This is a genomic window from Pandoraea capi (assembly GCF_902459735.1).
GTDB lineage: Bacteria > Pseudomonadota > Gammaproteobacteria > Burkholderiales > Burkholderiaceae > Pandoraea > Pandoraea capi.
In genome coordinates this window covers 115,343-173,013 of sequence record NZ_CABPRV010000012.1, presented here as the reverse complement: position 1 = coordinate 173,013, position 57,671 = coordinate 115,343, and the positions used below count along the sequence as shown (strand labels likewise).

Sequence of the window (57,671 nt, the reverse complement as noted above, 5' to 3'; positions counted from 1 at the left end):
ATCCTCACGGAAGTCTTTTCCGCAGACGAGATGACCCGCTACGGCTGGCGGATCCCGTTCTTCTTCGGCGCGGCGCTCGGCGTGTATGCGCTCTTCCTGCGAGGCAGACTCAAGGAGACGTCGGCCTTCGAGCAGGAACAACATGACGCGCGCTCGGGCACGCACGAGCAAACGATGGTGCAGGCCATCTGGGAACACCGCACGTCGGTGCTGCGGATCATTGCGCTGACCGCCGGGCCCACGCTCACGTTCAATACCTGGATGTCGGGGGCGATCACGTTCGGCACCCATTTCAAGGGAGTCGACGCCCGGCAGGGGTTGTGGGCGCTCACCATCGGGTGTCTGGTCTATATGGCGGTACAACCGCTGTGGGGGGCGCTCTCGGACCGCATCGGCCGCAAGCCCAACCTGTTGCTGGGCGCGGGGGGCTCGGCGCTCGTCATCGTGCCGTTGCTGCTGCTCATCGATAACTCGTTTGCCCGGTTGACGCTTGCCATCTGCGGCGGGCTGGTCGTGCTCGCCGCATGGACCGCCATCGCCCCGGCCGTCTACGCCGAGCTGTTCCCAACGCGCATTCGCGCCACGGGCGTAGCCATCCCCTACTCGCTGACGGTGGCGATCTTTGGCGGCACAGCCCCCTATCTGCAAAACTGGCTCGCGGATCACGGCCATCTGGGATGGTTCGCCGCCTACCTGATCGCGCTCAACCTGCTCACGGTCGTAGCAGTATTGCGCATGCCCGAAACCCGCGGCCAGCCGCTCGAATAGGCCCGCAACGACTCACCGGGCGGCCCGCCGGCGCGGGACCGCCCGTCTCACCTGACCTGGCCCTGATTCGCCATTTGCATAAACTCGCCATTTCCCGCGTTGCGTGCTTTATCTCGCGTCACCCTGCTTGACCTCGCTTGACCTCGCTTCACCCCGCCATCCCCATGTTTACCCCCATGTCCAGCGTTGAGGGTTCGAGAAAAAATGAAACGGGCATCTCTCTCCCTTTCGGCCATGGGGCAAGTCATGCAGACCCGGATCATTACCGCGCAGGATGTCGAGTTCTTCGAGTCCCGCATCTCGCCAGCCCCCATGGTGGGGCTCGCGTTCGAGTTCCCGTCAGGCGGCGGCGTCGAGCCGCACGTGCATCCCTACGGTCAGGTGCTCTTCGGCGGCGACGGCATCATGTGCGTCGACACCCCGCGCGGCACGTGGGTCGTGCCCCCGCAGCGCGCCGTCTGGATTCCGCCGATGACCTTGCACGCTGTGCGGGGGCGGGCCTCGTTCGGCATGCATAATCTGCTGATCTCTCCGCACGCGGTCGCCGATCTGCCCAAGACGTGCGAACCGCTGGTCGTCTCGAACCTCATGCGCGAACTGATCCTGCGCGCCGCTTCCACCGAAGAACCGTTGCTGCGCAAACGCCACGTCGACAAGTTCTTCGAGATCATTCGCGACGAACTCGAATTCATCGACGAAATGCCGCTTTCGCTGGAGATTCCCCGCGAGCGCCGCCTCGCGCGACTGTGCACCGAGTTTCTGCGCGAGCCGTCGGACAATCGCACCTTGCAGGAATGGGGCGATCATGTCGGGGCGAGCGCCCGCACGCTGTCGCGCCTGTTCACGCGCGAACTCAACCTCACATTCGACGAATGGCGGCGACATGTCCGCCTGCAGGAAGCGCTCTACCGACTGGCCGAAGGCCGCGCGGTCTCGGCGGTGGCCAACGAACTCGGCTACGAGAGCACGACCGGCTTCATCGAAATGTTCCGCAAGTCGCTCGGGCGCACGCCCGGTCAGTATTTCGCCTGAATTCGCCGCTTAACCGATAGGCGCTGCGCCCGAACCGGCAACCCGGCTCACCAGCACCGCATGCCGTCGCCCGATACCGCATCGACCGCCTTGTCGCTTTTAAGTCTTATATAAGACATAAGACATTTGACCTTACCTGCCATAGGGACTAAAATCTCGCCAAAAGCAGTACTGGAACGAGCCTTGGAGGCCTCAAAACCTCCCCCGAAACGCAACATCAGCAGGTCTCCTCATGCTTGAAAACTATCGTGCTCACGTGGCCGCTCGCGCCGCGCTTGGTATCCCGCCCCTGCCGCTGACGGCCCAGCAGACCGCCGAACTGGTCGAGTTGCTGACGAATCCGCCGGCCGGCGAAGAACAAACCCTGCTTGACCTCATCACGAACCGTGTGCCCGCCGGCGTGGACGAAGCCGCCCGCGTGAAGGCCGGTTTCCTGGCCGCCGTCGCCAAGGGCGAAACGGCTTGCGCGCTGATCTCGCGTGCACGCGCCACCGAACTGCTCGGCACGATGCTGGGCGGTTACAACATCGCGCCGCTGATCGAACTGCTGCCGGACGCCGAAGTCGGCGCCGTCGCGGCCGATGCGCTCAAGAAAACCCTGCTGATGTTCGACCAGTTCCATGACGTCAAGGAACTCGCCGACAAGGGCAACGCCAACGCGAAGGCCGTGCTGCAAAGCTGGGCGGACGCCGAATGGTTCACGAGCCGTCCGGAAGTGCCGGAAAGCCTGACCATCACCGTGTTCAAGGTCACGGGCGAAACCAACACCGACGATCTGTCGCCGGCACCGGACGCCACGACCCGCCCGGACATCCCCATGCACGCGCTGGCCATGCTCAAGAACGCGCGTCCCGGCATCACGCCGGAAGAAGACGGCAAGCGCGGCCCGATCAAGTTCATCGAATCGCTCAAGGAAAAGGGCCATCTGGTCGCCTACGTCGGCGACGTGGTCGGCACGGGTTCGTCGCGCAAGTCGGCCACCAACTCGGTGCTGTGGTTCACGGGCGAAGACATCCCCTTCATTCCGAACAAGCGCTTCGGCGGCGTGTGTCTGGGCAGCAAGATCGCTCCGATTTTCTACAACACGATGGAAGACGCCGGCGCCCTGCCGATCGAACTCGACGTGTCGCAGATGGAAATGGGTGACGTGGTCGAACTGCGTCCGTACGAAGGCAAGGCCTTGAAGAACGGCGCCGTGATCGCCGAATTCCAGGTCAAGTCCGACGTGCTGTTCGACGAAGTGCGCGCTGGCGGCCGTATTCCGCTGATCATCGGTCGTGGCCTGACGTCCAAGGCACGCGAAGCCCTCGGCCTCGCCCCCTCGACGCTGTTCCGCCTGCCGCAGCAACCGGCCGACAACGGCCGTGGCTTCTCGCTGGCACAGAAGATGGTCGGTCGCGCCTGCGGTCTGCCGGAAGGTCAGGGCATTCGCCCTGGCACGTACTGCGAACCGAAGATGACCTCGGTCGGCTCGCAGGACACCACCGGCCCGATGACCCGCGACGAACTCAAGGATCTGGCCTGCCTCGGCTTCTCGGCCGACCTCGTCATGCAGTCGTTCTGCCACACCGCCGCTTATCCGAAGCCGGTGGACGTGAAGACGCACCAGACGCTGCCGAACTTCATCAGCAACCGCGGCGGCATCGCCCTGCGTCCGGGCGACGGCGTGATCCACTCGTGGCTGAACCGCATGCTGCTGCCCGACACCGTGGGCACCGGCGGCGACTCGCACACCCGCTTCCCGATCGGCATCAGCTTCCCGGCAGGTTCGGGTCTGGTCGCCTTCGCCGCCGCCACCGGCACGATGCCGCTGGACATGCCGGAATCGGTGCTGGTCCGCTTCAAGGGCAAGATGCAGCCGGGCGTCACGCTGCGTGACCTCGTCAACGCGATCCCGCTGTACGCCATCAAGCAAGGCATGCTGACGGTCGCCAAGCAAGGCAAGAAGAACATCTTCTCGGGCCGCATTCTGGAAATCGAAGGCCTGCCCGACCTGAAGGTCGAGCAAGCCTTCGAACTGTCGGATGCCTCCGCCGAGCGTTCGGCTGCCGGTTGCACGGTGCACCTGAACAAGGACCCGATCATCGAGTACCTGAACAGCAACGTCACGCTGCTCAAGTGGATGATTGCGCAGGGTTATCAGGATCCGCGCAGCCTGCAACGCCGTATCGCGGCGATGGAGCAATGGCTGGCCGACCCGCAACTGCTGTCGCCGGATGCCGACGCCGAGTACGCCGCTGTCATCGAAATCGATCTGGCGGACATCCATGAGCCGATCGTTGCCTGCCCGAACGACCCGGACGACGTGAAGACGCTCTCCGACGTTGCCGGCGCCACGATCGACGAAGTGTTCATCGGTTCGTGCATGACAAACATCGGTCACTTCCGTGCTGCGTCCAAGCTGCTCGAAGGCAAGCGCGACATTCCGGTCAAGCTGTGGGTCGCGCCGCCGACCAAGATGGACCAGAAGCAACTGACGGAAGAAGGTCACTACGGCGTGTTCGGCACGGCCGGTGCCCGCACCGAAATGCCGGGCTGCTCGCTGTGCATGGGTAACCAGGCACAAGTGCGCGAGGGCGCCACGGTCATGTCGACGTCGACCCGTAACTTCCCGAACCGTCTGGGCAAGAACACGAACGTGTACCTCGGCTCGGCGGAACTGGCAGCGATCTGCTCGCGTCTGGGCAAGATCCCGACCAAGGAAGAGTACATGGCCGACATGGGTGTGCTCGCCAGCAACGGCGACAAGATCTACAAGTACATGAACTTCGACCAGATCGAAGACTTCAAGGAAGTCGCCGACACGGTGCAGATCTAAGTGTGCTGTCGGACTGCGGCGTGATCGTTACGCCGTAGCCTGATGAAAAAAAAGCGCCGCTGGCCAATGGCTAGCGGCGTTTTTTTATTGATCACAGAGATGCATCAACGGCCGTCGCAACTAAATCGATAGCTGTTATCGAGTTCCCTGGCCAGCACCAGCGTGCGCAAATTGGACTGGCTCGCCGCGTCGCACAGCGTGCGTTGCAATGCCGGCGTTCGATACGGCAGCCAATACTCCGCATTGAGCACTGGCTTGTTCTTCGCCGTGAAGACGGCATAGCCCTCGCACTCCTTGTGCCCGTTGCACTCCTCGTTGACGGCGAAATCGAACCACGGCTCAAGCGCGGCGAGTTGGCCCACGTCGTTCTTGAGTCCGACGGCGAGCTCTCGCCAATGGGCTTCATTGGCAATGAAGGTGTTGAAGTCGAGCTGATCGCGCGCCGTCAGCGAAAACCCCGTGTCGTTCGCATAACCGTCGACGTTATCGGGCTCGACACCGTCACACCCCTTCGCCGCCGCCCGGTCCAGGCGCTGCTTAACGATCCTCCGAACGTTCTCCGAGCGAATGTCCAGCCAGCGCTCGCCCTTCCATTCGTGAAGACGCTTGCCCATCTCCGCCGCCTTGAACTGCGGGAAATCCGGCCGCCAGTCCTCCGAGCTTCCCGCAGAGAAGTAGCACACGACCTTGCGGCCCGCGCGCTTGAGCGCATCGATGGTCGACGGGTCCACATCGAACAGGTCGACGTCGTAAATCTTCACGTCGTACGACGTATCGATCTTGCCCCGAAGCTGCCATTGCCAGGTGTCGGAAACATGAGGTGTCCAGTGTGCAGGCACATTCGCCGGCGCGGCCTTCACAGGACTAGCTGCAATCATGGCAACGGGCACGGTGGACGCCGACGCATCGGACAGAAATGCAGCACAGAACAACGCAGCGGTGACACGGGACAGGACTTTGAGGGTTTTCATTACGTGAGCGAATTTACCGTTGTCGACGAATATCCCGGGAGATGGTAGATGCCGTCGCGCTCGGCGCTATGGACAAATCGTGGAGTTTCTGCGGAGTTTGCCCGCGCCATCGAAGTTCGGACCGGCGGCAGAAGCGCTGTAGAATCGCAAACAAATTTCGACCTTGAACCACGGTGCCGCCATTGCGGCGGCCCCGCTTGAGAAGCGGCATGCAGACAGTAGCGATCCTCGACTTCGAAACCACCGGCCTCTCGCCCACTCAAGGCGACCGGGCAACGGAAATCGCCGTTATCCTCCTGCGCGACGGGCAGATCGTCGACCGTTATCAGAGCCTGATGAACGCCGGACGGCGCATTCCGTCGGACGTCGCAGCACTGACCGGCATCACGAACGACATGATCGCGTCGGCACCGCCCGTGGCGCAGGTGATGCGCGAGGCGGCCGCGTTCGTCGGTCGATGCCCGGTCGTCGCTCACAATGCCGGGTTCGACAAACGCTTCTGGCAAGCCGAACTCGCCATGCTGGGCACACGCGCCGATCATGCGTTCGCCTGCACGATGCTGACCGCGCGGCGCCTCTATCCGAACGCACCGAATCACCGGCTCTCCAGCCTCGCGGATCTGCTCGCACTCCCGAAGACCGGCCGTGCCCACCGGGCCATGGTCGATGCGGAAATGACGACCCACCTCTGGCGTCGTATGCACGACGACATCTCGCGCACCTACGGCCTGAAGCGAGTGGACCACGCCCTCATCTCTCGCGTGCAGAGCACAAGCAAGGACAAAGTGCCGACGCTGCTCAGATCGCTTGCACAGGACACCTGACCGGGGCTTGATCGAGTTCAGCGACCAAAGATCAAGGATCGATGCGCACCAACGCCCGCCGCCACGCCTGCCGCTGACGCGAACGTGGCGTTCGTCATGGCGTTCGACGCATCGCCCGCGGCAAAGACGCCCGGCACAGTGGTCTCCTTCCAGTCGCCCACACGAATCAACGGGCCCAGCGGCCCTTCGTCGATCGCACAACCGAGTTGCACGGAGAGATCGTTCGCCATAGCGGATTGGGGGGTGATGAATAACGCGTCGACAGGCACAACGCGGCCATCGACCAGGCGCACCGCTTCGATGTGCGGCACCTCGCCAAGCAGCTCGGCCACCGGCGTGCGCTCGACAACGACACCGCGCGCAGTCAGCAGCGCCGCCTCTTGCGCATCGGGTTCGACGATGCCTTGCGTGAACCACGTCGTCGGCCCCCAATCAGGGATCAGCATCGCCTGATGCACCGACAATGAATGCGTCGCCAGCACGCCCAGTCGTCGGCCTGCCACTTCGAAGCCGTGACAATACGGACAATGCAACACACCGACACCCCATCGCGATTCAATCCCCGGTATCGGCGGCAACACGTCCCTCACCCCAGTTGCGAGAATCAGGCGACTCGCTTCACGCTGCGCGCCGTCGGCCAGCGCAACGCGGAAACACCCAAGCGCGCCGGAGACCTTTCGCACCTCGGCCTCGATCACTGTCACTGTCGGATACTTCAGTAACTGCGCTGTCGCCGTCGCGACGATCTCCGACGGCGAGACCCCATCAAGTCCAAAGAAACCGTGCGAATGCGGTGCAAAGCGGTTGCGAGGCAGACGGGCGTCGATCATCAGCACACGACGACGCGCACGCGCCAACTGCATCGCCGCAGACAGGCCAGCAAAGCTGCCGCCCACGATGATCACTTCGAATGGTTCCTGCATTCGCATTTCTCCCATTAAGCAACGGGATGAAATCGAGCGACATCACCCCACACAAGAAACTTTTAAAGTTACATGATAGAGCACAGCAACCCCATCACGCAACTTCATATGTTTCAAATGAGAGGAATGGGGATGGGAAGGCTCACCACGGTCCCCGCATAGCAAGCCTTCCGTCGATTGGACGGCGCGTTAGCGCCCTTTCACCGCGTCCATGACAGGGACAGACGAGACTTCCGGCAACTGGCGATTACGCAGTTCCCTGCGCGCGACCCGAGGACCGTACCAGACAGCCACCAGGCTGACGAGAATCAACGCCGAGTAGAAAAGCTGGATCGGCAGGATGCTCGGTGAATAGGCGCTCACCAGCGCAACGGCCCCCAAAGGCACGATGCCCGACACCAAGGCACCGGAGAGCTGATACCCGAACGAGATGCCGGTGAAACGCAACTCGACCGGATACAACGTCGTAAAGAATCCGGAGAGCGTGGCGTAATACAGGCCGTGCCCGACATACGAGAGAATCACGCCCGCAAACACGCTGACCGCGCTACCGTCCTTGATCAGCGCGATGAGCGGCACCGGTACACAAACGAGGTACAACACCGTGAAGATGATCTGTGCCCGTTGTACGGAAATCCTGTCGGCGATCATCGCGGCCAAGGGGTGACGAAAATCTGCACGAAAGCGCCCGCCAGCAACGCACTCAGGAACAGGCTCTTGTCGATGCCCAACGTGCCCGTCGCCCAGTTCAGCGCAAAGATGTTGCGGAAATAAACACCCGCCACGGCAAACGAACCGACGAACACACAAAGGCTCGTCAGCGGAAACTGTCGGAGCACATTGGTGAGCGGCGCGCTCGCTTCCTTCATCTTCTTCTGCCGCTCGCGAGCGGCGATGAACTCCGGATTCTCTTCGAGCGTCATGCGGATTAACAACCCCACGATCAGCAGCACGCCGCTGAGCAGGAACGGGATTCGCCATCCGCCGTTAATCAGGAAGTTGTCGCTCATGGCCATGAACGTCAACGTCGCGAGGCACGAACCGGCCGGCGAGCCCATCTGTGCCATCGATGCGGCAAGCGCCTTGCGATGCGGCGGCGCCGCCTCCGAAGCCACGAGCACCGCTCCGCCCCACTCGCCGCCGACGGACAGGCCTTGCGCCAGACGAAGCAGCACGAGCAGTACCGGCGCCCAGATGCCGATCGACTGGTACGTCGGCAGCAGACCGATACACATCGTCGATCCGCCCATCAACAGCAGAGTGATGAGCAGCGACGACTTGCGGCTGATCTTGTCGCCGATGTACCCGAAGACGATCGCCCCGATGGGACGCAGCAAAAAGCCGAACGCAAACGTGCCGAGCGCGAGCAGCGTCTGTGCGAGGTGATCGTCCGAGGGGAAAAACAGTTTGCCGATGATCAATGCGGCAGCGGTACCGTAGACGTAAAAGTCGTACCACTCGATGGTCGTGCCGATGAAGGCGCCGAGGGCGGCGCGACGCGCCTGACGGGATTTGTCTTGCGAATGATTCAACTCCGACATCATTGTCTCCGGGGGTGATGTTTTCGGAACCTGTTATCCCCCTCTTCGTCGACTGCGAAGTGTTATTGGCCGAAGCCTGGATCTTTGACCTGCGTGTGCGAGCCGCAAAGAGGGTCGCGTATTATTCGGACACCCGGCGCCAGCGGTAAAGCAACATTAAATTATCGGGTGATGCGTTTTTGTCAGCATCGTCCCTTCGTACACCTCACTACACCTCGCCGGCAGCCCCAAAAGCAAACCGCCCCGAAACACGGTGCTGCATGCACCGTTTCGGGGCGGCGATTCAGAACAGCGTGATCAGACCGAGGCGACAGGCAGGAAGTGATTCACGATGCCGAGCACGATCAGCAAGACGATGCCGAGCGTGAGGCTGCCCGCAATCAGTTTCTTTTCGATGGGGAGCAACGGCTCTTCCGGGATTTCGGCAATGCTTTTCGACAGTTCGTTGAGATCGGACATACGAATAGGACTCCTCGAATAAGACGGCGAATCAGTAAAGGGTGGCACAGTGTCAGGCCAACGGCGGCTTCACGCCGTGGAAGAACAGCCACGAGATCAGCAATCCGACCCAGATCACGAAACCGAACAGGCTGATGACGTAGACGGCGGCGAGCTTGCCGATACCGTCTGCCATCAGCGCTTCGGTGATCGCGCCACCGGCTACGGCAGCGCCGTCGGCTGCGGTGTAGTGGTGGCTTCCGCCATAACGCATTCCCCCAAAAGTACGTGTTACGTGACGTATGAACGATGGCCTGAGTGCACCGCCTGATGACTGTTGTGGGTGTCGTTGCGCAGAAGCCGTAGCACTGGCAACGCAGGCGGGCGAGCCCATCCGAGGCATCGGACGACGCCGGGGGAACCAACGATTTGCGCTTTGGATGAATGCGGGGCGCGCGCATGCAAATGCGCACGAGGGAGATAACGTTAGCGGGATTTTCGCTTCGTGTTTTGCCTGTCGAGACTACGAGAAACGACGACGGAATGCCTACGACTTGATGTGCCTTTCAAGCAGATCGATATCGTCGCGCAGCAGTTTCAACACGCCCGCTGCGCTCTGCTCGCTCAACTGACGTCCCGCTTCCTGCTCGACCGAACGCAACGCCATGTCGGCAATCTGCTCTGCGATTTCCCCGGCGTTTCGCGAGCCCGTCGGCGTGAACCACCACGCTGTCCAGTTGCACATCCCGATGATCGAGAACGCCGCGACCCTCGCATCCATCACGCGAAACTGACCGCGCTCGATGCCCAGCTCGATGGCGTGCCGGAATTGCTCCAGCACCGCGCGCCGCGACTGCTCCGCCAGCTTTCGCTGCTCCGGCGGAAGGTTGTCTTCATTGCGCTCCACGACCCGGAATTGCAGCGGGTGCGTGAGGATGAGATGCGCATGCCGGAGCACGAGATGCCTCAGCATGGCCGATGGTTGCCGCAGATTTTCGGGCAATGCCTCCGACACCAGATCGCCGGCGGCGCGCGTGACGACCGCCGTCAGCACTTCAAGGATCGCTTCCTTGCTCTTGAAGTAGTAGTAGAGCGCAGGGCGGGTCACGCCGACAACGTCGGCAATGTCGTTGAAGCTCGTGCCGTCGAACCCGCGCTCGATGAACAGCTTCGTCGCGACATCCAGGATGTTCTCCCGCAGCGCGTCGCTTTTCGTCTGCGTCTTGCTCATGGCCAATGTCCGTTCAATTTTTGACGCTTGTGTCAGAAGCACCCACGATAACCGAATCCTATTCACCAGAAAAGCACTACACCTCGGCATCTCCGGGTTTTTACGTAAACGTCAAATTTCGTCAAAAATGTTTACTACTTTGTAAAAATTTGGACTAGCATGTAAAAAAAGGAGGTGGAGAGATGAGTCATCAACAACCGGCTCGCGCCGCAGGACAGGCCGCGACGGCAGGATTTCTGAACACGGACTGGAACCCGCGCGATCTGCCGCTCGGCACGACGACACGCAACGTCGTGCTGCGCACGGCAGACGGCGCGGCCACAAGCGGTTCGCTTTACGGGGCAGGCTCGGCCGATACGGTGGTGTGCATCATGCATCCGCGTGAATTCATGGCCTGCCATTACCTGATTCCGGACATCGTCGAGGCCGGATTCGCCGCCTGGACGCAGGCGCCGCGTTCGGTCGGCAACGACATGCGGCTCGAACACGAATTCGCGCTCTACGACGTCGCCGCCGGTATGCAGTTTCTGCGCGAGGCGGGGTTCAGGAAGATCGTGCTGCTCGGTAACTCGGGCGGCAGCGGCCTGTATGCGCTATACGTGCAGCAGTCCAATCTCGCGCCGACCGAGCGCATCGAACGCACCCCGGGCGGACGCCCGACGCGTCTGGCTGCGCTCGACATGCCGCAGATCGATGGCGTGGTGTTCGTCGCGCCGCACCCCGGTCAGGGCGCTTTGCTGCAAACGTGCATCGATCCCTCGGTGACCAACGAGCACGACGCGTTGAGCGTCGATCCGGCGCTCGATCCATTCGACACCGCCAACGGTTATGCCCCCCGTCGCGCCGACGGTGCCACCGAGACCCGCTACACCGACGACTTTGTCACGCGTTATCGCGCAGCACAGGCCGCGCGCGTTGCCCGACTCGACGCCACCGCGCGCGACCTGATCGCTGCACGTCAGGGCGCACGCGAGCGTTTGAAGCGCGCCCCCGGCAATACCGACGCACGCCTGCACCGCATGGCCGCGCACACGCCGTTGATGACGATCTGGCGTACCGATGCCGACCTGCGCTGCTTCGATCTGACGCTCGATCCGTCAGACCGGCGCTATGGCTCGCTGTGGGGCAGCGACCCCTTCACGTCGAATTACGGCTCCGTCGGCTTTGGCCGTGTGTGTTCCCCCGAGGCCTGGCTCTCGACGTGGTCCGGCCTGTCGTCAAATGCCCTGCTCTCGAAGACCGCCCCCGCCATCGTGCAACCCACGCTGCTGATCGAGTACACCGGCGATCAGGCGTGCTTTCCCAGCGTGATCACCGAAATCTACGAGCGCCTCGGCACGTCGCATAAATCGCATCGCCGCGTGCGAGGCGACCATCACGGTCGTGCGCTGGCCGAAGGAGAGGAAGCCGGGCGTTATGTTGCCGGCCGACTGCTCCGGGACTGGCTGCGCGAAACGTTCCCGTCATGAATCGACGTCTTCCCTGACGCCCCAATGCCTCTACTGAACCCGCTATGAAACTGAACGACATTCCGGCGACCGATCTCGCCCTGCGCCTGCACGGCGTCGACCACACTGCCCGCCCGACTTGGCGGCTGCGGCAAACCGTCGAGTTCTACCGCGACGTCCTCGGCCTGCCGTTGACCCACACCATCTCCGCCCGGGGCTGGGGGCCGGCAACGCACCCCGACTTCCTGCACTTCTTCTTCGACAGCGGCAACGGCAGCACGATTGCGTTCTTCTATTACCTCGGCGCCAAAGAACCGGCGTCGCTCAGCGAGCGGCCCGGACGTGCCCCGCTGCCGGAAGATCACGTATTCGATGCGACGCACACCGCATGGCTCGTCGACTCGCAGGACGAACTCCACGCGTGGAAAACGCGACTGGAAGCGCGCGGCGTCGAAGTCTCGGCGGAGACCGCCCACGAAGTCATCGAATCGATCTACTTCCGCGACCCCAACGGCTATTTCATCGAGATCACGCGCAAGCTTCGCCCGCTGGCCGATATCGACGCCCGCGACGCCGCGCTCACGCTTGAAGCCGCCATGGAGATCGAAGACGAAGGGCTGGCGAGCGGTCAGCCCAATACCTGCATCGACACCGTGTGGCAGCGCAAGGCGCAACACCACCTCAACGCCCTTCGCCCGGAGCGCCAGTCATGAACGCACGCGCATTGCATATCTTTGTATTGAACGTTCCCGAGTTCGCCACGTTCGCGCAGACGGCTCGCGAGATGGCGTCTTGCCGCGTGGAGACCGCGGGCGACTACACGGTGATTTCGAGCGACGTACCGATCGCGTTCGAGCGCCGCGCGCTCGGTCTGAAACCCGCCGTCTGGTATGGCCTCTTCACCGGCGGGCTCGACGGCCAGATCGAGAGCTACGGACGCGACACCGTACGCATTGCACCACGCGCCGGGTCCGCGGAATCGCCGGGCCGCTGAACGGGCACCGTCAACACGTCACAACACAATGAAAACCGTGGTGCAGGAGACAACATGAGCGGTATCTATCACCCTATCGACGGCGTCACCTACTGTCCGCCGCATCTGGCGCGGCGGTACTTCGCGTCGAACGCATGGCGCGACACCACGCTCGGCGACGCCTTGCGCGCCACCGCCGCGCGCGTGCCCGAACGCCCGGCCTACCTCAGTGACGAAGCCACCCTCACCTTTGCCGAGCTGGACGATCGCAGCGAACGGCTCGGCGCGGCCCTGCTCGAAGTGGGCTTGCGCCCCGGCGATCGCGCGATCTTTCAGATGGGAACGACCATCGACACCGTCGTCGCCCTGATGGGCGCATACAAAGCGGGCGTCGTTCCGGTATGCGCGGTGCCGCAATACCGGGAAGTCGAGATCGGCCAGTTGGCGACCCAATCGGACGCGCGCGCTTACTTCGTGCAGGCCGATTTCTCGGCATTCGATCTCGTCGGATTCGCCCGTCAGATGATGGATCGCCATGCTTCGCTGCGGCATTTGCTCGTCGCCCGTGGCACGACGGCACACGCAGGCGTGGCCGGATACGCCGCCATCGACCGGCTGATCGACGCCATGCCGATCGAGCAAGCCCGCGCGGTACTGGCGGGTGTGACGATCGGCAGCGAAGACGTGCTGAGCTTTCAGCTTTCCGGCGGCACGACCGGGGTTCCCAAAATCATCCCGCGCTTTCATGCCGAGTACATCGGCCATTCGCTCGCGTGGATGCAGCACATCGGCATGACGGAGCACAGCCGCATGATCTGGTCGCTGCCGTTGCTGCACAACGCCGGTCAGCTTTACGTGCTCGTCTCGACCGTCGTCGCGGGCATGACGACCGTACTGATGCCGCGCGTCGACATCGCCCGCATGCTCACGCTGATCGAGACCCATCGCGTGACGCACGGGCTGTCGATCGGTCCGGTCGCGCCGCAGATGATCGCGTACAAGGATGTCGCCCGACATGACCTGTCCTCACTGCAACTCTTCGGCACGATGAGCCGTGCCGACTCGCTCGAAGCGCATCTGGGCGTGCCGTGCTTCAACCTCTACGGCACGACCGAAGGGTTGCTCATGGGCGCTGGCGCACGCCTGTCGGCGAATTTGCGGCACCACACGCAAGGGCATTCCGGCTGTGAGGACGACGAGATCCGCGTGCTGTTTCCCGGCAGCGACACGGCCGTCGCCCCGGGCACGCCGGGCGAGCTTTGCTTTCGCGGCCCGTCGAGCCTGCGCGGTTACTACAACGCCCCCGAAGCCACGTCGCAGACGCTCACGCCCGACGGCTTCGTGCGCACCGGCGACATGGTGACGGAGCGGATCGTCGACGGCGTGCGCTGCTTTGCCTTCGAGGGACGCCTTCGCGACAACATCAATCGCGGCGGCGAGAAGATCGGGTGCGAGGAAGTCGAGGCGTTCGTCAGCCATCACCCCGCCGTTGCGGACGCCAAGCTGGTCGCCATGCCGGACCCGGTCTACGGCGAGCGTGGCTGCGTCTATCTCATTCTCCGCCCCGGGCAGCGGGCGCCGACGGTCGGCGAACTCGTCGCGTTTCTCGTCGGCCACGGACTGGCGAAGTTCAAGTGCCCCGAGCGCATCGAAATCGTCGACGAGTTCCCGGTCACGCGTGTCGGCAAGGTCGACAAGGCGTCGCTGCGCGCGGCCATTGCCGCCCGGATCGCGGCTGAGACATCCCCGCACGAGAGCGCCGGCCAGCCCGCTAGGGAGGGCGCATGATCAGCACCGAATACGTGGTGAGCGAGCAACCGTTCGTGGTGCGCCGACAGGTGCGATGGGGCGAGTGCGATCCGGCTGGCGTGGTCTATACCGCGACCTTCTCTGACTACGTCATCTCGATTGCCGAACTGTTCTACGGCTCGCTGTTCGGCGGCACGCCCCAAGCCGTCAAGAACCGGCATGGCTTCGGCACGCCCACGCGCGCACTTGACTTCGATTTCCGCCGCTCCCTGTGGCCCGACGATGTCTTCGACGTCACGGTCGAGGTCGCCGACATCCGCACGAGAACCTTCACCTTGCAGATGACCGCACGCAAAGCCGAGGGCGATGTCGCGTTCATCGCGAAGCTCACGCCGATCTGCATCCAGCGGGGCGCGCGCGAGTCCATTGACATGCCGCCCGTGCTGCGCACGGCGCTCGAACGATACCGGACCGACTGCGCCGCCGGCACCCCTGGCGTCGCGGCATCCGCCCCCACTTTCCCGACATTCGCCGGAGACCCGACATGACGCAACGCCCTTTCCGCATCGGCCAGATCGTGCCCAGCTCGAACACCACGATGGAAACCGAAATTCCCGCGATGCTGCGCGCACGCGAGCAAATGCTGCCGGAGCGCTTCACGTTCCACGCAAGCCGGATGCGCATGCACCGCGTGGTGAAAGAGGAACTGGAGGCTATGAATCGTCAGGGTCTGCGCTGCGCGGCCGAACTGGCCGACGCTCGCGTCGACGTGATGAGCACGGCCTGCCTCGTCGCCATCATGGCCATGGGACCGGGCTATCACCGTCAGGTCGAAGCCGACTTGCAGCAGGTGGCCCGGGAGAACCATTGCGACGCCGCCATCATGACCTCGGCAGGCGCGCTCGTCGCCGGGCTGAAGACGCTCGGCGCCCGCAAGATCGCGCTCATGGCGCCCTACATGAAGCCGCTCACGCAAGCCGTGGTCGAGTACATCGAGCATGAAGGCATCGAAGTCCTCGACGCCCTGTCGTTCGAGATTCCCGACAACCTCGCCGTCGGGCAACGCGACCCGATGCAGTTGCTCGACGACGTGAAGCGACTTAACACCGCGAACGCCGACGCCGTGGTGCTCTCGGCCTGCGTACAAATGCCCTCGCTGCCTGCCATCCAGATCGCACAGGACCGCATCGGGCTGCCCGTCACGTCGACGGCCGTGAGCACGGTGCGCCAGATGCTCGATCACCTGGGGCTGGCGCCGGTCGTGCCGAATGCGGGCGCGCTGCTGGCCGACACCGACGCATCCCGACGCGTGCAAGCGGCCTGAGCCTCACTCCATCGATCTGCATCCCCCTTAGAGGAGATTCTCATGAAAATCGCCGTCATCGGTGGCGGGCCCGCCGGCCTGTATTTCTCGCTGCTCATGAAGCAGCGTCATCCGGAAGACGAGATCGTCGTCCATGAACGCAATGCCGCGAACGCGACCTATGGCTGGGGCGTTGTCTTCTCCGACATCGCGCTCGCGTTTCTGAAGGAAGCCGACGAAGCCTTCTTCCGGAAGTTCACCGCGCACCACACCCGCTGCGACTACATGGAAATCGTGCATCAGGGCGTGCCGGTACGCCTGAGCAACAACCATTTCTCGCGCACCTCCCGCATCGACATGCTGCGCGTGCTGCAACAGGCGTGTGAAGACGCCGGTGTGGACGTGCGTTATCAGAGCCACATCATGGACCCCGCACAACTCCCTGACGCCGATGTCATCATCGCGGCCGACGGCGTGAACAGCGAAGTGCGCACGCGCATGGCCGAGCACTTCTCACCGAGCTTCGACGAACGCCGCAACAAGTTCGCGTGGTACGGCACCTCGCAGTTGTTCCATCCGGTGTCGCTGATCTTCCGCGAAACGCCGCACGGCGTATTCATGGCGCACGCCTACCAATACAGCCCGGAGCGCTCGACGTTCCTCGTCGAGGTCGATCCCGAGACGTGGGCACGGTGTGGCCTCGACACCGCGACCGAGGACGAAAGCCGCGCCTTGTGCGAGCAGACCTTCGCGGAGGAACTGGGCGGTCACCCGTTGCTGACGAACCGCTCCCACTGGTTTCAGGCACGCGTGGTCAGCAATGCCCGCTGGTCGCACGGCAATGTCGTGCTGCTCGGCGATGCGCTGCGTAGCGTGCACTTCTCGCTCGGCTCCGGCACCCGCATGGCGATGCAGGACGCCATCGCGCTGTTCGAGGCGATCTGCGCCAATCGCAACGACGTACCGGCGGCCTTCGCGGCGTTCGAGCGGAGCCGCCGCAGCGCGTCGGATCGCTTTCAGGATGCCGCCCGGCGAAGCCTCGACTGGTACGAATCGGTCGATCGACGCATGCACCTCGACCCGGTGAGCTTCGCCTACGACTACATGCTGCGCACCGGACGTGTGACGCACGAGGACCTGCGCGAGCGCGATCCAGCGTTCGTCGCGCAAGTGGAAGCGAGCGGCGCCACCTCGCTCCACGGGCACGCCGCGTAGCGGCGGTTGCCCTCACAAGCCCACGACAAAGCAAAAAAGCACAGACAGGAGACACTTTCATGGAACAGCCGACCAGCAGATCCTCGCCCGTCGACGTGCGGGACTTCATCAACGCGAGTCCCGTCTCGCGCTTTCAGATCATGATCAGCGCGATGTGCTTTCTGATCGTCGCGCTCGACGGTTTCGACATCGCCATCATCGGCTTCATCGCGCCACACATCAGAAGCGAGTGGCAGTTGTCGATGGTCTCGCTCGGGCCGCTATTCAGCGCCGGGCTGCTGGGCCTGATGGTCGGGGCGTTCTGTAGCGGCCCGGCGGCCGATCGCATCGGACGCCGCCTGGTGCTGATCCTGTCCGTAGCAGGCTTCGGGGCCGCGAGCGTGGGCGCGGCGCTGGCGCCCAACCTCGAATGGCTGATAGCCATGCGCTTTCTGACGGGACTGGGCCTCGGCGGTGCGATGCCCAACGCCATCACCCTCACCTCGGAATTCAGCCCCGAACGGCGTCGCGGCACGCTGCTCACGCTCATGTTCTGCGGCTTCTCGCTCGGCTCGGCGCTCGGCGGCGTGGTCACGGCGTATCTGGTGGCCGGCATCGGTTGGCGCGGCCTGCTCGCGCTCGGTGGGCTGCTGCCCCTCGCGCTCGTGCCCGTGCTTTGGTTCACGTTACCGGAATCGGTGCGCTTTCTCGCGATTCGCGGTGGGACGCAGGCCCGGATCGCAGCGATTCTCTCGCGCGTCGCGCCGGGGCGCATGCACGCCGGTCTGCATTTCGTCGCCGCCGACGACCGCCTGCCGTCTTCGCCCGTGGTGCAACTGTTTCATCGCGATTACCGACGCGGCACGTTGTTGCTCTGGCTGGCGTTCTTCATGAGCCTGTTGCTGCTGTATCTGCTCATCAACTGGCTGCCGATTCTCGCCCAGCGTAGCGGGCTCACGCTCAAGCAGGCGTCGATGTTTGCCGGTTTGCTGCAAGGCGGCGGCGTGCTGGGGGCGATTGTGCTCGGCGTGCTGATCGACCGGTTCCATCCATACAAGGTGGTGGCGGCGGCGTACGTGCTGGGCGCCATTTCGCTGGCCTCGCTGGCGGTCGCGGGCAGCGCCACCTGGCTGGCCATCGGCATTTTCGTGACGGGCTTCTGCGTCAGCGGCTCTCAGGTCTGTGCGAACGTCATCGCCTCGGCCTATTACCCGACCTCCAACCGGGCGACGGGCGTGGCGTGGGCGCTCGGCATCGGTCGGATCGGCGCGGTCGCGGGGTCGTTCGGCGGCGCCATTCTGCTGGCCGCCGGCTGGAGCAACGCGGGGCTGTTCTCGCTGCTCGCCCTTCCCGCGATACTCGCCGCACTCGGTATCCTGCTGGCCGGGTCGACGCATCGCAAGACCGTGCCGGCGGACGCGCCCGTCGGCCAGCAAGCGCCGGCAGCCTTAGCGAAGTTGTGATCGAAGCGGCGTGGCGCTATGCCACGCCGCCCGAAAATGCCAAGGCGCGCAGAGGCTCATACCTCGCGCGCCTTGTCGATGAAAGACGTCAGTGTCGTTCGGGGTCAATCAGTCGTAAGCCCGCGCGTCCTCCACCAGCTTCCCGTCCGCCGGGAGCGAGCCTGCGGCGACGAAGTCGACTTCGCCGCGCAAACGCGTCACGTCGCGCAACGTCTCCTGAACCCGCGCGGCGAGCCCTTCCGGCGGCGTATCGGTGGTCTCGCAGAGCAGTCGCATCCGGTCGTCGCCGACACGCCCCTCGACCCGCAGACGCACGCGAACCAACTCCGGATAGCGCTTGCCGATCTCGCCGATCTGCCCCGGATGCACGAACATGCCCCGCACCTTGACGGTCTGATCGGCGCGCCCCAGCCAGCCCTTCAGGCGCACGTTCGTTCGCCCACACGGACTGATGCCCGCCTCGATCGCCGACAGGTCGCCGGTCGCGAACCGGATCAACGGATAGTCCGGATTGAAGTTCGTGACCACAACCTCGCCGACTTCGCCGTCCGCCACCGGCTTCGTGCCGCCCGGCTCCACCAGCTCGACGAGCACGTTCTCGTCGACGATCAGCCCCGCCTGCGCGTCGCTCTCGAACGCGATCAGCCCGAGATCCGCCGTGCCGTACAACTGACGCGCCGTAATCCCCCGCCCATTGAACCACTCGCGCAACGATGGCGGCAGCGCCTCGCCGGATAACGTCGCGCGCCGGATGCTGCTGATGTCCGCCCCTGCCGCCTCGCTCTTCTCGATGAGAATCTTCAGGAACGACGGCGTGCCCGCGTACGCCACCGGCCGCAGATGACGAATCGCTTCCAGTTGCAGCTCCGTCTGCCCGACACCCGCCGGAAACACGCAACAGCCCAGACGCGTCGCCCCCGTCTCGATCATCATGCCCGCCGGGGTGAAGTGATACGAATACGTGTTGTAGACGAGATCGCCCGCGCGCAATCCGGCCGCGAACATCGCCCGCGCGAAGCGCCACCAGTCGCTGCCGCGCCCGTCCGGCTCATAGATCGGACCGGGCGATTGATAGACGTGAGCCAGCCCGCTGACCGGCGTCGCGTTCAGACCGCCCAGCGGCGGGTGCCGCTGCTGGAAGGTCGACAGATCCGATTTGCGCGTGACGGGCAGGCCGGCCAGTGCGTCGCGCGAACCGATCTGGCTCGCATCGACGTCGCCCAGCGTCTCGGCAAAGTAGGCCGCATGCGTGCGGGCGTGGGCCACCTGCCCGGGCAGCGCGGCGAGCAGCGCCTGCTCGCGAAGCGCCGGCGCACGCGTTTCCAGCGTATCGAAGTATTGGTTCATATCCACGATGAGGCGATCAGGATTCAGGGACCCGCGCACGGCCATGCCCCTGGCAGCGTCTGGACATGCCGGCGTTCTTTCGGGTGCGTTCGGGTGGGTTTGTCTATCCGCTCAGGCGATCCAGCGCTTGCGACGCCGGTAGCTCTTGACGTTACGGAAACTCCCCGCGCTGCTCGCGCCGTCCTTGGCGATGCCGAGATAGAACTCCTTGACGTCCTCGTTATCGCGCAGCACGTCGGCGTCGCCGTCCATCACGACGCGACCGTTCTCGAGGATGTAGCCATAGTCGGCATAGCGCAGCGCCGCCATGGTGTTCTGCTCGGCCAGCAGGAAACTGACGTTCTCGCGCTGGTTCAGATCGCGCACGATCGTGAAGATCTCCTCGACGATCTGCGGCGCCAGGCCCATCGACGGTTCGTCGAGCAGAATCATCGACGGCTGCGCCATCATGGCGCGCCCGATTGCGCACATCTGCTGCTCGCCGCCCGACGTGTATCCCGCCTGCGACTTGCGGCGCGTCTTCAGACGCGGGAAATAGGCGTAGATGCGCTCCAGCGCGTGCTGCTGCGCACCGCGCGACGCGTGGCGCACATAGCTGCCGGTCAGCAAATTCTCTTCGATGGTCAGATGGCCGAAGCAGTGACGCCCCTCCATCACCTGAATCACACCACGCTTGACGAGCCCGTTCGGGGTGAGCTTCTCGACCCGCTCGCCGCGATAGTCGATCGTCCCCTTCGTCACTTCGCCCCGCTCGGCATGCAGCAGGTTCGAGATGGCCTTGAGCGTCGTACTCTTGCCCGCGCCGTTGGCCCCCAGCAGCGCCACGATCTTGCCCTCCGGCACGATCAGCGACACGCCCTTGAGCACCAGAATGACGTGGTCGTAAATGACTTCGATGTTATTGACGCGCAAACTCGCTTCCATGCGTGACTCCGCAATCGTTGCTGCCGGGACCGGCGGGCGGTGGCATCCCCCCGCCGGATCGTCCGATGTCTCGATGCGCCCCTCGCCCTTGCTACGTACGGTCATGCCGCATCAGCGAGGGGCATTGCCCCCTCCTTACCCCTTGAAGCAGGCGGGCGTCATGCCCTTTTCCTTGGCGTATTGCTTGGCCGACGCTTCGAACAGCGGGTGGATCAGACGACGATTGCCCTCGATCCAGTCGGACACCATGACCCACTTGGCGCCGTCCCATTGTTGAATACGCACCTTGCCCGAGCCTTCGTGGTCTTCGCAGCTCGTCTTGATGTCAGGCAGCAGGCCCGTTGCGCCGAGCGCCTTGAGACGGGCGGCATCGATGTTCAGGTTCTCGAGCGCCCAGCGCACCTGCACCGGCGTGGAGACCTTGCCTTTACCGAACTTGTTCTGCGCGGTGTTGAGCGCCTCGACCGTCGCCACGGCAGCCGACACGCCACGGTTGTACAGGACCGAGCCGACCTTCGACGGGTCCTGCATATTCCCCTTGCCCGCGCCGTACACGACCTTTTCGATGTCGGCGATGAGCGGCACCTGCTTGCCCGCCACGTTCCACGTCGCGCTCATGTAGCCCTTGGCCGCCGGACCGGCCGGGATCGTGTCTTCCTCCGAGCCAGCCCACCAGCTACCGATGATCTTCTCGCGCGGATAGCCGACCTTCTGGGCCGCCTTGAGCGCCGTCTGGTTCATCACCCCCCATCCCCAGAACACCACGTAGTCGGGGTTCTCCTGACGAATCCGCAGCCACTGCGCGCCCTGCTCGTTACCCGGATGCGCCACCGGGATCTCGATCAGGTTGAACTTGTGAATCTTCGATTCGGCCTGCATGGCGACGATCGGCTCCTTGCCGTACGCCGAGTCGTGATACAGGAACACGATCTTCTTGCCATTGAGCGATCCGCCGTTCTTGTCGGCGAGGAACTTGATGATGGCCGACGCCTGCATCTGGTACGTCGTCACCAGCGGGAACGCCCACGGGAATACGCTGCCGTCCACGGCGTCGGTGCGCCCGTAGCCCATCATCACGAGCGGCACCTGATCGGTGGCCGTCTTGTCGATCAGCGCATACGAAATGCCCGTCGCCATCACGTGATAGGCGGTGCCTTTCGTCACGGGGTTCTTGCCCTTCAGACGCTCATAGCACTCCACGCCCTTGGCGTTGTTGTACTCGGTCTCGCACTCTTCCCACGTGAGCTTGACGCCGTTCACCCCGCCGTTCTTGAGGTTGACGTATTGAAGATAGTCGATGAACCCGCCATAGAACGACTGGCCGTTGGCGCCATACGGACCGACGCGATAGTCCGCCAGCGCGATGAACTGCTCGTTCGACTGCGCGAACGACGTCCCTGCCACTCCCATCGCCCCCGTGCCGAGCGCCAGCGCCAGGCCCAACGATGTCGTCAACCGTTTCGTGTTCATGCTGTGTCTCCATCTGTGGTTTTGTGTATGCCCGAACTTGCACCGGCAATACGTGAATACGTGCCGGCTTGGCGAACCTCAATGCGGGAAGGGCCAGATGCGAAGTTTCTCCTTGGCGATCTGCCACAGCCGCGCCAGCCCATGCGGCTCGACAATCAGAAAGAAGATGATGAGACCGCCGAACACCATCATCTGGATGTGCGAAACCGTCGCGTTGGTGAACGGCAGATGCAGGAAAGTGGCGATGCTCGGCAAGGTGCTGTCGAGCAGGATCGGCAGCAGCAGAATGAACGCCGCGCCCAGAAAGCTGCCGAGAATGCTGCCCACGCCACCGATGATGATCATGAACAGAATCCGGAACGACAGGTCGAGCGAGAAGCCGTCCGGCTCGACGGAGCCGAGATAGCAGTACGCGTACAGTGCGCCGGCCACGCCGCAGTAAAACGAGCTCACCGCGAACGCGAGCAGCTTCACGCGCATGAGCGGAATACCGATCACTTCGGCAGCGACGTCCATGTCGCGCACGGCCATCCAGGCGCGACCGATATGCGAGCGCACGAGATTCTTGGCGATCAGCGCCATCACCGTCACCACGCCCAGCACGAACAGGTACTTGCGCACGGGCGTGTCGACGTCTACGCCGAACACGGAGATCTTCTGCGCCGTGATCACGCCCGACGAACTGTTGTTCGACAGCCAGGGAAATTTCGTCAGCACCCACAGCACGAAGAACTGCGCGGCCAGCGTCGCCACCGCCAGATAGAAGCCCTTGATGCGCAGCGACGGCAGCCCGAACGCAATGCCGACGAGCGCGGCACACACGCCGCCCAACGCGAACGACGCCAGAATCGGCATGCCCTCGATGCGCAACTGGAAGTTGTATGACGCGTAAGCGCCCACGGCCATGAATGCCGCCGTGCCGAGCGACAACTGCCCCGCGTAGCCCGTCAGCAGATTCAGGCCAAGCGCGGCGAGCGAGAACACGAGAAACGGCACGAGGATGGCGGTGAGCCAGTATTCGGAGGCAATCCATGGCAGCACCCCGAACGCCGCCACGAGCACGGCGCTCACGGCGATGCGGTCCTGCCGGATCGGGAAAATCTGGCTGTCGGCAACGTAAGACGTCTTGAACTGCCCAGCTTCGCGATAGAACATGTGTGGCCTCTGCAATGAATGCTTACGCGGACATTCCGGATGGATCGCTCACCGCTCAGACGCGGTCAATGTGCCGCTCGCCGAACAGCCCTTCCGGGCGTACCAGCAGGAACAGCAACGCGAACACGTACGGGAACCAGCCCTCGATGCCGCCGAAATTTCCACCGAACTGGGCTTGCAACAACTGCGGCACGTAAATTTCCGCGAGCTTCTCCGCGGCGCCGATGATCAGCCCGCCGACGATGGCGCCCGGAATCGACGTGAAGCCGCCGAGAATCAGCACGGGCAGCGCCTTGAGCGCCGTCATCGTGAGCGCAAACTGCACGCCGTTACGCGAGCCCCACAGCATGCCCGCCACCAGCGCGACGAAGCCCGACACGCTCCACACCACGACCCAGATACGCTGCAACGGAATGCCCAGCGAGAGCGCCGCCTGATGGTCGTCGGCCACCGCGCGCAGCGCGCGGCCGATGCTTGTCGCCTTGAAGAACAACGCCAGCAGTGCGACCAGCACGGCGGCGATACCGGCGGCGGCGAGGTCGAAGCTGCTCACCAGCACGCCGGTCGAGTCCATGATCGAGGCGATGGGCTCGTCCACGATGCCCAGCGACAGCGGACGCACCTCGTTGCCCCACAGCAGCGGCGCGAGGCCTTCGAGGAAGAACGACAGGCCGATCGTCGCCATGAACAGCGTGATGGGCGACTGGTTCACGAGCTTGCGCAACACGAAGCGTTCCGTGGCCATGCTCATGAGCACCATGACGACGAACGCGCCGACGGCTGCCGCCCACAGCGGCAGGCCGCGCTCCATGAGACCGACGACCGACAACGCCGCGAAGTACACCATCGCGCCCTGCGCGAAGTTGAAGACCCCGGACGCCTTGAAGATCAGCACGAAGCCCAGCGCCACGAGCGAATACATCACGCCCGAGAGCAGACCGCCGATAAGGATTTCGAAAAAGAACTGCATCGATGTCTCCAGGTTACCTATGCGTCGGCAGCGGTCTACCGTCAGGCAGCCGCCGGCATGCCATGTGACGCGCCGAGATACGCGCGAATGACCTCGGGGTCGGTGCGCACTTGAGCCGGTGTGCCGTCGCCGATCTTCTTGCCGTAGTCGAGCACCACCACGCGATCGGAGATGTCCATCACCACCCCCATGTCGTGCTCGATCAGCACGATCGTCGTGCCGAACTCCTCGTTCACTTCCAGGATGAAGCGGCACATGTCGCGCTTCTCTTCGAGGTTCATGCCGGCCATGGGCTCGTCGAGCAGCAGCAGCTCGGGCTCGGCAGCCAGTGCGCGCGCGAGTTCGACGCGCTTTTGCAGGCCATACGGCAACCGGCCGACCGGCGTCTTGCGGATGTGCTGGATTTCAAGGAAGTCGATGATCGCTTCGACCTTCGCGCGATTGGCCATTTCCTCCTGCCGCGCCTTGCCCCACCAGATCGCGCTGGCGAGCAGTCCGGCGCGCATGCGGGTGTTGCGTCCCGTCATGATGTTGTCGAGCACGGACATGCCCTTGAACAACGCAATGTTCTGGAACGTGCGCGCCACCCCCTGCCGCGCGGCCGCCGTGGGATGCATGCGCTGACGAACCTCGCCGCGAAAGACGATCGTCCCCTGCTGCGGGTGATAGACGCCGTTGATGACGTTAAGCATCGAACTCTTGCCGGCGCCGTTGGGGCCGATGATGGCGCGGATCTCGTGCGCCATCACGTTGAACGAAATGTCCGTCAACGCCTTCACGCCGCCGAACGACAAGCTGATGTGCTGCAAATCGAGTAAAACGTCGCCAGTCTTGCGGGGCTCACTCATACCGTCTCCTGCGGCAATGCCGGGCTGAAGTCAGTGCGGGTCGGCGCAAACGCTGCGGCCTGGGGTTCACGACGCGCACGAGTGTCGTGAATCCGTGCATCTCAGGCCGCACAGCGCAATGTCGCAGGCGCAGGGTCGTCGACCGGGGCTCGCACCCCGACCACGCGCGCCGGATGAATCGTCAGCGTGGCGCTCACGCTGCCCTCGCGTCCGTCCTCGAATTTCACCCGCGTCTCGATGAACTGCGACGCCTTACCCGTGTAGAACGCGTCGATCAGCACGTCGTACTTCTGTGCGATGTATGCGCGCCGCACTTTGCGCGTGCGCGTGAGTTCGTCGTCGTCCGGGTCCAGTTCCTTGTGCAGAATCACGAAGCGCTGAATCTGCGCCGCGGCGAAGGCCGATTCCTTCGCGAGATCGGCATTGACTTGCTCGATGCAACCGAGGATCAGATCCGCCACGAGCGGGTTGCTGGCCAGATCGAGGTAGCCGGCATAGGCGAGGTTCTGCCGCTCGGCCCAGTTGCCGACCGCATCCATGTCGATGTTGATGAACGCGCAGACACCGTCGCGGCCATCGCCAAACGCCACCGCTTCCTTGATATACGAGAAGAACTTGAGCTTGTTCTCGATGTACTTGGGCGCGAACAGCGATCCGCAGGCGAGTTTGCCGACGTCCTTGGCGCGGTCGATGATGCGCAGATGCCCGTCGGCGTCGATGATGCCGGCGTCGCCCGTGCGGAAGTAGCCCGCTTCGTCGAGCGCTTCGCGCGTGGCGTCCGGGCGCTTGTAATACTCCTTGAGCAGCCCCACACCGCGCACGAGCACCTCGCCGTTCTCGGCGATCTTGATCTCCATGCCCGGCGCAACCGGTCCCACGCTGTCGAAGCGCACCTGACGATCCGGTTGCAGGCAGACGTAAGCACACGTTTCGGTCTGCCCGTAGAACTGCTTCAGGTTGATGCCGATGGCGCGATAGAAACGGAACAGGTCCGGGCCAATGGCTTCGCCTGCGGTGTACGCCGTGCGGATGCGGCTCATGCCGAGCGTGTTGCGCAGCGGGCCGTACACGAACAGATTGCCGAGCGCGTATTGCAGCCGGTCAAGCACCGGCACGGGCCGGCCGTCGAGCACGGCGGCGCCACAGCGGTTCGCCACGTTCATAAAATGCGCGAACATCCTGCGCTTGATACGACTCGCGTCCTCCATGCGGATCATGACCTGCGTGAGCACGTTTTCGTACACACGCGGCGGCGCGAAGTAGTAGGTCGGGCCGATTTCGCGCATATCCGTCGAAATCGTGTCGGGCGATTCGGGGCAGTTCACGGTAAAGCCCGCCACGAGCGCCTGTGCGTAGGAAAAGAGGTGGTCGCCGACCCAGGCCATCGGCAGATAGGACAGCACTTCGTCGCCCGGGCCGAGCCGGTCGAAGGTGCTGCCGTGATACGCCGCGCCGATCAGCCCCGCGTGAGAGTGGCACACGCCTTTGGGCTTTCCCGTCGTGCCCGAGGTGTAGAGGATGGTGGCCGTATCGTCGGGGTCCACACCGGCGACGGCGTCGTCGAAGTACCGCGGATGCTTCGCGTCGAACGTGCGCCCCAGCTCCAGGGCGGCATCGTAAGACTGCAAGCCTGCGGCGTGGTAATTGCGCAGACCGCGCGGGTCTTCGAAGATGATGTGCGACAGCCGCGACACCTGCTCGCGCAGCTCCAGCATCTTGTCGACCTGCTCCTGATCTTCGACGATGACGAAGTCGATCTCCGCGTCTTCGAGCACGTGCGCCATTTCTGCGGCAACGGCGTCCTGATACAGCGGCACGGCGACACCGCCGAGCGCCTGCGCGGCCGTCATCGCCCAGTACAGTCGTACGCGGTTGTTACCGACGATGGCCAGATTGTCACCCCGTTTGAACCCGGCAGCCGCGAGCGCACAGGCGAGCATGCGCACTTCCTGCGCAGCCTCCTGCCAGCTCCAGCTTTGCCAGATTCCGAGATCCTTTTCCCGATACGCCGTGCGGGCGCCCCGTGTCGCGGCATGCGCCAGCAACAATCGCGGGAAGGTAGTCCGCTCCTGCATGCCAGTCTCCTGTGTCTCGCCACATTTCGACGTCAGTCGAGGGGGAGTGGCGTGGCTCGGTCGGCTCGCGTGCTTGCGGCACGCGACTTGTGGCTCGCAGCGTCTTCGTCCGACGCTATTTTTTGATTTGGAATGCCATACAGCGCGTACAGCAATAAAGCAAATGTCATCAACAAGCGACTACGGCGACTACCGATATGCCGGGTAAATTTCAGCTTCTATACTTGTGTTTCGGCGCCGTTTCAGAGCACCGTGAATGCTTGTCTCGCTTACCAGGCAGGGCCAAGATACCGCATGGCTCACGACGGGTTTGTCACCAGGATGACAATCAAGGGAAAGTCCCTATATGTCGCTCGAAAGCTTGTTGCAGCGCAGCGTGTGGGCGCAAGGACTGACACCGGAACAACGCGCGCGCGTGATGGCGGAAATCCACGTGCGCCCGGTCGAAAACGGCGGTTACGTGTGCCGCAAGGGCGACCCGACGCACGCCTGGTTCGGCGTGATCGAAGGGCTCGTGAAGATTACGACGGCCTCGGCGAGCGGCAAGTCCGTGACCTTTACCGGCGTGCCGGCCGGGGCATGGTTCGGCGAAGGGTCCGTGCTCAAGCACGAGATTCGCAAATACGACGTCATGGCGTTGCGCGATTCCGTTCTCGCGCATATGCCGATCGCAACGTTCGACTGGCTGCTCGACACCAGCATCCCGTTCAATCGCTTTCTCACGCTGCAACTCAATGAGCGATTGGGACAGTTCATTGCGGCGGTCGAACACGAACGTCTGCTCGATACGGACGCCCGCGTGGCACGCTCGCTGTCGTCCATGTTCAATCCGAACCTTTATCCGTCGGACGACAACACCGTACAGATTTCGCAGGAGGAGCTGAGCTATCTCGCCGGCGTGTCGCGGCAACGCGTGAACCTCGCGCTCAAGGTGCTGGAGCAGGCCGGGCTGGTGAAGGTAGACTACGGGGTGTTGACGATTCTCGATCTCGAAGGCCTGCGCGAATTCGGCATGTAGGCCTTCTCACCCCAACCGCGCGTTCCATGTCTACCCTTGCCTGCCCGGCCATCGATTTCCGGCCCACGCGGCTCGGCAGCAGCGTCGAACTCCGTCCCCTCGAACGGCATCACCGCAAGCAGGAAAGCGGGCACACATGGGTCAGTGCGTCGGCACAGCGCTCGAGCATCAACACCGAGGCCAAGTCCTTGCTGCTGACCTATGCGTTCGAGACGATGCGTTGCGTGCGCGTGCAATTCACGACGGATGAGCTCAACGAGAAATCGCGCGCTGCAATTTTGCGCATCGGCGCGAAACAGGAAGGCATTGTCCGGCACGAACGCATCATGCCGGATGGCCGCAAGCGCAATTCGGTGCGATTCAGCATCATCGACGACGAATGGCCCGAGGTGAAAGCTGCGCTGGCACAGCGACTGGCGCGTGGTGCGGCGGCGTAAGGCCGTCGGCGTTGCCAGTCGCTCTCGTTCGCGTCAAAGGGCAGAAGGACTTGAGTGAATGACGTACGTTGAGGGCGGGCGTCAGCGCATCGACCGCCTTCCCTGCTGCCTGTCAGGCTTCAACGCTCAGGCCTCAATCATCAGGCCACCGCGGTCACCGGGCCGAGCGGGCCGGCGGCAAACAGCACCAGACAGGGACAAATCATGCGGCGCGCGATGTCCAGCGCCTCGGTCTTCGTTTCGAGAAAGGCCGCTTCCCACGGATTCTTGACGTGATCGCTCACATAGATATTCAACTTTGGGTCGTACTGCGAACCGAAGAACTCGTTCCGAAAGTAGAACCAGACGACGTAGCCGCGTCGCGGTAGTTTCTCGGGAAGCGGATGCACCGGGTACTCGTTAGCGGGCACCCGCTGTCTGAGCGAGATCCATCGCTGGTAGTCCACACGTGTCGCAGTCATTCCATGCCTCCTTTGAAGAAAGGCCCCCACGGGGCGAGGCTTCATGATGCGGAAGAACACGCGACAAGAGTTACAGAAACTTCCGAATCACTGCGACTCGTGATCCGTCAATCAAAAGCGCCACGACCGGATTCGAAAGTTGCACTCAGGTGAACACGCAGATGGGCGACGGGCGGCGTCGGTATGCCGTCGTCCTGCTCCCCGCTTGACGGGGTCAATCGCGGTGTCCCGGCACGGCACCGCTGTCAGCGGAGCACCACGCCTTCGAAACCACCGTCGATATCGGCAATGACGATCCGGTCTTTCCCCGAGCGCTTGGCGGTGTACAACGCGTGATCGGCCATGGCCAGCCACGACGTCGGTGACACAAGATTGACCGTGTAATTCGCCACCCCGACGCTCAGCGTCACATTGCGTGACGCGTCGAGCCCTTGGGTCGCATCCGAAAACACGGCACAGACCTTCTCCAGCTTGCGGCGTGCCTTTTCGGCGGATTGCCCGTCGAACAGTACGCAGAATTCGTCACCGCCATATCGACCGATGACGTCATGACTGCCCAGTTCGGTCGAGAGGACATCCGACAGAATCCGGATCAGCGAGTCGCCCTGAAGATGGCCGTGCAGGTCGTTGATTTCCTTGAAACCATCGATATCGATCAGCGCGATGCTCGCGGTGCCCGTGCGTCCCAGTCGCTTGTCCGCAAAGCAGTTCGTGAGCGCTCGCATCCAGGATCGGCGATTGAGCAGCGACGTCAGATCGTCCTGATCGCTGATGCGGCGCAGCGTGCGCTCGCTTTTCGACAAGCGCTTCGCCAGACGAAAACTCGCGAGTCCGACGAGCGTCGGGTAGATCAGCAGCAGCGGCAGGCTCGCCACCAACTCCCGGAGCTCAATGCGGGTCTGCACCGTAAAGCCCAGCACGGTGCCGGTCAGGAGCGCACCGACGATCAGTGCCAGAAGGCCGTCGCGCAACATCCGGTACCCGCCAATGGACGCGTTGTGCATGAGCAGCACCGACACCAGCACGGCGGATGGCACACCGCTGAACTGCATGGCGACCACCCAGCCGCCGCCGAAGGCCGAATCGCACAGCAGATTGCGCCGCTCGGCCTTGACCGGATCGGGCGACGCCATGGCGATGACGTGGGCGAACGCAGGCCAGAGAAACGCGTTGAGCGCCCAGATCCCATAGCCGACGTGCGACGCCCCGGCCCGCTGGATGGCCGTGAATACCGCGATAGCGCTCAGGACACATCCCAGACTGCGCAGCCCCAGCACATGGCGCGAGAAGTCTCGCGCCTTCTGGGCCTGAGTACGCGTGGGCTGGTCTGTCGATGGATCCGTCATGTCGCCTGAGCTTTCGGCGGATACACGGTAGTTCGTGCCGAATTCGCTCGAAAAATGAGATAAATGTGCCGACTTGCTGCCGATAATGTGCCGGCTCGCGCATTATGCCTGCGCTCGCTGACTTCCAGCCGAACATCGCGACGCTCATTGGAAGCATTAAATTCACCAGTGCGTTGACCGTTTCACAGAGTTCCAGCGGTGACCGCGTCACGATGCGGCTGCGCCCGATGAAAAAGGCCCGCAGATGATCTGCGGGCCCAGGGTCTTTCGTACTGCCGATGCCGTACCTGTTATTTCGCCGCAGCGATCACGGCGATTTCGACGAGCAGGTCCGGCGCGGCCAGCTTCGACTCGACCGTCGCGCGCGTCGGGGTGTTGCCCGGGCTCGTCCAGGCGTCCCACACGGCGTTCATCCCGGCAAAGTCCGACTCGATATTCTTGAGCCACACTTGTGCGGACAACAGTCGCGACTTGTCGATACCGGCGTCCTTCAGATAGCCGTCGATCTTCGCGAGCACCTGCTGTGTCTGACCCGTGATGTCCTGACTACGGTCGTCGGCGGTCTGGCCACCGATGTAGACCGTTCCGTTATGCACCACCACACGGCTCATCCGTGCATTCGTGTGATGACGTTGAATATCGCTCATTACCACGTCTCCAAAAGGAATAAAAAGAGTAGATGAAAGGCGTTTACCGTCTCACCTACTTGGGGAAACCTGCGCGTTCACTCAGGAATTCGGGGGCTTCGATCGCCGACGCCAGCTCACCCAGCGTGACCGGCTTGATCGGCGGACGGATGCGGTAGTAGCCGACTTCCGGCACCGGGCAGCCCTGCGCCTGCGCCAGCAGTTCGGCCACGGTCATGCCGCAGAACCGGCCCTGACACGGGCCCATGCCGCAGCGCGAGAAGGTCTTCGTCTGGTTCGGTCCGACGCACCCCAGACCTGCCATGCGGCGCACGTCGCCTGCGGTGACCTCTTCGCAACGGCACACGATGGTGCTGTCGTCAGCCGGCGCGCGAAAGCCGTCGGCCGGTCGATACAGCGCGTCGAGGAACGGACGGATCGACGTGTGCGAGGCCAGTTCGCGACGCAGCGACAACGCCCGCGAGTCGCGCTTGGCGGCATCGAGCCTGCCCAGCTTCATGGCGGCCTGAGCGGCGGCGAGACGCCCGGACGGCTCCGCCGCCAATGCCCCGCCGATGCCCGCGCCGTCGCCTGCGACGAAGATGCCCGGCACACTGGTCTCGCCCCAGCTATCGGTCTTCGGACGCCAGCACAGCTGTGCCTCATCCCATACGTGATCGCAACCGATCGAGCGCGTGACCTGCGTATTCGGAATCACGCCCTGATGCAGCAACACCAGGGCCGTATCGATGCGTTGCGTCTTGCCGTCCACGACATATTCGATGGCTTCTGCCTGCGCTTTGCCGAGCACGCGCAACGACGACACGTGCTTGACATGCTGTACGCCTGCCGCGCGAATCGCGCTCAGCAACTTGAAGCCCTTGAACAGATAGGACGGCGCGCGCAAAGCGCCGCCTGCGTGACGCAGCGCTTCGCGGCGCGCGCTCGCCTCGGCCGTGTCGAGAATCGCCCGCACCGGCACGCCGGCATTGATGAGCTGCCACGCGAACAGGTAGAGCAACGGGCCGCAGCCCGCCAGCACGGCCGGGGTATCCGGCACCAGCGCCGAGGCCTTGAGCAACGTCTGCGCCGCCCCGACACCCATCACGCCGGGCAACGTCCATCCCGGAATCGGGAACGGGCGCTCCTGTGCGCCGCTCGCGAGCACGATCGCGCCCGCTTCGATTTGCAGCGTGCCGCCGCCCGCACTCTGGCGGGTGACCGAGACGCGCTTGTCCGCGCCGATCTGCCAGGCGAGCGTTTGCGGCCAGTAGGCGATGTTCGCTTCGGTGAACGCGTCGACGAGCGCGCGTCCGCGCAGATAATCCGGCCCGAGCACGCCCGGATCGGCGAGCGGCGAGCGGTTCACGCTGCGGTAAATCTGACCGCCGGGCAGCGCGTTTTCATCGACGACCAGCGGCTCCAGTCCATGACGCTTCGCTTCGAGCGCCGCCGCCAGTCCCGCAGGTCCGGCGCCGACGACCAACAAATCCACGTGCTTCGTGCTCATGCCAGACTCCTTGCGCCATCCATGCGACGTACCTGCATTCCCTCGCGCACGGGCGTCATGCACCCCTGCCGGTTCGGTACCCCGTCGATCTCCACGAGACAGTCGAAACACACGCCCATCATGCAAAACGGCGCGCGGTCGCTGCCGGTCACGGGCGTCGTGCGGCAGGCCGTCACACCCGCGAAGAGCAAGGCGGCCGCCACGTTCATGTCCGTCGGCACATCGACCGGCGTCCCTTCGATAAACATCCGCACCGTCGCGCCATCCTTGCGCGCCAGCGACTTAAGCAGCGAAACGTTTGGCATAGAAATGATCCAGAAGCGCGGGGCGTTCGGCGCCGAGAATCCACGGCGCGATGGTTTCACAATGCGCAGCGGCAAGCGTCACGCCGCTGTGGCAGGTCGCGAGGAAGGCGCCCGGACAGGCTTCCGATTCCTCGTAGATCGGCAGACCGTCGGCGGTCATCACGCGCAACGCGCCCCACGCGCGCACCACGCGCACATTCTTGAGAATGGGGAACGGTGCAATGCCCCGCCGCGCGATGTCGGCGAGCACGTCCGGCGTGACGCCATCGTTAAAGCCCACGTCTTCGGCCGAGTCGCCGAGCATGACGGAGCCTTCAACGGTCTGACGCACATAGATGGTCGGATAGTCGAGGAACGGTTTGACACGCTCGGTCACGAGAATCTGCCCGCGCAGCGGCTTGACGGGGGCATTGAGCCCGACCATCGGTGCGAGATCGCGATTGCCCAGTCCGGCGGCAAGCACCACGCGGCCGGCTTCGAACGACACGTCGCCCATGCTGACGCGAAAGGCGTTGCCCAGATGACGGATGTCGGTCACACGGCCGTTGGGCGCATACTCGCCACCCGCCTGCTCGAACGCGGCGAACAGCGCACGCAGCGTGTACAGCGGGCTCACGTGGCCGTCGTTCGGGGAATAGATCGCGCCGTGCACGTCGGGACCGATAGCCGGTAGACGTTCGGCCAGTGCATCGTGATCGAGCACTTCGTAGACGAGCGCGGGCTCGGCTTCCTTGAGCTTGCGCATGCTCTCGACCTTCACGGCAAGCTCCTCGGCGGTCTGCGCGATGTTGAAGCCGCCCGGCCGTTGAAAGCCGACGTCCACACCGGTACGCGCAAACAGCTCGTCGGCCATGCCCTGCCAGGTGTTCGCCGAGTGCAGCGACCAGCGTGCATAGTTGGTGCAGGTGCCTCCCTTGCCTTGCACCCAGACCAACCCGAAGTTGCCGCGAGCGGCACGCAGCGAGTTGTCTTCGCCATCGCAAACGACGACGCGTTGTCCGCGCTTGGCGAGCCCGTAGGCAATCGCCATGCCGACGAGGCCACCGCCGATGACGGCGATATCGTATGTCTTTTGCATGTTTTAGTGATTTCCAACCAGAACTTTGTTCAATCCGTAGATGCGATCGAGCACCAGCATCACGGCGAGCGTCAGGCCGATGAGCAGCGTCGAAATCGCTGCCACGCTCGGGTCCACCGTCTCGCTCATGTTCATGTAGATGCGCACCGGCAGCGTGATCGTCTCGGGCGAAGTCACGAAGATCGTCGCCGTGAGTTCGTCGAAACTGTTGATGAACGCCAGCACCCAGCCGCCCGCCACACCCGGCAGGATCGCCGGCAGCGTGATCCGGCGGAAGGTCGTCCAGCGCCCCGCGCCGAGCGAGCGCGCCGCACGTTCGCCTTCATCCGCCTGACCGACGAGCGCCGCCATGATCAGACGCAGGGCATACGGGAAGATGAGCAACGCGTGACAGGCGACCAGACTTTCGAACGAGCCGCCCATGTCCAGCAGCGTGAACAGCCGCAGGAAGGCGATACCCAGCACCACCGGCGGAATCATCAGCGGCGAGAGCAGGAACGAGTTGATCGCGTCGCGCCCCGGAAAGCGATAGCGCGCGAGCCCCATCGCGGTGGGCACGGCCAGCACCGTCGACACCGTGGCGGACATCACGCCCAGCCAGAGGCTGGTGCGCAATGCCGACTGGAAATCCTCGTCGCCCATGAGCGACTTGAACCAGCGCAACGAGAAGTGCTGCGTCGGAATCGAGAGGAAGTTGTCCGGCGTGAAGGCCACCAGACACACGACGACCAGCGGCGCCAGGATGAAGACGAGAAATACCCCATGGAACACGAGCGCACCGAGGCCGTTGCGGTCGTACTGAGAATCTTGCGAAGACATGTGAGGGCCTCCCGTCAGCCGAGACGGCGCGTAAAGCGCTTCTCGAGTGCGCGGTTGTAACCGCTGATGATGAGCACGTTGACGATCAGCAGCACGATGGCGATCGCCGCGCCCAGCGGCCAGTTCAGCGTGCCGAGGAATTCGTCGTACGCCGTGGTCGCCACGACCTTCAGACGACGGCCACCGATCAGTGCCGGCGTGGCAAACGCGCTGGCCGTCAGGGCGAACACGATCAGGCTGCCGGAGAGAATGCCCGGCGTGATCTGCGGCAACACCACCCGCCACATCACCGTCGCGCGCCCCGCACCGAGTGAGCGTGCGGCATGGGCCACGGCCGGGTCTAGCCGCGTGAGCGACGTCCACACCGAGAGCACCATCAGCGGCACCAGCACATGCACCAGCGCCACCGTGACCGCGCCCATCGTGAACAGCATCTGCAACGGATGGTCGACGAGACCGAGCTTCGTGAGCACCGTATTGATGAGCCCTTCACGGCCGAGCAGAATCGACCAGCCGAGCGTGCGAACGACGACCGAAATCAGCAGCGGACCGAGCACGAGCACCAGGCACAGCGAGCGCCACGGGTCACGCATGCGGAACAGGAAATACGCCTCGGGCACGCCGACGAGCACGCACAGCAGCGTGACGCCGACCGACAACAGCAACGTGCGCAGGAAGATCTCGTAGAAGTAGCTGTCCGTGACGATGTCGAGGTAATGCTGCAACGACACCGTCGGCAGAATGCCCCCCGAATTCGGATCGAAGCCATGCAGACTCAGCACGAAGGTCAGGACGAGCGGGACGGCGAGCAAGACGAGGAAGTACAGCGTGGCCGGCATGACCAGCGTCCAGGCGGCACGCCGCTGGCTGGCGACCTCCGGGGAGACCGCCGTCGACGGCTTCGCCGCTTGCACGGCACTCGCGCCCGGTGGCGTGGACGTCGCGGCGTTCATGCGCTCTCCTGTACCAGACGCAGGGCGTCGTCGGCCCAGTCGAGCCCGACGGCATCGCCGTCATTGGCGGCGACCACGCCGTCGTTCGATACGAGCACGCGCAGATCGCCCAGCGCGGTCGACACGGTGAGCAGCCAGTGGTTGCCGTGGAAGCTGCGCTGTGCAACGCGCCCCGGCACGCGCCCGGCAGCGGCCGACGTCAGCCGGATCCGTTCAGGACGCAGACAGAACGTGACCGCAGCATTGGCAGCATTGGCGGCCTCCGCCGACGCGAGTCCCGCCTGCGCAGGCGACAGCACCAGCCGCAGCCCCTGCACTTCGAGCAACGCCACACCGCCGCGCACGTCGAGCTGACCGGTGATGAGATTGGTCTGCCCGATGAAGCTCGCCGCAAACGTGGCGCGCGGGTCTTCATACACGTCGTGCGGCGTATCGATGCGCACCACACGCCCGGCGTTGAGCAACACCACGCGGTCGCTGATGGCGAGCGCTTCGGCCTGATCGTGCGTGACCATGATGGTGGTCGTACCGACCTTGCGCTGAATCGCGCGCAACTCGTCCTGCATCTGCTCGCGCAGCTTGGCGTCGAGGTTCGAGAGCGGCTCGTCGAGCAACAGCACCGGCGGCGCGATGACCATCGCGCGCGCCAGTGCCACACGCTGACGCTGCCCGCCCGAGAGTTCGCGCGGATAGCGTTGTGCGTGCTGACCGAGGTGCACCAGCTCCAGCGCGTCCTTCACCCGGCGTTGCTTCTCGCCGGGATCAACGCGCCGCATGTCCAGACCGAACGCTACGTTCTGCGCCACGGTCATGTGCGGAAACAGCGCGTAGCTCTGGAAGACGATCCCGAGCCCGCGCTTTTCCGGCGGCACCGGCGTCAGATCGCGGCCTTCGAGCAGAATCCGGCCGGACGTCGGCGTCACGAAGCCGGCGATCATCTGCAACGTGGTCGTCTTGCCGCAGCCGGACGGCCCCAACAAGGAGATGAACTCGCCCTGCGCGATCGAAAGATCGACGCCCTCGACGGCGACGGTGTCGCCGAAGCATTTGCCGAGTTGTTCGACGCGCAGATAAGGCGTCGTCGCAGTTGTACTTGTGGGGGTGCGGGTGCTCATGACGCTTGTGTTCTCCAACGGACGCTCAAATGAAGGCTCAACCAACGACTCAACGCTCGATCTGACGATTCCAGCGCTGCGTCCAGTCGGCACGCTTGGCGTTCACCACGTCCCAGTCGACGCGCACGAGCTTGTCGATCTGCGCCGGCGACGGCACACGTGCGGCCACGGCCATCGACAGTTGCGTCTTCTTGTTCGACGGCGCGACGCCCTGGCTTTCCGCCAGCACGGCCTGCGTCTGCGGCGAGAGGATCATCTGGATGAACTTCTGCGCGAGTGCGTCGTTGGCCGACTTGTCGACCACACACATACCCATGCCGAGCGCGACTGCGCCTTCCTTCGGATAGACGAATTCGACCGGAATGCCCTGCTGACGCAGCGCCTGCACGCGGCCATTGCCCCACACGGCGATCGCAACTTCATCGGCCTGGAACAGCTCGGCGATCTTGCCCGGCGACGGATCGAACGACAGCACGTTCGGCGCGATCTTCTCCATCTCCTTGAAGCCCGGATCGATGTTCGCGTCGCTGCCGCCGTTGAGCTTCGACTCGACGAGCAAGGCATGCAGACCGTAGGTGTTCTTGATGCTCGGCATCACGAGCTTGCCCTTGTACTTCGGGTCCGACAGTTCCTTCCACGACGTCGGCGCCGGCCAGCCCTTGGCCTGGAACAGACGCGTGTTGTAGGCGATACCCGTGGCGATCAGCCCGGCCGCCACGGCGTTACCGTTCTTGAACTTCGCAATGTCGTACAGATCCTGATAGACCGGCGCGTCGGCGAGCTTGCCGCAGAAGCCCATCTGAATGGCCTGATACATCGGACCGTCATCGAGGAAGACCACGTCCATACCGGCCTTGCCCTTTTGCGCCTGGAGCTTCGCGAGCGTCGTCGTCGAATCGCCCGGCACGATCACCACCTTGGTGCCCGGGTTGGCCCGTTCGAAGCCGGGAATAACGTCCTTCTTGAGCATCTGCTCGAACGACCCGCCATAGGCGCCGACGTACAGCGTGGTGTCGGCGTGCGCAGCGGTAGCGCCAAAAACGAGACCGGCAGCAGCGCAAACGACAGCGGTGCGACCGAGCTTGCGAAACGTTTGGGGAACAACAGTCTTCATCGGGAAGCTCCTTGCGTGATGCAGTGTTATGTGATGTTATGGCCCGGCATTACGAAAAAAAATCAAACTATTGCGTGGTTTTCGTAGGGTCATTTTCGACACACGCAGGGTCAAATCACATTTTTTTGCTCCGCCATACGTAAATGTTATGGCGCAGGGAGACGAGGCTTCGATGAAGATCCGGCAGTTGGAGGCATTTCGTGCGCTGATCCTGCGCCAGACGGTCACCCGCGCGGCGGACATGCTTCATATTTCGCAGCCGGCGGTCACGCGCCTGATCAACGATCTGGAAGCCGACGTAGGGTTTTCCTTATTCGACAGAAGCAACGGTCGGCTCAATCCGACGCCCGAGGCGATGGTGTTGTTCGAGGAGGTGGAGCGCTCGTTTGCGGGCATCGACCGCATTGCGCAGACGGCAGAGCAGATCAAGTCGTTACGGCGCGGCTCGCTGCATATCGCCGGGGCGCCCGCGCTCGCGCTGGAGTTCCTGCCGACGACGCTGACCGGCTTCATGCGGGAGCATCCGGGCATCAGCACGACGCTGCTGATTCATGCGTCGAGCATCGTGGTCGATATGGTGGTGGGCCGACGCTGCGACGTCGGTTTCATCGCGCACCCCCTCACGCATGCGGGCGTGGATGTAGAAACGCTGCATCGCGCCCCGATGCGGTGCATCCTGCCGCTCGGTCATCGGCTTGCGGACCGCGACGTGATCCGCCCGGAGGATCTGAGCGGCGAGTCGTTCATCTCCTACCCGAAGGAATTCGATAACCGGATGTACATCGACCGGCTCTTCGCGGAGCGGCAGATCGACCGGGTGATGAGCGCGGAGTCGCAGTTGTCGGCCGCCATCTGCGTGCTGGTGCAGCACGGAGCGGGCGTGGCGATCATCGATCAGGTCACCGCGCGCTACGCAGCCGGACGCGTCATCGTCAAGCCCTTCGAGCCTATGGTCATGTCGGGCTTTTCGCTGGTCACCTCGACACAGCACCCGCCGTCGCGACTCGCGCAGGCGTTCGTCGACTACACGAAGCAGCGCATGATCGCGTTGCTCGACGACTGACGCGGCACTGACTCAGTCCGGCAGCGGCGCCCCGGTCAGCGTTTCGATGAAGGCACGCACGACGGGGTGCCGGGCGAGCGTTTCCGGTCTGACGCAAATGCGGTGATGTCGCTCGGCCCACGGCTCGTTGAATTCGATGACGGCCAGCGTCTCGCGATCCGACGGCGCGATCACCGAAACCGGCACGATACTCACGCCCACCCCAGCGGCGACCAGCCGCACGATGGCCGGATAGTCCGAGACTTGTACGCAGACGTCGAGCCGGGCACCCAGCGCGTCCGCCTGGTTCATCAGGTACGTATGCAACGCCGTACCGTTCGGCAGCGCGATGAAGGGTTCCTTGAGGCAATCGGCCAGACGCACACGTGCCTTGCGCGCCATGGGCTTTTGCGCTGACGCGATAACGACAAAACGGTCCTCCCGGTACGGCAGATACGTCAGATCGGGATGATCGGGCCCCAGCGCCACAATCCCCAGATCGGCCTGCCCGGCGGCGACCGCACCGCCAATCTCCGTCCCCAGTCGCTCTTCCATCGCGATACGCACACGCGGGTGCGTGCTCAGAAAGCGTGCGAGATCGTCGGGCAGGTGCGAGTGAATGGCGTTGTTGTTCGCGAAGAGCGTGATGTGCTGCGCTGCGCCCTGTGCGAACGGCAGGAGATCCGCATGCATCTGCCCTAGCTGGGCGATACAGCGGCGCACATGTTCGAGCATGACCACGCCCGCCCGCGTGAGCGTGACGCCGCGCGCCTGCCGCTCCAGCAAGGTCACGCCGAGCGCCTCCTCCAGCCCGCGAATGCGCAAGCTGACCGACGACGGAGCGAGGTGGCAGCGCCGGGCGCCGCGCGACACATTGCCCTCCTCGGCTACCGCCAGAAAAACACGCAGGTCTTGCAGGTCGTAGTGCATCGCTGGTCTCGCAGATCGCTGAATCGGAAGGGTTTGAGGAAGTCGTGACGTCAGGGCATGAGGACATCGGCACGTCGAGGCAAAACCCACCGTTCGTGTGTGCCGAACGCTCCGTTCGCCAATGCTCGCTTCTGTGTCGCCCCCTATTTTCCGATACTTCAACGCATTCGGGCACGCGGCCCTCACCGGGCTCATGCGCCAATTCCGACATCTTCGAGATCGTAGAGATCGTCGATATTCGGGCCCTCACACCGCGTCGCACCACTCACACCCAACGCCCTTGCAGGAACTCCCCGTATGCCGACCGCCTCTCTCACCCGCCAGTCAACGCTGCTCCAACCCGGCCACGCCAATGCGTTCGTGGCGGAAGGGTTCGGTATCGCGCCTCACGTGGTGGCGTCGAGCGACGAACTTCGCGGCCTGCGTCTGGCCGTCAAGGATGTTTTCGACGTCGAAGGCCAACGCCTCGGTGCAGGCAACCCACTCTGGCTCGGGCAGCAGACGCCCGCCACCTCGACGGCACTGATCGTCGCCCGCTTGCTGGAAGCCGGCGCGCAATGGATCGGCAAGACAGTGACCGATGAGCTGGCCTTCAGCCTGCTCGGCATCAACACGCATTACGGCACCCCGGACAATGCCGCGAGCCCGGGACGCATCGTCGGCGGCTCGTCGTCCGGCTCGGCCGCCGCCGTCGCAGCAGGCTTTGCCGACATCGGTCTGGGTACCGACTGCGGCGGCTCCTGTCGCCTTCCCGCCAGTCATTGCGGCGTGTGGGGCATCCGCCCGACGCAAGGTCGCATTGCGGGACGCGGCGGCTTCTCGCTCGCGCATAGCTTCGATACCGCCGGCTGGTTCACGCGAGATGCCGACACACTCGCCAGCGTCTTCACCGTGCTGACGGAAGAGGTCGTGCCGCCCCTGAGAGACACGGCATCCACGTCGCTCAATTGCCACATCGTGCTCGATGCGATTGCCGATTGCGACCCGGCCGTGCGTGCCGCGCTACCGGATTTGCTGGCCCGGCTAGGTATGGCGATGTCGCTCACGACACTGTCCGAAGGCGAACTGCCGCTCGACGACTGGGCGAAGGCGCATCGATGGCTGCAAGGCGCTGAAATCTGGCAACAGCACGGGCACTGGGTCCGCGAGCACGGCCACTCGCTCGCCCCCGATGTCCTGCGGCGCTTTCTCGCAGGTGCTGCGGTCTCGCGTCAAGACGTCTCTCGCGCGCAACGCACGCGCGTACACGCGATGCAGCATCTGGCGCGGGTGCTGGACGATCCCCACGCCGTGCTGATCTTCCCGACGTCGCCCGGCGCAGCCCCCGCCCGACATGCCACGCAAGACGCACTGGAAACGCATCGCAGCCGAGCGCAGCGCCACCTATGTATCGCCGGACTGGCGGGACTGCCCGAAGTGAGCCTGCCCTGGCTACGCGTCGCCACCTCGGACGGCCCCGGCGGCGAGGCACCCGTCGGCCTGTCCGTGGTCGGCGCCCGGGGCAACGACGCCCTCGTCATCGCGGCAGCCCGCCGTCTGGCGGATATCGGCACGGCATAACGCTGCGCCGCCCCGTATCCGCCTGCCCCAAAAGACAACCCGAGACCGCGTCGTCCCATGACCAGCGCGGCCACCCCGAATCCTCAGGAGACATCATGACCAAACCCTTGCATCGACAGTTGTATGTCCAGGTGCTCGCCGCCATCACGGCGGGCGTCCTGCTCGGCCACTTCTGGCCCGCCCTCGCCATCGACATGAAGCCGCTGGGCGACGCTTTCATCAAACTCATCAAGATGATCATCGGGCCGGTCATCTTCTGTACGGTCGTAAGCGGCATCGCCGGTGTCGGCGACCTGAAGAAAATCGGCCGCGTCGGCGGCAAGGCGCTCATCTACTTCGAAGTGGTGTCCACGTTCGCGCTGGTGCTCGGACTGCTGGCCACACATCTGTTCCGCCCGGGGGCCGGACTCGACATCGATCCGGCCACGCTCGACAGCAAGGCCGTCGCGGCCTACGCGAACGTGGCGCATGAGCAAACCGCCGTCGGGTTCCTCATGCACATCATTCCGGATACGCTCGTGTCGGCATTTGCTCGCGGCGAAATCCTGCAAATCCTGCTGGTGTCGATGCTCTTCGGGGTCGCGCTCGCCCACGGCGGCGAACGGGGACAGGTGTTCACGCGCTTCGTCGACAGCGTCTCGCATGTCCTGTTCGGCATCGTGCACATGATCACGCGACTCGCGCCCATCGGCGCATTCGGCGCCATTGCATTCACCATCGGCAAGTACGGTGTCGGGTCGCTGCTGCCGATGCTCAAGCTCATCGGCACGTTCTACCTGACAGCCGCCGTGTTCGTGATCGTGGTGCTCGGCGGTATCGCCCGTCTCATTGGCGTGAACATCTTCCGGCTGCTCGCCTACTTCAAGGAAGAGTTGCTGATCGTGCTGGGCACCAGTTCCGGCGAGCCGGTGCTGCCCTTGCTGCTGCGCAAGCTCGAACGGCTCGGTTGTGCCCGTCCGGTCGTCGGACTCGTGATTCCGACCGGCTACTCCTTCAATCTCGACGGCACCAATATCTATATGACGATGGGGGTGCTGTTCATCGCGCAGGCGACGAACATCGAACTGACGTGGGCACAGCAACTGACGATTCTTGCCGTGGCGATGGTCACATCCAAGGGCGCGAGCGGCGTCACGGGGGCAGCGTTCGTTACTCTCGCCGCCACGCTCGCCGTCGTTCCCGGTGTGCCGGTAGCAGGTCTCGTGCTGATCCTCGGCATCAACCGCTTCATGAGCGAAGTCGTGGCGCTGACCAACGTCATCGGCAACACCGTGGCGACCCTTGCCATTGCCGCCTGGGAAGGCGAACTGGACCGCGACCGGTTGCATGCGGAACTGGCCGGCCATCGATTGACGACCGACCCGGACGCGGAAAATATCGCACCCGGGGAGGCATCGACGACCCACGCACCAAAGCTGGGCGCAGGATTATCGGAATCCGTCAACTAGCACCCCTATCAATTACGATAGGCTTTCAACAGGTCGATGCAAAATCCTCAAGTTTCTTTTGGCGGACTGAAGTGTTTTAAGCATGACAACGCGAAACCCGACAACATCTCTTTCGGGCGCGCCAGATGCATGAAACAACGAATTTGAGTTCGGCAATAGGAGCATGAAGTGAAGTTTGCAGTTCTAACGTCAGACATCGGGCTCTACGACGCCATTCGCAACCGCCTCAGCGCCGACGGCGACTGTCAGCGATTCGACGACGCCGCCCAGTATCTTGTGGCTGCCTCGCGCATTCCGTATTCGGCGGTACTCGTCGATGCGGCGCTCGGCCCTCTGGACTTGCACGGCGTACTCGCCCGCCGTCGGGGCACGCGCAGTGCCGGTGCGCCGGTCATCGGTTTCGGCACGCCGTCGTGGATGCTCGACCTGTCGTTTCGCGCCGGGTGCGACGACGTGCTGCCGTTCCCCGTCGACGTGGCCGAGTTGCAGATCCGCCTGGCTACGACGCTCCACCGGCGCGCCTCAGCCAACGCGGCCCGCAGCGACGACCTGCTGGAAGTCGGCGCCTACCAGCTCGACCGGGGCCGCGACACCGTTGCAGTGAACGGCATCGAAGTCGAGCTCACGGCGCGCGAGTTTGCACTCGCGTGGCTGCTGTTCTCGGCGCCGGACATGCGCGTGAGCCGTGCCCGCATCGCGTCGCTGATCTGGCGCAGCGACGAAGCGGCGGCCGCGCGCAGCATCGAACAGCACGTCTATCTCCTGCGCAATCGCCTCGGTCTGCGCGGCGAACACGGTCTCGTGCTGCGTGCAGTGTACGGCGGGGGCTACTGCCTTGGCGCGCGCCCGCGCCGGATCACGCGTGCCGCGCCGCGCGTGCAAGCCTTGCCTGAAGCCCCGCGCGATTGATATGCTCTCGCCCGGCCGCACGGCCCACGCTCGCGGCCGCCGGGAGCAGGCTCGGGCGCACGCACGACAATAGAGACAACAGAGACGACGACAATGCTGCAACGCAGTTCCCATCGAACCCGCCGCCCTTATCGATCCAATCGATCCCTGGCGGCCGCCGCGTTGATGACGCTCGCCCTTTACGCGGGCGGCGCCGTCGCGCAACCGCTGCACCCCATCAAGGTCAACAAGCAGGAGTTGGCGGGGCCGGTGTTCGAGCGCGCCGATGCCGTGCACGAGAATGAAGACGGCAACGACACCGTCGATGTGACCACCTTCACCTCGCCCGACAAGGCATTCCAGACCGGCGTGTTCAAGTCCGGTCCGGTGCGCGAGGAGATTCGTTCGGCCCCCGGCTATCCGTACACCGAATTGCTTGTCTTCCTTACCGGCGGCGCGAAGTTCACGTCGAGCGACGGCACGGTCGTCGAGGCGGGCCCCGGTGAAGCCGTCACGCTCCCCAAGGGCTGGACCGGCGTGTTCGAGTCCAAGGGCTACACCAAGCTCTATGCCGTGTACGACACCGACGCACCTTCGCATATCGGGCAGTAATACCGTAAGAGAGTGAGCCCCGGACATTCCGGGCAGACCGCGTGAGCGCCTGAGCGTGCTCCCGCCAAAACGAATCGGCCCGTCACGCTTTGTCGTGACGGGCCGATTTGCATTACAGGCGGGTCAGAGACGACGCGACGCCACGCGGCGTCGCGGTCGACCGCTCAGTAATTCGCCATCAGCGACGCCACGCCGCGCAGGCTGTGACGACGATGCCAGCGCAAGTCGTCGAGCCCGGTGATCTCGAGCTTCGGGAAGCTGCCGAGCAGCTTGTCGAGCGCGATTTGCAGCGTCGCCGTCGCGAGCCGCGCGCCGAGACAGTGGTGAATGCCGGCGCTGAACGAGATCAGTCGACCGTGATTCTCGCGACGGATGTCGAAGCGATCCGGGTCCTCGAATCTGGCCGGATCCCGGTTGGCCGCGCCCAGCAGCATGAACACCGTCGTGCCGGTCTCGATGGCGACATCCCCGACGCGCACTGGCGAGAGCGCCGTGCGGGCCACCATCTGCACCGAACTGTCGAAGCGCATTGCCTCGACCACGGCCGCCTGCGTGAGCGACGGATCGCTGCGCAACGCCTGCCATTGGGCCGGATCGCGGTAGAGGTGAATCAGCGCGTTGCCGAGCATGTTCGACGTGGTTTCATGGCCCGCGACGAACAGCAGCAACATGTTCGCGACGATCTCCTCGTCGGACAGACCGCCCTCGCCGCTCGTCGCCACGATCAGCGCAGAGAGCAGGTCGTCGCCCGGCGCCCGGCGGCGCACGCGCAACAGCCGGTCGAAATACGATTCGAGCGTGACGGCGCCCTTGTTGGCCTGTGCCAGCCCGGCTTCGTCAAGCGGCGCCAGATCGAACGCGCGCACCAGCGCCGCGGCGCTTTCGCCAAGGACCTGACCGTCTTCGATGGGCACGTCGAGCATGCGGCAGATGATGCGCAACGGCAGCGGCGTGCAGTAAGACGACATGAGATCGACCGGCCCCGTCGCGGGCATCGCCTCGATGAGACGCGCAGCCTGCTCGTGCATGTCGTTCGACAGGTCTTCGATACGCCGCGCATTGAACGAATGCATCAACAGCGTGCGCAAACGCGTATGCTCCGGCGGGTTCGCCATCAGGAACATGCGGCTGATCGCGCGAAACACCGGCTGCTCAGTCGCGAGCGGGCCGTACCGGGCGATCACGCTCGGCATGTAGGCCTTGCCCATGCGGCGATCGTGCAGCAGCGCTTCGATCAGATCGTAGCGCCCCGTCATCATCAGCGAGGGGCCGATCGGGACCAGATCGCCAGCCTGGCGCAAACGTTCGTAGACGGGATAGGGATTGTCGAAAAATGCGGGGGAAGAAAAATCAACGAGATTCATAAGTCGGAGAAAGGGGGGAGTCTGCCATCACATCGGTGAACGGCTGCAAGACACCACCGGCTTGCAGACCCGGCGGCGTAGCGCCACCGTCGTAGAGCACCGGCACGACGTCGTTGGCGAGCGCCCGGGCGATCGGCAGGAGATCGCTCGACCCGGAGGGAGCGACCAAAGCGAACATCTGCCCATCGCGACGCCACGTCACCGTGTCCATCGGGGGAATGACCTGTGCGGAAGGCCCGTGATCCAGACGCGTGTCCTTGACGACATACAGCGCCACCGGCGGTCCCTCGCGCGGCAGATAGGCAATCTGCACGACGGCCCGGCCGTCGAACTGCAACCGTTGCAGGCGCTTGAACTCCATGTTCGCGCGACGCAGATCGGGCACGATCAGCGGGATGTCGTCGCGATGACGGATCGCACGCACCGTGGCAATCGCCTCGGCCGGCTCGTCGTCGAGCGGGTCGAGCGTCGCACGTGCAATCAGCGTCTGATAAGACACGAACGCCCGCACCCACGGCTCGTACGAGCCATGCCACACGTTGGGGGCTTCCGGCGGCGACGCCACGACACTGTCGACGTCCAGATTACCGGCGGCCACCATTGCCCGGGCGAGCGGCAACGGGGTCGGTGCCGGGCCGTCGGTCAGGAAGCGCGCACCGGCGCTGGCCACGAGTACGGCAAACGCCATCGCACCGGCCGAGAAGCCACCGATCTGCCACCAGATAGCGCCCGGGCGCCGACGCGCGCTCGCCCCGCTGCGCTCGCCGCCGTTGCGGTCGCGATCGAGCGAGCTGCGACGTGGGACTGCACTGCGGCTGCGCACGTGCACGCGATGCCGCGCACGCGCGAAGCGCGCGTCGTTGGCACTGGCCACATGGGAGGGAACATCGAGCGTCGTGCGTCCGCGCACCAGCGTGCGCAACGTCGACACGAGTTCGGGCGGTACCGGTTCGGAAAAACAGTCGTCATACGCGGCGCGAAACGGCAGATCGGACGCGCGCAACGCCGCCACACGCGCCGCGAGGGCGGGCGAGCGGGCAATGGCAGCTTCGACCTTCGCGTTCACATCGTCGCTCAGGCTGCCATCCACGTAAGACAGGAGGGTCTGGTCGGTGATCACCATTACGTCATTACGTGGGGGGTTCACCCACGCCAACGCCGCTGCGCCGGCGCGGCGCGACATCGAACTGCACGCCGAGGCGCTGACGGGCGGCGGACAGGCGACCCATGACGGTCGCGACCGGGACATCGAGAATCTGCGCGGCCTCGCGGTAGCTGAAGCCTTCGACGGCCACGAGCAACAACGCCACACGCTGCGGCGTGGGCAAGCGCTCGACGGCGTCCACGATCTGACGGTGCCCCACGTGCTCGTCCGGCAATCCCGACACGGAGTCGGCAATGTTTTCGAGCAGCGCGTCGTCCCAGGCCACACCGCCGCGATTGCGCACGTTGCGCGCACGCAGTTCGTTGAGCCAGAGGGAATGGACGATGGAATAGAGCCAGTTCAGCGGTGCGCTGTCGGGCCGCAGTTGGGCGTCGGCGCGCTCCAGTGCACGCACGCAGGCGCGTTGCACGAGATCTTCGGCGTCATGACGATCGCCGGTCAGCCGCAGCGCGAACGTCCACAGCTTCGGCAGCATGGGGAGCAGCAAACGTGCAAACCCCGAATCGTGCTCGAACTGCATCATGTTCACTCACCACCACGGCAACAGGCTGAAAGATTCGCATTATTCACAAGTCGGTGTATCGAAAGAATAGAAATCATTCCAAATTCCCTTCAATACCGGCCGCAATACGGCTCATCCACGTATAGATGACCAGACCATGCGGCAAACGGGCGTTTCACAGAAAAAACGACGGGATGCCATGACTGCGCATCCCGTCGTCTATTTGCTACACAACCTCAAATCGTCAGAAGCCGATCCCCAGAATCAGGTGCTCCGGCGTGGGCGAAACCAGCGTGGAACTCTGGTCCGACACGTCGTCATACGAGAAACCGTAGGCCTTGCGATCGATGCTGTGGTCATGCCAGAACTTCGCGTAGGCGTTGTAAGGCGCCTTGGCATACCAGGTCGACGACGGTGCGGCCCACTGCGTGTCGTCTTCCATGATGTGGCGGTTCAGTGCGGCCGCCACCTGCGCTTCGATCGCCAGCTCCGTCGCATTGCCGGAGGCCAGCGGACCCTTCGCTTCGAGCATGTCCTGCGTGTTCGGATGGTTCACGTAGTACTTGCCGCCCACGAAGGCGCCGTTGCCCTGATCGACTTCGGTGAACACCAACTGGTCGCCGACCGTCTGGCCGACGAACTTGCGGGCGTTACCCCACATCAACAGCGTCAGCGTGTGCGTACGGTAGTACTCCCACATGCTGTCGATGTACCCGTCGAAGTACTTGCCGTTCGGTTGTCCCGCGTCGAAACCACCCTTGCTCGGTGCGGCGATGCGCAGCGGCGACGGGTTGATCGGCTGGAACTCTGCCGGCACTTCCTTCTGGTACGCCGCGAAGATCGAAGCGCGCGACTCGGTGATACCCGAGCGAACGTGCGTCGTGCGGTTGCTGCCGTACAGGTCTTCCGTCAGCGGGAAGCCGAACTGGTCGACCTGCGTGTTGTTGAACCACATACCGTTGTCGCCGTACGTGAATTCATACCAGTCGAAGAGCACATCGATGTTGGGATCCGTCGGGTTGCGCAGGTCGGGACCTGCAAAGCCGAGATTGCCGGCCTCATCCTTGTTGATCTTGATGTACAGCGGCGAACCCAATGCCACGAACGCACGCGCGCCGAAGATCTTCGGGAACTTCAACTGCTTCGCCTGTGCCAGCGTGAAGAAGTAGTTACTGAAGTTCTGTCCGTTCTTCGTCAGGTGCCCCGGCGCATCGTTATCTTCGACCGCCATCGGCACGATCGTGCCATCGGCCTTCAGATATACGAATCGACCGTTGTTTGCCGGATCATGCGCGATCACCGCCACGTAGATCTGATCGTCCGTGTAAGCGCCCTTCGTGTTGTTGCGAAGTTCGACGCCGACCTGATTCGGATAGATCGGATAGTTCGGGATGGTGCCGTCATCCGGCGGATTGGTGTTGCCCGGATCGCCCGTCACCGGCGGCGGCGTCACCGTCAGCGTTGCCGCCGACGAGGTCACCGTCTGACCGGCCGAGTTCGTCACGTCGACCGTGAACGTCGCGCCGTTGTCGGCGGCCGTCGTGGGCTGCGTGTCGTACGTCGACGCGTTGGCGCCCGGAATCAGGTCACCACCACGACGCCAGCGATACGTCATCCCGTCCGGGTTGGCGAGCGCGACGGCGAAGTGAGCCGTCTGCCCCTGCTGCACCGTGATACTGGCCGGCTGGCCGGAGATAACGGGCAACGGCGGCGGAGGCGGCGGCGGCGGCGTGCTGCCGTCCGTGGGGCCGTACACTTCGAACTCGAACAGCGAATAACCGTACGGCGACGAGCGCTTGACGCCCGCCATGCGCACGTAACGCGCCGACGTGGTTGCGAACGAGACCGTTTCGACACCGCCCTGGCCGTTCGGCTGCGAAGCCACACGCGTCCAGTTCTGGTTGTCGTTCGACACCTGAATCTCGTAAGCCGCACCGTAAGCACGCTCCCAGCGCAGCACCACCTTCGACACCGGCACCGAAGCGCCCAGATCGACAGCGAGCCACGCGTCATCGTTGAAGTCCGACGACCAGCGCGTACCCTGGTTACCGTCCACCGCAAAACGTGCCGGCGTACCGTCGTTCTCGGCGCCGCTCGCAAAGGCGGATTTGCCCTTCGCGAGGTTGCCGTTGCTGCTGTCGTCAGACGGGGTTTCCGTGGCCGGATTGTTCACCGGAACGGTACCGCCTGCCGGGCCATACACTTCGAACTCGAACAGCGAGTAGCCGTAGGGCGTGGCGCGCTGCTTGCCGGCCATGCGCACGAAGCGCGTGGTGACCGGCGTGAACGACACCTGCTCCGTGCCGCCCTGACCGGCGGACTGGCCGCCGACCTTGCGCCACGTGTTGCCGTCGTCCGAGATCTGGATCTCGTACGCCGTCCCGTAAGCCCGCTCCCAACGCAACTGGACTTCCGAAATCTGGGTGGGGGCACCCAGATCCACGGCGATCCATGCGTTGTCGTTGAAGTCCGACGACCAGCGCGAGTCGGCGTTGCCGTCGACCGCGTTGGTCGCAGGCGTACCTTGCGGGTTCTCAGCGCCGCTGGCCGACACGCGCTTGCCGAGTGCCAGGTTCACGGCGGTAGCGCCGTTGTTGCCGTCGCTACCATTTCCACCATTACCGCCATCACCGGTGCCGCCTTGCGGCGGGGCGCCGTCGTTGCCGTTGTTGCCACCCCCGGCCGTAGCCGGGGTCACCGTCAGCTTCGCCGGCGTGCTGGTGATGTTCGAGTTACCGTCATCAGCCACCACACCGTACTGCGCGCCATCGTCGTCCATCGTCGTGGCCGGCGTGTCGTACGACGGGTTGGCCGTCACCGCCACTTGCTGGCCGTTACGGAACCACGTGTACGACAGGTTCGTCGCACCGATCACCGACACCGTGAAGTGCGCCGGCTGGCCCACTTGCACGGATTGCGGCTGCGGCTGCTGATCGAAACTCAGCTGCGGACCATAGACTTCGAACTCGAACAGCGAGAAGCCGTACTGCGTTTGACGCTTGACACCCTGCATGCGGACATAGCGTGCGGAGACCGTCTGGAACGACAGGTTTTCCGTACCGCCGCGCCCCGTGTTCTGGGTGTAGACCGTCTTCCAGTCACCGTCGTTGCCGGTGTCGGATACCTGGATCAGGTACTGCTTGCCGTAAGCGGCTTCCCACTTCAGGCGCACCAGATTGACCGCCTGCGATTTGCCGAGGTCGATCGTGATGTTGGCCTTGTCTGCATCCGGATTGTCCTGGAACAGCGAGGACCAGCGCGTCGCGATGTCGCCATCGTTCACGTTCGTCGCCGCGCCGAAGCCCGGATTTTCCACAGGCGTCGACGTCACCGTCTTGCCCAGTGCGAGGTTCGTATCGTTGGACGGCACGCCATCCACGACATTGAGCGTGGCACCGTCGCTCAGCTTGCTTGCACCGCCGGCGCTGACGAGCACGGTGAACTGCGCACCGTTGTCCTCCAGCTTGACGGCCGGCGTGGTGTAGCTCGCCGACACGGCGCCGTCGATCTGCGCGCCATCGCGATACCACTGGTACGACAGCGTACCGTTGCCGGTAGCACTCACCGTAAACGTTGCCGTCTTGCCGATGGCGGCCGACTGGCTCACCGGCGGCGTGACGATCGTCGGCGGCGGCACCTGCGGGTTGTTGCCGCCCGGATCCTGCTGGGGCGCCGTCACCGTGAGCTTGAACTTCTGGCTCGTGACGCTGCCTGCGGCATTGCTGGCGATGACGTAGTACTGCGAGCCGTCATCTTCCTGCTTGACCGCCGGCGTGTCGTAGATCGGCTCCGACGACGTGTAGACCAGCGTATCCGAGGTCTCACCGGCCTTCGCCACGCGATACCACTTGAACGTGAGCGGGGCCGAACCGTTGATGCCGAGGCCGAAGTGCGCCGACGTACCGCGCGTGGCACTCACGTCACCCGGTTGCACCGACACCGTCGGCGCCGTCACCTGCGCCGTGCCCGAGACGCACAGCACCCAGCCCGGAGCGTTGTCGACCAGACCCTGACGATCTTCACCGGCCGACGTGATCAGGTAAGCCTGACGCTGGTCGGTGGCGAGGAGCGTCGACGTCCACGTCGTCCACTTTTCCGGGAAGGCGCACGCGGCGCTGTTGTTGCCGGCGATCGACAATGCTTCGTCGCGCGTCGGCAGGCGCTTGCCCTGTGCAGCGCAGTAGTCGGCAGCGGAAAGCTGCGTGAACTGGTGGTTCGGATCCGTCGTCGCGTACTGCTTGCGGTTCCAGATCAGCGTGCTGGCCTTGTCCTGCGCTTCGCCCGGGTTGAGCACCGTGTAACGTTCGTTGGTATAGAGACCGCCGTCGTTACAGTTCGGGACGTTGTAGACCTCGATTTCATACAGCGAGTAACCATAGGTGCTCGCGCGCTTCTGACCGACCATGCGGACATAGCGTGCGGTCACCAGCGGGAACGTGAAATCGTCCACGCCACCGCTGAAGCCGGCCGCCGATTCATAGGCCTTCGTGTACTGAACGTTGTCGTTCGACACTTCGATGCGATACGAGCTGGCGTATGCGGCTTCCCAACGCAGGATCATGCGGTTGACCGGCATCGGCGCGCCGAGGTCGACCGTGATCGATGCGGTGTCGCCATCCTTCTGGTCCGAGCTCCAACGCGAGCTGACGTTGCCGTCGGTCACGTTGCTGGCCGGCATGCCTTGCGGATCCTGATAGCTGCTGGCGAACGCGCGCTTGCCCTGCGCCAGGTTCACGCCCGGTGCGGCCTGGCTCAACGTTGCCGGATCGCTCGTCACGCTCTTGCCCGAGGCATTGGACACCGTGACGGTGTACTTGCCCAGATCCTTCGGGGCGACGGCGTCGATCGTGAGGCTCGGCGAATCGCCGCCCACCACGCCCGTCGGGCCGCTCCAGAGGTAATGCAGGGGCTTCGAACCATCGGCCACGACCGTGAAGGTCGCGCTCTGGTTAAGCATCGCCACCGTGTTGGCCGGCGGCGTCGTGATCGTCGGCACGGTCGCCGCGTTGACCTTGAGGGCCACCGGGGTCGACGTCACCTGCGCCAGCGGGTTCTTGACGAACACCTTGAACATCGCGCCGTCGTCGTCCGGACCCAGCACCGGGGTGGTGTAGGTCGGCGACTTGGCGCCATCGATCGCGACGTCGTTACGGAACCACTGGTACTCGATCACCGGCGAGCCGGTCACCGCGACGCTGAACGTCGCCGTCTGGCCGACGAACACCGTCTGCGCGGCCGGCGGCGTGTCGATCGTCACCGCCCGCGCCGGAATCACCGACAGCACGGCATCGTTCGACGTGATGACGCCAACGCCGTTGCGAACACGTACACCGTAGACATGGCCGTTGTCGTCGCCGATAGCGGCCGGGGTGTCGAGGCTGCTGCCCGTCGCCCCCGGAATGTCCTGATGGTCGCGCTGCCACTGGAACTGCATGGGCGCGGCACCCGAGACCGTCACATCGAAGTGAGCGGGCTGACCGACGCTGACCTGCTGGCTGGCCGGCTGCACCACGATTTGCGGTGCCGAGGTGGCAGCCTGGACCGGCACGATGACCGGGGCCTGCACGTCGTACGCGGCCGTACCGCTGCCCAGACCCGGCGACGTTGCGGTGACGTTCACGTGGCCCGTCTGGAACGTGCTGCGAATCGCAATACGCGTCAGACCGCCTTCGGCTGCGAGCTCATGGTCGCCCGGCGCGTGATAGCTCGCGGGCTTGTCCATCGTCACGATGTGATCCCAGCCGCCGCGATAGTTCGCGACTGCCGTGTTGTCGACGGAGAACGTGATGAGGTTCGAAGCGTTCGGCACGACGACGCCCTTGGCATCGACGACCATCGCCGTCACGAACACGGCGTCGGAGCCGTTGGCCGTGACCTGGAACGACTGACCGTTCGGACGAAGCACTTCCGGCACCACCGACAGCACGATGTGGTCGGGCACGCCGGCCGTGTACTGCTCGTCGAGCACGGGGCGGCCGTTGTACGTCACCTGTGCACCGAAGCCGTCCACGCACAGCGCCTGAATATGGCCGCCGTTCGCTTGCACGTCATCCCAGTGCGCCTGCCCCACGAGACCCGTGGTCGTGCCGGCCGAATTGTCGGTCGAGGTCGAGAGGTTGTTCGGCTTCTGATCGGCGCCCTGCACCACGTCGTTGATGACGAGACGCACGGCCGGGCAGTTGCTGAACACGTTCACGCGCACCGGACCGCTACGGTTCCAGGTGTTCGCAAGATGCACCACCGGCTTGATCGAGAACGGCGTCCACGCGGCTTGATACGCGTAGTACAGCAAGCGCGGGAAGCGGTTGCCGTCGGTCATCGATTCGCCCAGCGAGCGGACCATCGGACCGGTCGGATTGAGCTTCGCGTCGTAGGTCTTGCCGCTCCAGTAGAAGCTGTCTTCACCCGGCGTATCCGCCAGATACCAGTGAGCGATACCGAAAGCGTTGACCAGAACACCGCTGCGCCAGTCGTTCAGGAACGACGCCACCTGATCCATTTCGAAGTCGTAGTTCTCGCGGAACTCGCCACGACCCCAGTATTCGGCAGACCAGGCCGGCTTGTTCGGGAACTGGTTCTTCACGCCAACTTCGCAACCCTGACGCGAGCAGCTCAGGATGTCGCCGTTGAGTGCGTTCGGCGTACGGTCCGCCTGTGCGCGCGTGTTGACCGGATCCCACTGACGGCCGATGGCGGCGAGCAGCGGCGCGAACGAGGTGTTCATGATGCCGTTGTTCGCTTCCCAGGCCAGCACGGACGGGTTGTTGCGATCGCGCAGGATCATGTCGCGATGCAGTTCGAGCTTCAGCGCGTACTTGTCGATCTTGTTCTGCGGACAGTCCGCCGTCGGCGACGCCAACTGGTAGCAATCGTTGAAGCCGTTCTCACCGTCGCCGCTCGGTTGCACGACGAAGATCCCCAGCGCGTCGGCCGCGCCCAGGAATTCGGTGCTCGAGGACGAGTGGCCCGGACGGTACAGGTTACCGCCGGCATCGGCCAGCAAGCGCAGATCGCGCCACTGCTGCTCTTCCGGCACGGCAGTACCGAGGCCCGGATAGTCGTAGCGGCCCGAAGCGCCCCACAAGTGGGTCGGGTAGCCGTTGATACTCGGGAAGTTGTTGTCCCAGGTAATCAGGCGGATACCGAGCGGGCTTTCCGTCGCATCGACCACGACACCGCCCACGCTGACCATGTGGAACACACGGTACATGTACGGACGGCCGCGCGGCACGTTGTTCGGATACCAGAGCGTCGGTTTGTCGACGACCAGATTCTGACGAACGAGCGTCGGGTGATAGCCCGGGCCGGCATTCGGCGGCAGGACCACATCGTCCTTTGCCTGCTTGACCACCGTGCCCGACGCGTCGACGATCTGCGTGGTGACCTGTGCGGTCTGCGCAGCGCCCGACTCGTTGAGCACGTTCGTTTCGATCTGGATGTTCGCCGACGCCGCCGTGCCCGAGCCGTCGGTGGCCGGGCTGTCGATGCTCACGGTGGAGACGTGCGTCCCCCACGTCTGCATGACCGGGTAGTCGTTCAACGGAATGTGAACCGGATCGGTGACGTACAGATACACGGGACGGAAAATCCCCGTGTCGCCCTGACCGAAGCGGAACGCGCCCGAGAAGTCCGGATCTTCGAACCAGTCGCCGTTGGCCGCGACGCGCACGGCGATCACGTTGTCGGTCACGCCGTCGGCCGTCACCATGTTGGTGATGTCGATGGCGAACGGCAGGAAGCCGATCACGTGCGTGGCGTCCGGACTGCGAACGCTGCTGCCCTTGACCGGCGTGCCGTTGACGTAGACCTGCGCGCCCATGTGCGCGCCTTCGAATTCAATGATGACCTTGCGGCCAGCATAGGACTTGTCGAGCTTGAGATGCTTGCGATACCAGCCGCGCCCATTGGGCACATCGCCACCGCTCTGCGTGTTCGAGAACATGCTGTTCTCGTTCATCGAGTGCGGAATCCCCACGTTCTTCCAGCCGGAGTCGTCGAATCCGGGCTGTGCGTAGGCAGTGGAGTCATCACCCAGGAACTTCCAGGGTGTGGCGCCGAGGTTGATCTTTACGCGTCCTGACGCCGGTATGGGTATCGGCGCCGCGCCCGCGTTCGTCTGAGGCGTGGCAGTGCCCGCCATCAGGAACATCCACGCGAGCAGCAGCCCGGTGCATGTCCACGCTAATGAGTGTCGTTTTCTCATTTCGTCATTGTGGTTCCGATTGAACCCGTGCAACATTCGCTCCCGCCATCTCGAGACCACCGGAGATGCGTTCGAAAAATGTCGACGGTTAGATTGAACTCCAAACGAGTTGCAGTGGTCTGACCCACTTCGGGCGCAATACTAAGTTGGCTTTGCGCGGCGGATTTTTCACGAGTGTCATTAATAGTTTTCATTTGAACGACCTCGCAAGGCGCTGAATTCTCAAGCACCAAAACCGTGAAATCCTCGCGCCCCCAGCGCCGACAAGGCGACTTTGGATGCAGCGCAACAATCCTCAAATTTGCACTGTAGGACAAACCACCCGCGACTTGGTAAATGCGCGAAGACATTCGGATCCCTGTCTTCTTCGCGCTTCCTCGCACTGAATTTTTTGCAATTCACTGCTGAGGGATTTACATCTTCCCGACCCTTCGCAATTCCACGATGATGCGTGCGGCCGCATTCTGTTCGGCCCGCATTCTGTTCGCCGATTTTTCCGATGTGTCTTCCACGTCGTTTAGTTCGGGCAACGATCCGCCGTCACATTCACTTCGAGCTCACGCGTCATGAAATTCAGCCTGCCTGCCCGCCGTCGCGCCTCCGCCTTCAGTCAACGTCGCGCTCAGCGAGGTTTCACGCTGCTCGAATTGCTCGTGGTCGTGGTCATCATCGGTTTGCTCGCGGCATATGTCGGACCGAAGTACTTTGCGCAATTGCGAAAATCCGAAGTGACGGTGGCCAAAGCGCAAATCGATGCGTTCACCAAGTCGCTCGACGCCTATCGTCTCGACGTGGGCCGCTATCCGACCACGGCCGAGGGGCTGAATGCACTGATGGTCGCGCCGACCTCTGCCGGTCAGGCGTGGAATGGCCCGTATCTGCAAAAGGCGATTCCGCTCGACCCGTGGGGCCATGCCTATCAATACACGTCGCCTGCCACGAAGGGCGAGTACGAAGTGATGTCCTACGGTCGCGACGGCCAGCCGGGCGGCACCGGCGACGACGCCGACATCGTCTCGCAGTAAGCGCACGGCCCACTCGCGACACCCGCCGGCGCATGCATTTCGACGTCCGCACGATAGGCCAGCAAGGCACGATCGAGACCCTTCGTATCGAGGCAGACAGCCCCGAGGACGCGCGCCGTCGCGCGCAGGCCGACGGCCGCTTCGTGAGCGAAGTCCGGACCGTCAGAGTGTCCGGGTTGCCCCTAAGTCGCTTAGGTCGCGGCAAAGGCGTGACCGGTGCGAAGAAGCTCTCGCTGGTGCTCTTCAGCCAGGAGTTGCTCGCGCTCATCAACGCGGGGCTTGGCGTGGTCGAATCGCTTCAGGCGCTGCACGAGAAGGAGAGCAATCCGGGCGTTCGCGAATGTCTGCACCGGCTGCTCGAAAGCCTGTCGTCGGGCAAGCGCTTCTCTGCGGCACTTGCCGAACAACCGCGCATCTTCCCGCCGCTTTACGTCGGCATCGTGCAGGCCGCCGAAGGCACGAGCGATCTGCCACGTTCGCTGGCCCGCTACGTGGACTATCAGCAGCGCGTGGACAGCGTGCGCAACAAGGTCGTGAGCGCCGCCATCTATCCCTGCATTCTCATGTCGGTCGGCGGTGCGGTGAGCTTCTTCCTGATGATGTACGTCGTGCCGCGCTTCGCCGAGGTGTATCAGGGCGCGGGGCGGCAACTGCCGTTCGCCTCGCAACTGATGCTCGACTTCGG

The 57,671-nt window shown here is 63.9% G+C and carries 48 protein-coding genes and 2 pseudogenes (2 of these 50 running past the window's edge); 21 read left to right on the top strand and 29 right to left on the bottom strand.

The window, feature by feature from the left end:
* The 3 genes from PCA20602_RS21845 to acnB form a co-directional block, all read left to right on the top strand.
* A protein-coding gene (locus tag PCA20602_RS21845) for an MFS transporter (RefSeq protein WP_150722981.1) crosses the window boundary here: on the top strand, positions 1-768 show its 3' portion. It extends 534 nt beyond the left edge of the window; 768 of the gene's 1,302 nt are visible here — the last part of the coding sequence; the start codon falls outside the window, past its left edge; its stop codon occupies positions 766-768.
* Positions 769-972: 204 nt separating this feature from the next.
* Positions 973-1,800 carry an AraC family transcriptional regulator gene (locus tag PCA20602_RS21840; protein ID WP_150722980.1) on the top strand — a complete coding sequence of 276 codons (828 nt, stop codon included), beginning with the start codon at positions 973-975 and terminating at the stop codon, positions 1,798-1,800.
* Between the two features lie 232 nt (positions 1,801-2,032).
* A complete protein-coding gene (gene acnB, locus PCA20602_RS21835) occupies positions 2,033-4,618 on the top strand; it encodes a bifunctional aconitate hydratase 2/2-methylisocitrate dehydratase (protein WP_069341267.1) in 2,586 nt (861 codons plus the stop codon).
* 104 nt (positions 4,619-4,722) lie between these two features.
* Here acnB and PCA20602_RS21830 read toward each other — a convergent pair whose 3' ends face one another.
* Positions 4,723-5,589, bottom strand: a complete 867-nt coding sequence (locus tag PCA20602_RS21830) for an endo alpha-1,4 polygalactosaminidase (protein ID WP_150722979.1) — start codon at positions 5,587-5,589, stop codon at positions 4,723-4,725.
* 209 nt (positions 5,590-5,798) lie between these two features.
* On the opposite strand from PCA20602_RS21830, the gene PCA20602_RS21825 reads away from it, so the two are divergent.
* A complete protein-coding gene (locus tag PCA20602_RS21825) occupies positions 5,799-6,413 on the top strand; it encodes a 3'-5' exonuclease (protein ID WP_150722978.1) in 615 nt (204 codons plus the stop codon).
* A gap of 17 nt (positions 6,414-6,430) precedes the next feature.
* Here the strand turns inward: PCA20602_RS21825 and PCA20602_RS21820 are convergent, their stop codons facing one another.
* The 6 genes from PCA20602_RS21820 to PCA20602_RS21800 all read right to left on the bottom strand — a co-directional run bounded on the left by PCA20602_RS21820 (position 6,431) and on the right by PCA20602_RS21800 (position 10,546).
* Positions 6,431-7,336: an NAD(P)/FAD-dependent oxidoreductase gene (locus PCA20602_RS21820; RefSeq protein ID WP_150722977.1), complete on the bottom strand. Its 906-nt coding sequence runs from the start codon at positions 7,334-7,336 to the stop codon at positions 6,431-6,433.
* Between the two features lie 189 nt (positions 7,337-7,525).
* Positions 7,526-7,996, bottom strand: a complete 471-nt coding sequence (locus PCA20602_RS21815) for an MFS transporter (RefSeq protein WP_150722976.1) — start codon at positions 7,994-7,996, stop codon at positions 7,526-7,528.
* Positions 7,984-8,877 (bottom strand): MFS transporter, encoded by an 894-nt coding sequence (locus tag PCA20602_RS21810; RefSeq protein ID WP_174981420.1) that lies wholly within the window; start codon positions 8,875-8,877, stop codon positions 7,984-7,986. Before PCA20602_RS21810 ends, PCA20602_RS21815 begins: the two co-directional genes overlap by 13 nt.
* A 297-nt stretch (positions 8,878-9,174) precedes the next feature.
* Positions 9,175-9,336 (bottom strand): hypothetical protein, encoded by a 162-nt coding sequence (locus PCA20602_RS25745; RefSeq protein ID WP_174981417.1) that lies wholly within the window; start codon positions 9,334-9,336, stop codon positions 9,175-9,177.
* A gap of 52 nt (positions 9,337-9,388) precedes the next feature.
* Positions 9,389-9,589, bottom strand: coding sequence for a hypothetical protein (locus PCA20602_RS21805; protein WP_150722974.1), 201 nt, complete (start codon positions 9,587-9,589; stop codon positions 9,389-9,391).
* A gap of 273 nt (positions 9,590-9,862) precedes the next feature.
* A complete protein-coding gene (locus PCA20602_RS21800; RefSeq protein WP_150722973.1) occupies positions 9,863-10,546 on the bottom strand; it encodes a TetR/AcrR family transcriptional regulator in 684 nt (227 codons plus the stop codon).
* A 182-nt stretch (positions 10,547-10,728) separates the two neighbouring features.
* On the opposite strand from PCA20602_RS21800, the gene PCA20602_RS21795 reads away from it, so the two are divergent.
* Genes PCA20602_RS21795 through PCA20602_RS21765 form a run of 8 tightly spaced genes read left to right on the top strand, consistent with a single transcriptional unit; the run spans position 10,729 to position 18,676 of the window.
* Complete coding sequence (locus PCA20602_RS21795) at positions 10,729-12,015, top strand: alpha/beta fold hydrolase (protein ID WP_150722972.1); 1,287 nt, start codon at positions 10,729-10,731, stop codon at positions 12,013-12,015.
* A gap of 44 nt (positions 12,016-12,059) precedes the next feature.
* A complete protein-coding gene (locus PCA20602_RS21790) occupies positions 12,060-12,707 on the top strand; it encodes a VOC family protein (RefSeq protein WP_343032112.1) in 648 nt (215 codons plus the stop codon).
* Positions 12,704-12,988 (top strand): hypothetical protein, encoded by a 285-nt coding sequence (locus PCA20602_RS26310; RefSeq protein WP_343032111.1) that lies wholly within the window; start codon positions 12,704-12,706, stop codon positions 12,986-12,988. Before PCA20602_RS21790 ends, PCA20602_RS26310 begins: the two co-directional genes overlap by 4 nt.
* 54 nt (positions 12,989-13,042) lie before the next feature.
* Positions 13,043-14,755: an AMP-binding protein gene (locus PCA20602_RS21785; RefSeq protein WP_150722971.1), complete on the top strand. Its 1,713-nt coding sequence runs from the start codon at positions 13,043-13,045 to the stop codon at positions 14,753-14,755.
* Positions 14,752-15,264, top strand: a complete 513-nt coding sequence (locus PCA20602_RS21780; RefSeq protein ID WP_246182281.1) for an acyl-CoA thioesterase — start codon at positions 14,752-14,754, stop codon at positions 15,262-15,264. Before PCA20602_RS21785 ends, PCA20602_RS21780 begins: the two co-directional genes overlap by 4 nt.
* Positions 15,261-16,040 carry a maleate cis-trans isomerase family protein gene (locus tag PCA20602_RS21775; RefSeq protein WP_150722970.1) on the top strand — a complete coding sequence of 260 codons (780 nt, stop codon included), beginning with the start codon at positions 15,261-15,263 and terminating at the stop codon, positions 16,038-16,040. Before PCA20602_RS21780 ends, PCA20602_RS21775 begins: the two co-directional genes overlap by 4 nt.
* A 42-nt stretch (positions 16,041-16,082) precedes the next feature.
* Complete coding sequence (locus PCA20602_RS21770; protein ID WP_150722969.1) at positions 16,083-17,234, top strand: FAD-dependent monooxygenase; 1,152 nt, start codon at positions 16,083-16,085, stop codon at positions 17,232-17,234.
* A 59-nt stretch (positions 17,235-17,293) separates the two neighbouring features.
* On the top strand, positions 17,294-18,676 hold the full coding sequence (locus PCA20602_RS21765; RefSeq protein WP_150722968.1) for an MFS transporter: 1,383 nt from the start codon (positions 17,294-17,296) through the stop codon (positions 18,674-18,676).
* 108 nt (positions 18,677-18,784) lie between these two features.
* Here the strand turns inward: PCA20602_RS21765 and PCA20602_RS21760 are convergent, their stop codons facing one another.
* The 7 genes from PCA20602_RS21760 to PCA20602_RS21730 form a co-directional block, all read right to left on the bottom strand.
* Complete coding sequence (locus tag PCA20602_RS21760) at positions 18,785-20,023, bottom strand: phenylacetate--CoA ligase family protein (RefSeq protein WP_150723016.1); 1,239 nt, start codon at positions 20,021-20,023, stop codon at positions 18,785-18,787.
* A 111-nt stretch (positions 20,024-20,134) separates the two neighbouring features.
* Positions 20,135-20,947 (bottom strand): ABC transporter ATP-binding protein, encoded by an 813-nt coding sequence (locus tag PCA20602_RS21755; protein ID WP_150723015.1) that lies wholly within the window; start codon positions 20,945-20,947, stop codon positions 20,135-20,137.
* Between the two features lie 135 nt (positions 20,948-21,082).
* Entirely contained in the window at positions 21,083-22,357 is a 1,275-nt protein-coding gene (locus tag PCA20602_RS21750; protein WP_246182284.1) for an ABC transporter substrate-binding protein, read from the bottom strand.
* Between the two features lie 138 nt (positions 22,358-22,495).
* The gene (locus PCA20602_RS21745; protein ID WP_150722966.1) at positions 22,496-23,572 is read right to left on the bottom strand and encodes a branched-chain amino acid ABC transporter permease; all 1,077 of its coding nucleotides are present in this window, start codon (positions 23,570-23,572) and stop codon (positions 22,496-22,498) included.
* A 55-nt stretch (positions 23,573-23,627) separates the two neighbouring features.
* Positions 23,628-24,542: a branched-chain amino acid ABC transporter permease gene (locus PCA20602_RS21740; protein WP_150722965.1), complete on the bottom strand. Its 915-nt coding sequence runs from the start codon at positions 24,540-24,542 to the stop codon at positions 23,628-23,630.
* A 41-nt stretch (positions 24,543-24,583) separates the two neighbouring features.
* A complete protein-coding gene (locus tag PCA20602_RS21735; protein WP_150722964.1) occupies positions 24,584-25,390 on the bottom strand; it encodes an ABC transporter ATP-binding protein in 807 nt (268 codons plus the stop codon).
* Between the two features lie 101 nt (positions 25,391-25,491).
* Positions 25,492-27,465 (bottom strand): AMP-dependent synthetase/ligase, encoded by a 1,974-nt coding sequence (locus tag PCA20602_RS21730; RefSeq protein WP_150722963.1) that lies wholly within the window; start codon positions 27,463-27,465, stop codon positions 25,492-25,494.
* Between the two features lie 346 nt (positions 27,466-27,811).
* Here PCA20602_RS21730 and panV point away from each other — a divergent pair, with 346 nt between their 5' ends.
* Together panV and PCA20602_RS21720 are read left to right on the top strand one after the other, a co-directional pair.
* The gene (gene panV / locus PCA20602_RS21725) at positions 27,812-28,483 is read left to right on the top strand and encodes a pandorabactin biosynthesis transcriptional regulator PanV (protein ID WP_150722962.1); all 672 of its coding nucleotides are present in this window, start codon (positions 27,812-27,814) and stop codon (positions 28,481-28,483) included.
* Between the two features lie 68 nt (positions 28,484-28,551).
* Positions 28,552-28,920, top strand: a pseudogene (locus tag PCA20602_RS21720) (GNAT family N-acetyltransferase); the annotation flags it as partial.
* Positions 28,921-29,060: 140 nt separating this feature from the next.
* On the opposite strand, the gene PCA20602_RS21715 reads toward PCA20602_RS21720, so the two are convergent.
* From PCA20602_RS21715 to PCA20602_RS21670, 10 genes are all read right to left on the bottom strand, one after another.
* Complete coding sequence (locus tag PCA20602_RS21715) at positions 29,061-29,381, bottom strand: hypothetical protein (RefSeq protein WP_069341283.1); 321 nt, start codon at positions 29,379-29,381, stop codon at positions 29,061-29,063.
* 245 nt (positions 29,382-29,626) lie between these two features.
* Complete coding sequence (locus tag PCA20602_RS21710) at positions 29,627-30,727, bottom strand: diguanylate cyclase (RefSeq protein WP_150722961.1); 1,101 nt, start codon at positions 30,725-30,727, stop codon at positions 29,627-29,629.
* Between the two features lie 290 nt (positions 30,728-31,017).
* A complete protein-coding gene (locus PCA20602_RS21705; RefSeq protein WP_069341285.1) occupies positions 31,018-31,374 on the bottom strand; it encodes a RidA family protein in 357 nt (118 codons plus the stop codon).
* 55 nt (positions 31,375-31,429) lie between these two features.
* Positions 31,430-32,863, bottom strand: coding sequence for an FAD/NAD(P)-dependent oxidoreductase (locus PCA20602_RS21700; RefSeq protein ID WP_150722960.1), 1,434 nt, complete (start codon positions 32,861-32,863; stop codon positions 31,430-31,432).
* Positions 32,860-33,168: a (2Fe-2S)-binding protein gene (locus PCA20602_RS21695; protein WP_069341287.1), complete on the bottom strand. Its 309-nt coding sequence runs from the start codon at positions 33,166-33,168 to the stop codon at positions 32,860-32,862. The genes PCA20602_RS21700 and PCA20602_RS21695 overlap by 4 nt, the downstream gene beginning before the upstream one ends.
* Entirely contained in the window at positions 33,146-34,246 is a 1,101-nt protein-coding gene (locus tag PCA20602_RS21690) for an NAD(P)/FAD-dependent oxidoreductase (protein WP_069341288.1), read from the bottom strand. The genes PCA20602_RS21695 and PCA20602_RS21690 overlap by 23 nt, the downstream gene beginning before the upstream one ends.
* 3 nt (positions 34,247-34,249) lie before the next feature.
* Entirely contained in the window at positions 34,250-35,065 is an 816-nt protein-coding gene (locus tag PCA20602_RS21685; protein WP_150722959.1) for an ABC transporter permease, read from the bottom strand.
* Positions 35,066-35,079: 14 nt separating this feature from the next.
* Positions 35,080-36,018 carry an ABC transporter permease gene (locus PCA20602_RS21680; RefSeq protein ID WP_425495697.1) on the bottom strand — a complete coding sequence of 313 codons (939 nt, stop codon included), beginning with the start codon at positions 36,016-36,018 and terminating at the stop codon, positions 35,080-35,082.
* Entirely contained in the window at positions 36,015-37,133 is a 1,119-nt protein-coding gene (locus PCA20602_RS21675; RefSeq protein ID WP_150722958.1) for an ABC transporter ATP-binding protein, read from the bottom strand. The genes PCA20602_RS21680 and PCA20602_RS21675 overlap by 4 nt, the downstream gene beginning before the upstream one ends.
* Before the next feature lie 49 nt (positions 37,134-37,182).
* On the bottom strand, positions 37,183-38,247 hold the full coding sequence (locus PCA20602_RS21670) for an ABC transporter substrate-binding protein (RefSeq protein ID WP_150722957.1): 1,065 nt from the start codon (positions 38,245-38,247) through the stop codon (positions 37,183-37,185).
* Positions 38,248-38,419: 172 nt separating this feature from the next.
* Between PCA20602_RS21670 and PCA20602_RS21665 the strand changes: the two genes are divergently transcribed.
* Positions 38,420-39,310, top strand: coding sequence for a LysR substrate-binding domain-containing protein (locus PCA20602_RS21665; protein WP_246182280.1), 891 nt, complete (start codon positions 38,420-38,422; stop codon positions 39,308-39,310).
* Positions 39,311-39,322: 12 nt separating this feature from the next.
* On the opposite strand, the gene PCA20602_RS21660 is transcribed toward PCA20602_RS21665, so the two are convergent.
* The gene (locus tag PCA20602_RS21660; protein ID WP_174981414.1) at positions 39,323-40,219 is read right to left on the bottom strand and encodes a LysR family transcriptional regulator; all 897 of its coding nucleotides are present in this window, start codon (positions 40,217-40,219) and stop codon (positions 39,323-39,325) included.
* A gap of 297 nt (positions 40,220-40,516) precedes the next feature.
* Here PCA20602_RS21660 and PCA20602_RS21655 point away from each other — a divergent pair, with 297 nt between their 5' ends.
* The 4 genes and pseudogenes from PCA20602_RS21655 (at position 40,517) to PCA20602_RS21640 (ending at position 44,727) form a co-directional block, all read left to right on the top strand.
* Positions 40,517-41,779: an amidase gene (locus PCA20602_RS21655; protein WP_150722954.1), complete on the top strand. Its 1,263-nt coding sequence runs from the start codon at positions 40,517-40,519 to the stop codon at positions 41,777-41,779.
* A gap of 95 nt (positions 41,780-41,874) precedes the next feature.
* A pseudogene (locus PCA20602_RS21650) lies at positions 41,875-43,152 on the top strand (dicarboxylate/amino acid:cation symporter); the annotation flags it as partial.
* A gap of 243 nt (positions 43,153-43,395) precedes the next feature.
* Complete coding sequence (locus PCA20602_RS21645) at positions 43,396-44,136, top strand: response regulator transcription factor (RefSeq protein ID WP_150722952.1); 741 nt, start codon at positions 43,396-43,398, stop codon at positions 44,134-44,136.
* Positions 44,137-44,301: 165 nt separating this feature from the next.
* Positions 44,302-44,727 carry a cupin domain-containing protein gene (locus PCA20602_RS21640; protein ID WP_150722951.1) on the top strand — a complete coding sequence of 142 codons (426 nt, stop codon included), beginning with the start codon at positions 44,302-44,304 and terminating at the stop codon, positions 44,725-44,727.
* A gap of 164 nt (positions 44,728-44,891) precedes the next feature.
* On the opposite strand, the gene PCA20602_RS21635 is transcribed toward PCA20602_RS21640, so the two are convergent.
* From PCA20602_RS21635 to PCA20602_RS21620, 4 genes are all read right to left on the bottom strand, one after another.
* Positions 44,892-46,091, bottom strand: coding sequence for a cytochrome P450 (locus tag PCA20602_RS21635; protein WP_150722950.1), 1,200 nt, complete (start codon positions 46,089-46,091; stop codon positions 44,892-44,894).
* Complete coding sequence (locus tag PCA20602_RS21630; protein WP_150722949.1) at positions 46,078-47,214, bottom strand: hypothetical protein; 1,137 nt, start codon at positions 47,212-47,214, stop codon at positions 46,078-46,080. The genes PCA20602_RS21635 and PCA20602_RS21630 overlap by 14 nt, the downstream gene beginning before the upstream one ends.
* A gap of 7 nt (positions 47,215-47,221) precedes the next feature.
* A complete protein-coding gene (locus PCA20602_RS21625; RefSeq protein WP_246182279.1) occupies positions 47,222-47,779 on the bottom strand; it encodes an RNA polymerase sigma factor in 558 nt (185 codons plus the stop codon).
* A gap of 223 nt (positions 47,780-48,002) precedes the next feature.
* Entirely contained in the window at positions 48,003-55,961 is a 7,959-nt protein-coding gene (locus PCA20602_RS21620) for a discoidin domain-containing protein (protein ID WP_174981411.1), read from the bottom strand.
* A 566-nt stretch (positions 55,962-56,527) separates the two neighbouring features.
* Between PCA20602_RS21620 and gspG the strand changes: the two genes are divergently transcribed.
* Positions 56,528-56,986, top strand: a complete 459-nt coding sequence (gspG, locus tag PCA20602_RS21615) for a type II secretion system major pseudopilin GspG (RefSeq protein WP_150722947.1) — start codon at positions 56,528-56,530, stop codon at positions 56,984-56,986.
* Between the two features lie 32 nt (positions 56,987-57,018).
* Positions 57,019-57,671, top strand: partial view of a type II secretion system F family protein gene (locus PCA20602_RS21610; RefSeq protein WP_150722946.1) — the 5' portion only. 562 nt of this gene lie beyond the right edge of the window; 653 of the gene's 1,215 nt are visible here — the first part of the coding sequence; its start codon is at positions 57,019-57,021; its stop codon lies beyond the right edge, outside the window.

Excerpts from the sequence above, each read along its gene's own strand:
- PCA20602_RS21805 (WP_150722974.1), bottom strand. The coding sequence starts at position 9,589 with ATGCGTTATGGCGGAAGCCACCACTACACCGCAGCCGACGGCGCTGCC.
- PCA20602_RS21820 (WP_150722977.1), bottom strand. The coding sequence starts at position 7,336 with ATGCAGGAACCATTCGAAGTGATCATCGTGGGCGGCAGCTTTGCTGGC.
- PCA20602_RS26310 (WP_343032111.1), top strand. The coding sequence starts at position 12,704 with ATGAACGCACGCGCATTGCATATCTTTGTATTGAACGTTCCCGAGTTC.
- PCA20602_RS21710 (WP_150722961.1), bottom strand. The coding sequence starts at position 30,727 with ATGACGGATCCATCGACAGACCAGCCCACGCGTACTCAGGCCCAGAAG.
- PCA20602_RS21750 (WP_246182284.1), bottom strand. The coding sequence starts at position 22,357 with ATGGGAGTGGCAGGGACGTCGTTCGCGCAGTCGAACGAGCAGTTCATC.
- PCA20602_RS21700 (WP_150722960.1), bottom strand. The coding sequence starts at position 32,863 with ATGAGCACGAAGCACGTGGATTTGTTGGTCGTCGGCGCCGGACCTGCG.
- PCA20602_RS21685 (WP_150722959.1), bottom strand. The coding sequence starts at position 35,065 with ATGTCTTCGCAAGATTCTCAGTACGACCGCAACGGCCTCGGTGCGCTC.
- PCA20602_RS21760 (WP_150723016.1), bottom strand. The coding sequence starts at position 20,023 with ATGAACCAATACTTCGATACGCTGGAAACGCGTGCGCCGGCGCTTCGC.
- PCA20602_RS21620 (WP_174981411.1), bottom strand. The coding sequence starts at position 55,961 with ATGAGAAAACGACACTCATTAGCGTGGACATGCACCGGGCTGCTGCTC.
- PCA20602_RS21825 (WP_150722978.1), top strand. The coding sequence starts at position 5,799 with ATGCAGACAGTAGCGATCCTCGACTTCGAAACCACCGGCCTCTCGCCC.
- PCA20602_RS21655 (WP_150722954.1), top strand. The coding sequence starts at position 40,517 with ATGCCGACCGCCTCTCTCACCCGCCAGTCAACGCTGCTCCAACCCGGC.
- PCA20602_RS21830 (WP_150722979.1), bottom strand. The coding sequence starts at position 5,589 with ATGAAAACCCTCAAAGTCCTGTCCCGTGTCACCGCTGCGTTGTTCTGT.
- PCA20602_RS21675 (WP_150722958.1), bottom strand. The coding sequence starts at position 37,133 with ATGAGCACCCGCACCCCCACAAGTACAACTGCGACGACGCCTTATCTG.
- PCA20602_RS21840 (WP_150722980.1), top strand. The coding sequence starts at position 973 with ATGAAACGGGCATCTCTCTCCCTTTCGGCCATGGGGCAAGTCATGCAG.
- gspG (WP_150722947.1), top strand. The coding sequence starts at position 56,528 with ATGAAATTCAGCCTGCCTGCCCGCCGTCGCGCCTCCGCCTTCAGTCAA.
- PCA20602_RS21705 (WP_069341285.1), bottom strand. The coding sequence starts at position 31,374 with ATGAGCGATATTCAACGTCATCACACGAATGCACGGATGAGCCGTGTG.
- PCA20602_RS21745 (WP_150722966.1), bottom strand. The coding sequence starts at position 23,572 with ATGTTCTATCGCGAAGCTGGGCAGTTCAAGACGTCTTACGTTGCCGAC.
- PCA20602_RS21780 (WP_246182281.1), top strand. The coding sequence starts at position 14,752 with ATGATCAGCACCGAATACGTGGTGAGCGAGCAACCGTTCGTGGTGCGC.
- PCA20602_RS21735 (WP_150722964.1), bottom strand. The coding sequence starts at position 25,390 with ATGAGTGAGCCCCGCAAGACTGGCGACGTTTTACTCGATTTGCAGCAC.
- PCA20602_RS21775 (WP_150722970.1), top strand. The coding sequence starts at position 15,261 with ATGACGCAACGCCCTTTCCGCATCGGCCAGATCGTGCCCAGCTCGAAC.
- PCA20602_RS21730 (WP_150722963.1), bottom strand. The coding sequence starts at position 27,465 with ATGCAGGAGCGGACTACCTTCCCGCGATTGTTGCTGGCGCATGCCGCG.
- PCA20602_RS21680 (WP_425495697.1), bottom strand. The coding sequence starts at position 36,018 with ATGAACGCCGCGACGTCCACGCCACCGGGCGCGAGTGCCGTGCAAGCG.
- PCA20602_RS21770 (WP_150722969.1), top strand. The coding sequence starts at position 16,083 with ATGAAAATCGCCGTCATCGGTGGCGGGCCCGCCGGCCTGTATTTCTCG.
- PCA20602_RS21695 (WP_069341287.1), bottom strand. The coding sequence starts at position 33,168 with ATGCCAAACGTTTCGCTGCTTAAGTCGCTGGCGCGCAAGGATGGCGCG.
- PCA20602_RS21755 (WP_150723015.1), bottom strand. The coding sequence starts at position 20,947 with ATGGAAGCGAGTTTGCGCGTCAATAACATCGAAGTCATTTACGACCAC.
- PCA20602_RS21640 (WP_150722951.1), top strand. The coding sequence starts at position 44,302 with ATGACGCTCGCCCTTTACGCGGGCGGCGCCGTCGCGCAACCGCTGCAC.
- PCA20602_RS21810 (WP_174981420.1), bottom strand. The coding sequence starts at position 8,877 with ATGTCGGAGTTGAATCATTCGCAAGACAAATCCCGTCAGGCGCGTCGC.
- PCA20602_RS21785 (WP_150722971.1), top strand. The coding sequence starts at position 13,043 with ATGAGCGGTATCTATCACCCTATCGACGGCGTCACCTACTGTCCGCCG.
- PCA20602_RS21790 (WP_343032112.1), top strand. The coding sequence starts at position 12,060 with ATGAAACTGAACGACATTCCGGCGACCGATCTCGCCCTGCGCCTGCAC.
- PCA20602_RS21800 (WP_150722973.1), bottom strand. The coding sequence starts at position 10,546 with ATGAGCAAGACGCAGACGAAAAGCGACGCGCTGCGGGAGAACATCCTG.
- PCA20602_RS21740 (WP_150722965.1), bottom strand. The coding sequence starts at position 24,542 with ATGCAGTTCTTTTTCGAAATCCTTATCGGCGGTCTGCTCTCGGGCGTG.
- PCA20602_RS21665 (WP_246182280.1), top strand. The coding sequence starts at position 38,420 with ATGAAGATCCGGCAGTTGGAGGCATTTCGTGCGCTGATCCTGCGCCAG.
- PCA20602_RS21765 (WP_150722968.1), top strand. The coding sequence starts at position 17,294 with ATGGAACAGCCGACCAGCAGATCCTCGCCCGTCGACGTGCGGGACTTC.
- PCA20602_RS21690 (WP_069341288.1), bottom strand. The coding sequence starts at position 34,246 with ATGCAAAAGACATACGATATCGCCGTCATCGGCGGTGGCCTCGTCGGC.
- PCA20602_RS25745 (WP_174981417.1), bottom strand. The coding sequence starts at position 9,336 with ATGTCCGATCTCAACGAACTGTCGAAAAGCATTGCCGAAATCCCGGAA.
- panV (WP_150722962.1), top strand. The coding sequence starts at position 27,812 with ATGTCGCTCGAAAGCTTGTTGCAGCGCAGCGTGTGGGCGCAAGGACTG.
- PCA20602_RS21715 (WP_069341283.1), bottom strand. The coding sequence starts at position 29,381 with ATGACTGCGACACGTGTGGACTACCAGCGATGGATCTCGCTCAGACAG.
- PCA20602_RS21795 (WP_150722972.1), top strand. The coding sequence starts at position 10,729 with ATGAGTCATCAACAACCGGCTCGCGCCGCAGGACAGGCCGCGACGGCA.
- acnB (WP_069341267.1), top strand. The coding sequence starts at position 2,033 with ATGCTTGAAAACTATCGTGCTCACGTGGCCGCTCGCGCCGCGCTTGGT.
- PCA20602_RS21625 (WP_246182279.1), bottom strand. The coding sequence starts at position 47,779 with ATGATGCAGTTCGAGCACGATTCGGGGTTTGCACGTTTGCTGCTCCCC.
- PCA20602_RS21635 (WP_150722950.1), bottom strand. The coding sequence starts at position 46,091 with ATGAATCTCGTTGATTTTTCTTCCCCCGCATTTTTCGACAATCCCTAT.
- PCA20602_RS21630 (WP_150722949.1), bottom strand. The coding sequence starts at position 47,214 with ATGGTGATCACCGACCAGACCCTCCTGTCTTACGTGGATGGCAGCCTG.
- PCA20602_RS21670 (WP_150722957.1), bottom strand. The coding sequence starts at position 38,247 with ATGAAGACTGTTGTTCCCCAAACGTTTCGCAAGCTCGGTCGCACCGCT.
- PCA20602_RS21660 (WP_174981414.1), bottom strand. The coding sequence starts at position 40,219 with ATGCACTACGACCTGCAAGACCTGCGTGTTTTTCTGGCGGTAGCCGAG.